General features: G+C 60.5%; 49 protein-coding genes and 1 pseudogene (2 of these 50 running past the window's edge). 21 read left to right on the forward strand and 29 right to left on the reverse strand.

All coding sequences use genetic code 11. The features are described 5' to 3' along the window. The 3 genes from S7A_RS10905 to S7A_RS10915 all read left to right on the forward strand — a co-directional run. Positions 1 to 265, forward strand: partial view of a metal-dependent hydrolase gene (locus tag S7A_RS10905; protein WP_009090554.1) — the final stretch only. Its footprint begins 326 nt before the window's first position; only the last 265 of its 591 coding nucleotides appear in the window; its start codon lies off the left edge, out of view; its stop codon occupies positions 263 to 265. A gap of 151 nt (positions 266 to 416) precedes the next feature. Further along, positions 417 to 1,808, forward strand: a complete 1,392-nt coding sequence (locus S7A_RS10910) for an L-cystine transporter (protein WP_009090555.1) — start codon at positions 417 to 419, stop codon at positions 1,806 to 1,808. A gap of 187 nt (positions 1,809 to 1,995) precedes the next feature. Then, positions 1,996 to 2,406 carry a DUF6515 family protein gene (locus S7A_RS10915; protein WP_009090557.1) on the forward strand — a complete coding sequence of 137 codons (411 nt, stop codon included), beginning with the start codon at positions 1,996 to 1,998 and terminating at the stop codon, positions 2,404 to 2,406. Between the two features lie 104 nt (positions 2,407 to 2,510). On the opposite strand, the gene osmE is transcribed toward S7A_RS10915, so the two are convergent. After that, positions 2,511 to 2,846, reverse strand: a complete 336-nt coding sequence (gene osmE, locus S7A_RS10920; protein WP_009090559.1) for an osmotically-inducible lipoprotein OsmE — start codon at positions 2,844 to 2,846, stop codon at positions 2,511 to 2,513. 296 nt (positions 2,847 to 3,142) lie between these two features. On the opposite strand from osmE, the gene S7A_RS10925 reads away from it, so the two are divergent. The 4 genes from S7A_RS10925 (at position 3,143) to cho (ending at position 7,161) form a co-directional block, all read left to right on the forward strand. Beyond that, complete coding sequence (locus tag S7A_RS10925) at positions 3,143 to 4,345, forward strand: multidrug effflux MFS transporter (protein ID WP_009090560.1); 1,203 nt, start codon at positions 3,143 to 3,145, stop codon at positions 4,343 to 4,345. Positions 4,346 to 4,463: 118 nt separating this feature from the next. Further along, entirely contained in the window at positions 4,464 to 5,288 is an 825-nt protein-coding gene (gene nadE / locus S7A_RS10930) for an ammonia-dependent NAD(+) synthetase (protein ID WP_009090562.1), read from the forward strand. A gap of 60 nt (positions 5,289 to 5,348) precedes the next feature. Continuing rightward, positions 5,349 to 6,233, forward strand: coding sequence for an aromatic amino acid DMT transporter YddG (gene yddG / locus S7A_RS10935; protein WP_009090564.1), 885 nt, complete (start codon positions 5,349 to 5,351; stop codon positions 6,231 to 6,233). 67 nt (positions 6,234 to 6,300) lie between these two features. Further along, entirely contained in the window at positions 6,301 to 7,161 is an 861-nt protein-coding gene (gene cho, locus S7A_RS10940; protein WP_009090566.1) for an excinuclease Cho, read from the forward strand. A gap of 73 nt (positions 7,162 to 7,234) precedes the next feature. Here cho and spy read toward each other — a convergent pair whose 3' ends face one another. The 6 genes from spy to S7A_RS10970 all read right to left on the reverse strand — a co-directional run bounded on the left by spy (position 7,235) and on the right by S7A_RS10970 (position 14,122). After that, positions 7,235 to 7,729: an ATP-independent periplasmic protein-refolding chaperone Spy gene (gene spy, locus S7A_RS10945; protein ID WP_009090567.1), complete on the reverse strand. Its 495-nt coding sequence runs from the start codon at positions 7,727 to 7,729 to the stop codon at positions 7,235 to 7,237. 307 nt (positions 7,730 to 8,036) lie between these two features. Beyond that, positions 8,037 to 9,032: a succinylglutamate desuccinylase gene (gene astE, locus S7A_RS10950; protein WP_009090568.1), complete on the reverse strand. Its 996-nt coding sequence runs from the start codon at positions 9,030 to 9,032 to the stop codon at positions 8,037 to 8,039. A 50-nt stretch (positions 9,033 to 9,082) separates the two neighbouring features. Beyond that, entirely contained in the window at positions 9,083 to 10,411 is a 1,329-nt protein-coding gene (gene astB, locus S7A_RS10955) for an N-succinylarginine dihydrolase (RefSeq protein ID WP_009090569.1), read from the reverse strand. Further along, a complete protein-coding gene (astD, locus tag S7A_RS10960; RefSeq protein WP_009090570.1) occupies positions 10,408 to 11,877 on the reverse strand; it encodes a succinylglutamate-semialdehyde dehydrogenase in 1,470 nt (489 codons plus the stop codon). The genes astB and astD overlap by 4 nt, the downstream gene beginning before the upstream one ends. After that, entirely contained in the window at positions 11,874 to 12,905 is a 1,032-nt protein-coding gene (gene astA, locus S7A_RS10965) for an arginine N-succinyltransferase (protein WP_009090571.1), read from the reverse strand. The genes astD and astA overlap by 4 nt, the downstream gene beginning before the upstream one ends. Continuing rightward, a complete protein-coding gene (locus S7A_RS10970; protein WP_009090572.1) occupies positions 12,902 to 14,122 on the reverse strand; it encodes an aspartate aminotransferase family protein in 1,221 nt (406 codons plus the stop codon). The genes astA and S7A_RS10970 overlap by 4 nt, the downstream gene beginning before the upstream one ends. Before the next feature lie 909 nt (positions 14,123 to 15,031). Between S7A_RS10970 and S7A_RS10975 the strand changes: the two genes are divergently transcribed. Further along, positions 15,032 to 16,105 (forward strand): porin, encoded by a 1,074-nt coding sequence (locus S7A_RS10975; RefSeq protein WP_009090573.1) that lies wholly within the window; start codon positions 15,032 to 15,034, stop codon positions 16,103 to 16,105. A gap of 38 nt (positions 16,106 to 16,143) precedes the next feature. Here the strand turns inward: S7A_RS10975 and S7A_RS10980 are convergent, their stop codons facing one another. Further along, positions 16,144 to 17,715, reverse strand: a complete 1,572-nt coding sequence (locus tag S7A_RS10980) for a bifunctional diguanylate cyclase/phosphodiesterase (RefSeq protein ID WP_009090574.1) — start codon at positions 17,713 to 17,715, stop codon at positions 16,144 to 16,146. Between the two features lie 407 nt (positions 17,716 to 18,122). Between S7A_RS10980 and S7A_RS10985 the strand changes: the two genes are divergently transcribed. The 3 genes from S7A_RS10985 to S7A_RS10995 all read left to right on the forward strand — a co-directional run bounded on the left by S7A_RS10985 (position 18,123) and on the right by S7A_RS10995 (position 20,774). After that, a complete protein-coding gene (locus S7A_RS10985; RefSeq protein WP_009090575.1) occupies positions 18,123 to 19,667 on the forward strand; it encodes a methyl-accepting chemotaxis protein in 1,545 nt (514 codons plus the stop codon). A gap of 321 nt (positions 19,668 to 19,988) precedes the next feature. Further along, positions 19,989 to 20,471, forward strand: coding sequence for a MarR family winged helix-turn-helix transcriptional regulator (locus S7A_RS10990; RefSeq protein WP_009090576.1), 483 nt, complete (start codon positions 19,989 to 19,991; stop codon positions 20,469 to 20,471). Between the two features lie 102 nt (positions 20,472 to 20,573). Continuing rightward, positions 20,574 to 20,774 carry a hypothetical protein gene (locus S7A_RS10995; protein ID WP_009090577.1) on the forward strand — a complete coding sequence of 67 codons (201 nt, stop codon included), beginning with the start codon at positions 20,574 to 20,576 and terminating at the stop codon, positions 20,772 to 20,774. Between the two features lie 90 nt (positions 20,775 to 20,864). On the opposite strand, the gene S7A_RS11000 is transcribed toward S7A_RS10995, so the two are convergent. The 8 genes and pseudogenes from S7A_RS11000 to S7A_RS11035 form a co-directional block, all read right to left on the reverse strand. After that, entirely contained in the window at positions 20,865 to 22,187 is a 1,323-nt protein-coding gene (locus S7A_RS11000; RefSeq protein WP_141629815.1) for a PAS domain-containing methyl-accepting chemotaxis protein, read from the reverse strand. 177 nt (positions 22,188 to 22,364) lie between these two features. Next, positions 22,365 to 23,792, reverse strand: coding sequence for a YchO/YchP family invasin (locus tag S7A_RS11005; protein WP_009090579.1), 1,428 nt, complete (start codon positions 23,790 to 23,792; stop codon positions 22,365 to 22,367). A gap of 170 nt (positions 23,793 to 23,962) precedes the next feature. Then, positions 23,963 to 24,760, reverse strand: a complete 798-nt coding sequence (locus S7A_RS11010; protein WP_009090580.1) for a glucose 1-dehydrogenase — start codon at positions 24,758 to 24,760, stop codon at positions 23,963 to 23,965. 11 nt (positions 24,761 to 24,771) lie between these two features. After that, complete coding sequence (locus tag S7A_RS11015; protein ID WP_009090581.1) at positions 24,772 to 25,839, reverse strand: ABC transporter permease; 1,068 nt, start codon at positions 25,837 to 25,839, stop codon at positions 24,772 to 24,774. A gap of 17 nt (positions 25,840 to 25,856) precedes the next feature. After that, positions 25,857 to 27,261, reverse strand: a pseudogene (locus tag S7A_RS11020) (sugar ABC transporter ATP-binding protein). 10 nt (positions 27,262 to 27,271) lie between these two features. Next, positions 27,272 to 27,883 (reverse strand): DUF2291 family protein, encoded by a 612-nt coding sequence (locus S7A_RS11025; RefSeq protein ID WP_009090582.1) that lies wholly within the window; start codon positions 27,881 to 27,883, stop codon positions 27,272 to 27,274. Between the two features lie 45 nt (positions 27,884 to 27,928). Continuing rightward, complete coding sequence (locus S7A_RS11030) at positions 27,929 to 28,864, reverse strand: D-ribose ABC transporter substrate-binding protein (protein WP_009090584.1); 936 nt, start codon at positions 28,862 to 28,864, stop codon at positions 27,929 to 27,931. Between the two features lie 55 nt (positions 28,865 to 28,919). After that, a complete protein-coding gene (locus S7A_RS11035) occupies positions 28,920 to 29,717 on the reverse strand; it encodes a GolD/DthD family dehydrogenase (protein ID WP_009090586.1) in 798 nt (265 codons plus the stop codon). A gap of 352 nt (positions 29,718 to 30,069) precedes the next feature. On the opposite strand from S7A_RS11035, the gene S7A_RS11040 reads away from it, so the two are divergent. After that, a complete protein-coding gene (locus S7A_RS11040; protein ID WP_009090587.1) occupies positions 30,070 to 30,882 on the forward strand; it encodes a DeoR/GlpR family DNA-binding transcription regulator in 813 nt (270 codons plus the stop codon). Between the two features lie 200 nt (positions 30,883 to 31,082). Here S7A_RS11040 and cobA read toward each other — a convergent pair whose 3' ends face one another. The 7 genes from cobA to S7A_RS11075 form a co-directional block, all read right to left on the reverse strand. Continuing rightward, on the reverse strand, positions 31,083 to 31,922 hold the full coding sequence (cobA, locus tag S7A_RS11045) for a uroporphyrinogen-III C-methyltransferase (RefSeq protein ID WP_009090589.1): 840 nt from the start codon (positions 31,920 to 31,922) through the stop codon (positions 31,083 to 31,085). Further along, a complete protein-coding gene (locus S7A_RS11050) occupies positions 31,922 to 34,540 on the reverse strand; it encodes a nitrate reductase (RefSeq protein WP_009090590.1) in 2,619 nt (872 codons plus the stop codon). Before S7A_RS11050 ends, cobA begins: the two co-directional genes overlap by 1 nt. Further along, on the reverse strand, positions 34,537 to 38,601 hold the full coding sequence (gene nirB, locus S7A_RS11055; protein WP_083837631.1) for a nitrite reductase large subunit NirB: 4,065 nt from the start codon (positions 38,599 to 38,601) through the stop codon (positions 34,537 to 34,539). The genes S7A_RS11050 and nirB overlap by 4 nt, the downstream gene beginning before the upstream one ends. 10 nt (positions 38,602 to 38,611) lie before the next feature. Continuing rightward, positions 38,612 to 39,400 carry an ABC transporter ATP-binding protein gene (locus S7A_RS11060; RefSeq protein ID WP_009090594.1) on the reverse strand — a complete coding sequence of 263 codons (789 nt, stop codon included), beginning with the start codon at positions 39,398 to 39,400 and terminating at the stop codon, positions 38,612 to 38,614. Between the two features lie 10 nt (positions 39,401 to 39,410). Then, the gene (gene ntrB, locus S7A_RS11065; protein WP_009090596.1) at positions 39,411 to 40,283 is read right to left on the reverse strand and encodes a nitrate ABC transporter permease; all 873 of its coding nucleotides are present in this window, start codon (positions 40,281 to 40,283) and stop codon (positions 39,411 to 39,413) included. Between the two features lie 11 nt (positions 40,284 to 40,294). After that, complete coding sequence (locus S7A_RS11070) at positions 40,295 to 41,545, reverse strand: CmpA/NrtA family ABC transporter substrate-binding protein (RefSeq protein WP_009090598.1); 1,251 nt, start codon at positions 41,543 to 41,545, stop codon at positions 40,295 to 40,297. 262 nt (positions 41,546 to 41,807) lie between these two features. Next, positions 41,808 to 43,022 (reverse strand): nitrate regulatory protein, encoded by a 1,215-nt coding sequence (locus tag S7A_RS11075; protein WP_009090599.1) that lies wholly within the window; start codon positions 43,020 to 43,022, stop codon positions 41,808 to 41,810. A 487-nt stretch (positions 43,023 to 43,509) separates the two neighbouring features. On the opposite strand from S7A_RS11075, the gene S7A_RS11080 reads away from it, so the two are divergent. From S7A_RS11080 to S7A_RS11115, 8 genes are all read left to right on the forward strand, one after another. Continuing rightward, positions 43,510 to 44,001 carry a hypothetical protein gene (locus tag S7A_RS11080; protein ID WP_009090601.1) on the forward strand — a complete coding sequence of 164 codons (492 nt, stop codon included), beginning with the start codon at positions 43,510 to 43,512 and terminating at the stop codon, positions 43,999 to 44,001. 85 nt (positions 44,002 to 44,086) lie between these two features. Continuing rightward, positions 44,087 to 45,304 (forward strand): type IVB secretion system protein IcmH/DotU, encoded by a 1,218-nt coding sequence (icmH, locus tag S7A_RS11085; RefSeq protein ID WP_009090602.1) that lies wholly within the window; start codon positions 44,087 to 44,089, stop codon positions 45,302 to 45,304. After that, positions 45,304 to 47,418 (forward strand): type VI secretion system membrane subunit TssM, encoded by a 2,115-nt coding sequence (gene tssM, locus S7A_RS11090; RefSeq protein ID WP_009090605.1) that lies wholly within the window; start codon positions 45,304 to 45,306, stop codon positions 47,416 to 47,418. The genes icmH and tssM overlap by 1 nt, the downstream gene beginning before the upstream one ends. Before the next feature lie 13 nt (positions 47,419 to 47,431). Then, positions 47,432 to 48,130 (forward strand): type VI secretion system-associated protein TagF, encoded by a 699-nt coding sequence (gene tagF / locus S7A_RS11095; protein WP_009090607.1) that lies wholly within the window; start codon positions 47,432 to 47,434, stop codon positions 48,128 to 48,130. Positions 48,131 to 48,166: 36 nt separating this feature from the next. Then, positions 48,167 to 49,303, forward strand: coding sequence for a type VI secretion system-associated FHA domain protein TagH (tagH, locus tag S7A_RS11100; protein ID WP_009090609.1), 1,137 nt, complete (start codon positions 48,167 to 48,169; stop codon positions 49,301 to 49,303). Beyond that, positions 49,300 to 50,076, forward strand: coding sequence for a PP2C family serine/threonine-protein phosphatase (locus tag S7A_RS11105; RefSeq protein ID WP_009090611.1), 777 nt, complete (start codon positions 49,300 to 49,302; stop codon positions 50,074 to 50,076). The genes tagH and S7A_RS11105 overlap by 4 nt, the downstream gene beginning before the upstream one ends. A 14-nt stretch (positions 50,077 to 50,090) precedes the next feature. Continuing rightward, the gene (locus S7A_RS11110; RefSeq protein ID WP_009090613.1) at positions 50,091 to 51,044 is read left to right on the forward strand and encodes a hypothetical protein; all 954 of its coding nucleotides are present in this window, start codon (positions 50,091 to 50,093) and stop codon (positions 51,042 to 51,044) included. Between the two features lie 44 nt (positions 51,045 to 51,088). After that, positions 51,089 to 52,516 (forward strand): serine/threonine-protein kinase, encoded by a 1,428-nt coding sequence (locus S7A_RS11115; protein ID WP_009090615.1) that lies wholly within the window; start codon positions 51,089 to 51,091, stop codon positions 52,514 to 52,516. A 78-nt stretch (positions 52,517 to 52,594) separates the two neighbouring features. Here the strand turns inward: S7A_RS11115 and S7A_RS11120 are convergent, their stop codons facing one another. Both S7A_RS11120 and chaB read right to left on the reverse strand, forming a co-directional pair. Then, positions 52,595 to 53,269, reverse strand: coding sequence for a gamma-glutamylcyclotransferase (locus tag S7A_RS11120; protein ID WP_162836536.1), 675 nt, complete (start codon positions 53,267 to 53,269; stop codon positions 52,595 to 52,597). Between the two features lie 225 nt (positions 53,270 to 53,494). Beyond that, the gene (chaB, locus tag S7A_RS11125) at positions 53,495 to 53,725 is read right to left on the reverse strand and encodes a putative cation transport regulator ChaB (protein ID WP_009090618.1); all 231 of its coding nucleotides are present in this window, start codon (positions 53,723 to 53,725) and stop codon (positions 53,495 to 53,497) included. 372 nt (positions 53,726 to 54,097) lie between these two features. On the opposite strand from chaB, the gene chaA reads away from it, so the two are divergent. Continuing rightward, the gene (chaA, locus tag S7A_RS11130) at positions 54,098 to 55,189 is read left to right on the forward strand and encodes a sodium-potassium/proton antiporter ChaA (protein WP_009090620.1); all 1,092 of its coding nucleotides are present in this window, start codon (positions 54,098 to 54,100) and stop codon (positions 55,187 to 55,189) included. 61 nt (positions 55,190 to 55,250) lie between these two features. On the opposite strand, the gene kdsA is transcribed toward chaA, so the two are convergent. The 4 genes in view from kdsA to prmC are tightly spaced (at most 25 nt apart) and all read right to left on the reverse strand, a layout consistent with a single transcriptional unit that may run on beyond the window. Continuing rightward, positions 55,251 to 56,105 carry a 3-deoxy-8-phosphooctulonate synthase gene (gene kdsA / locus S7A_RS11135; protein WP_009090621.1) on the reverse strand — a complete coding sequence of 285 codons (855 nt, stop codon included), beginning with the start codon at positions 56,103 to 56,105 and terminating at the stop codon, positions 55,251 to 55,253. A 25-nt stretch (positions 56,106 to 56,130) separates the two neighbouring features. Continuing rightward, positions 56,131 to 56,940 carry an invasion regulator SirB1 gene (gene sirB1, locus S7A_RS11140; RefSeq protein WP_009090623.1) on the reverse strand — a complete coding sequence of 270 codons (810 nt, stop codon included), beginning with the start codon at positions 56,938 to 56,940 and terminating at the stop codon, positions 56,131 to 56,133. 1 nt (position 56,941) lies between these two features. Continuing rightward, a complete protein-coding gene (locus S7A_RS11145) occupies positions 56,942 to 57,334 on the reverse strand; it encodes a SirB2 family protein (protein WP_009090625.1) in 393 nt (130 codons plus the stop codon). A 24-nt stretch (positions 57,335 to 57,358) separates the two neighbouring features. Then, a protein-coding gene (gene prmC, locus S7A_RS11150; RefSeq protein ID WP_009090626.1) for a peptide chain release factor N(5)-glutamine methyltransferase crosses the window boundary here: on the reverse strand, positions 57,359 to 57,671 show its 3' portion. 521 nt of this gene lie beyond the right edge of the window; 313 of the gene's 834 nt are visible here — the last part of the coding sequence; its start codon lies off the right edge, out of view; the stop codon is at positions 57,359 to 57,361.

Raw genomic sequence — 57,671 nt, forward strand, 5'->3', positions numbered from 1 at the left:
CTACCTCAGCCATATAGTGGCCGATATGCTGACGCCTGCCGGGGTGCCACTGCTGTGGCCCTGCCGCTGGCGCTTCCGCCTGCCGATTCTGCGCAGCCAGAAAGGCAATCAGCTTGAGCGGGTGTTGTGTCTGGGTCTGGTGGGCTATGCGCTCTGGTTTCCGGTGGGAATGCCTTCCTTTGGTGCAAACGGCTGGCCGACCCAGCTGTTCGATACGCTGCAGAATGGGGTCGGACGGTTAATTTCCAGTCATACCGCGCAATAAACCCACAAAAATCAACAGTTAGTTATAAACCATGCCATTTGGATATAAGGCAGCCTCTCCGGCTGCTGTTACCATTCCTGCTGTCTTAATTCGTGATTAACATTATGCGGCCTCTCCCGGACGACAGGCCGCATTACTCTGGAGTTTCGGTATGGACCTTCCTCTTACGCTTAATATCGCGGCCTTCGTGGTGCTGCTGGTATTACTCTCCCGCTTCAGCCGCCATAGCTGGAGCCTGTCGAAGAAAGTGTTGATCGGTCTGGTGATCGGTGTGCTGTTCGGCCTGGTGCTGCAGCTGATATACGGTGAAAACAGCGCCGTGGTCAAAGCGTCGATCAGCTGGTTTAACATCGTCGGTAATGGCTATGTCCAGCTGCTGCAGATGGTCGTCATGCCGCTGGTGTTCGTTTCGATTCTGAGTGCGGTCGCCCGTCTGCATAATGCCTCGTCGCTGGGAAAAATCAGCGTACTGACCATTGGCGTACTGCTCTTTACCACCGCGATTTCTGCGCTGGTCGGCGTCTTTGTGACCGGTCTGTTTGGCCTCAGCGCGGAAGGTCTGGTGCAGGGTGTCCAGGAAACCGCACGCCTGAGTGCGATCCAGAGCAACTATGTCGGCAAGGTCTCCGACCTGAGCGTGCCTCAGCTGGTGCTCTCCTTTATCCCGAAAAATCCGTTTGCCGATCTGACAGGTGCTAATCCGACCTCCATCATCAGCGTGGTCATTTTTGCCGCCTTCCTGGGGATGGCCGCTCTGCAACTGCTGAAAGATGACCAGGAGAAAGGTCAGCGGGTGCTGGTGGCGATTGACACCCTGCAGTCGTGGGTCATGAAGCTGGTGCGTTTAGTGATGAAGCTGACGCCGTATGGCGTGCTGGCGCTGATGACCAAAGTCGTGGCCGGTTCTAACCTGCAGGACATCATCAAGCTGGGCAGCTTTGTGGTCGCCTCTTACCTCGGCCTGGCGATAATGTTTGCGGTTCATGCCCTGCTGCTGTCGGTAAACGGCATCAACCCGCTGCGCTTCTTCCGCAAAGTGTGGCCGGTGATTACCTTCGCCTTTACCAGCCGCTCCAGCGCCGCCAGCATTCCGCTGAGCGTAGAGACTCAGACCCGTCGCCTGGGCGTGCCAGAGTCTGTGGCGAGCTTTGCAGCCTCCTTTGGTGCCACGATCGGCCAGAACGGCTGTGCCGGTCTCTATCCGACCATGCTGGCGGTGATGGTGGCGCCTACGGTTGGCATCAACCCGTTTGACCCGCTGTGGATTGCGACGCTGGTCGGGATCGTCACCCTGAGTTCAGCCGGTGTGGCCGGTGTCGGCGGCGGCGCGACGTTTGCCGCCCTGATTGTGCTGCCTGCGATGGGCCTGCCGGTGACCCTGGTTGCGCTGCTGATCTCTATCGAGCCGCTGATCGATATGGGCCGTACCGCCCTGAACGTCAATGGCTCCATGACCGCCGGTTCACTCACCAGCCGCTGGTTAGGCCTGACCGACAGGCGCGTGCTGGAAAGTGACGACCACGCCGAACTGGCGCACCGTTAATTTCTGCTCAACCTGGCGCATCCGCGCCAGGTTAATCCCTTTCCGCTCTCCATAATCTTCCCTGTTCATGGCGACGCCGTTAAGAAAGCGTTAAGCGTGGTAAACAGGCGAAAATCCGCCGCTTTAGCGCTTGTCTTTCTTCTGTAAAAAGCGAATTCTGCCTCCACTCGTCTGTGGAGAATGCCCGATGAAAAAAATGATCGTCTCACTTCTGGCGCTGACGCTCTTAGCGCCCGCCCTGGCTTCTGCGCATCCCGGCGACTGGGGCCCGCCGGGAGGATGGGGACCGCATGAGGGATGGGGCCGGCACGGTGGCCCTGGTCCGCGCTGGGAAGGGCCAGGTCCGTTGCGCTTTCTGCCCGAAGCCGCTACCGCCGTATTGATTGGCGGGCTGACCTACTACCTGCTTAACGGCAACTATTATCAGCGTCACGGTGAGGAGTATGTGGTGGTGGCGCCACCGCCAGAGACGCGGATCAGCGGTGAGATGCATGTGCTGGATTTTAACGGCAGGCGTTTTTATGTGCAGGATGGCCACTACTACCAGCGGCAGATTGACGGCGATTATGTCGAGGTGCCGCGCCCGGCAGGATTGTAACGGCAGGCTTGCCACCCACTCTTCGCGCCGGAGGGCATGAAACAGTGCCCCAACGAAAAACGGCCCGTCATGAAGACGGGCCGTTTACGATTCAGAAGCAGCGATTACTGCTGAACCTGCGGATCGGTGTCATACTCCGCGCAGCTCTGGAAGCCGTAGTTCATGACACGGCCGGTGTCGTTATAGCTCACGAAGTAAGTCTGTGCTTTACCGTCGCGCTGACCCAGAACATACGTCTGGCAGGTGCCGCGCGCGTGAACCATGGTAATTTCAGTTGAAGGCGAACCGGCGATCTGACGAACCTGATCGCGGGTCATCCCCTTTTTAACATCCTTAACGACTGGCTTAGTCACGTAGCTTTCCGCACGATCGTAAGTCGTACAACCAGACAGTGCCGCCAGTGTCAGCGCCGCAGCGATACATCCCATCACCTTCTTCATCTTGTTGTTCCTCATTTATTGTCCATGTGGCATCAAGCCTGGAACATAAATGCAGGTTTATCAAGTTTATGGCGGCCTTTTTGTGGCAGACGGAATGTCAGGATTCCGTAAAGAAGGCTGTTTTGCTGTCAGCAGAGACGTATACTCCCCGGCATCCGAACCCTCTGATTTTGCGCCGTTTCCGTGACGCTGTCCTGCGCGGATGCCGATCAGGGTGCCCGCCGCACTGCCGGACGCTCTCTGGCGCAGGCTGGCCCGCTTTCTCTTCACCCCATCGCTGACGACCCCGAGGAATAATGACTCCTGCACACTCTAACCGCCTGGTTTATGCCATCACGCTGGGCCTGCTGGCCGCACTGGGCCCTCTCTGTATCGATCTCTATCTGCCCGCTCTGCCTCAGATGGCGCGGGACCTCAACACCGAAACCGCCACGGCTCAGCTGAGTCTGACCGCCGGCCTGCTGGGGCTGGGAGTTGGCCAGCTGCTGTTTGGCCCGATGAGTGACAAGTTCGGCCGTCTGCGTCCGCTGACCCTGTCACTGGTGCTGCTGTTTATCGCCTCGCTGGGCTGCGCACTGGCGCAGGATATCCACCAGCTGCTGGTGGCGCGCCTGTTCGAAGGCTTAGCCGGGGCCGGTGGCGCGGTGCTGTCAAGGGCGATAGCGCGCGATATGTACAGTGGTCATGAACTGACGCGATTCTTTGCCCTGCTGATGCTGGTCAATGGCCTGGCGCCCATCGGCGCACCGGTGCTGGGCGGCGTGCTGATGACGATCGTCGACTGGCGCGGCATTTTTATGGTGCTGGGCGGCATTGCCATTCTGCTGATCCTGCTGGCGCGCTGGAAGCTGCATGAGACGCTGCCGGAAGCCCGCCGCAGCAGAGGATCGATCTTCTCCGCTTACGCCGCGCTCGGCCAGGTGGTGACCCATCGTCCTTTCATGGGCTTCTGCCTGACCCAGGGCTTTATGATGTCGGGCATGTTCGCCTACATCGGCGCCTCTCCGTTCGTGCTGCAGCAGCTCTACGGTCTGTCGCCGCAGGCGTTCAGCTTCTGCTTTGCGGCCAACGGCATCGGTCTGGTGATCGCCTCTCAGACCAGTGCCCGCCTCTGCCCGTTGTGGGGTGAATATCGGGTACTGAAAGGCGGCCTGACGCTGGCCTTTGTCGCCTCCAGCCTGCTGCTGCTCTGCGCCCTGTTTCAGGCCCCGCTGGCGCTGCTGCTGGTCGCGCTGTTCTTTACCATCGCCAGCAATGGGGTGATTGCCACGACCGCCTCCTCACTGGCGATGCAGAGTCAGGGCCATCGCGCTGGCAGCGCCTCTGCGGTGATTGGTGTCACCATGTTCACGCTGGGGGCGATTACCGTGCCCATCACCGGCATCGGCGGTACCTCGGTGCTGAGCATGTGCGGCACGATCTTCGGCTGCTTTATGCTGGCCATTTTAATGTTTACCGTGCTGGCGAAAAAACCCGAGCCTCAGCTAAAAACTCACTGATTTCGCAATGGTTAGCGCGAATCAGTTAGCGCTTTGGCTTGTTGTTTTCGTGAAGGCACGTTAGCTTTAATAACACGTTCGCATCGAGCCGACAGGCCACTGACCTGAGGAGAAGTTCATGTCACTGCAGCAGGAAATTATTGAAGCCCTGGGTGTGAAGCCCACTATCGACGCCGACCAGGAAGTGCGGGTCAGCATCGATTTTCTCAAAGCCTACCTGAAACGCCACAGCGGGCTGAAAACGCTGGTGCTGGGGATCAGCGGCGGCCAGGACTCTACCCTGGCGGGCGCGCTGTCGCAGCGGGCCATTACGGAGCTGCGTGAAGAGACCGGCGATAACGACTACACCTTTATTGCCGTGCGTCTTCCCTATGGGGTGCAGGCGGATGAGCAGGATTGCCAGGACGCGCTGGCCTTTATTCAGCCTGACCGCTCACTGGTGGTTAACATCAAAGAGTCGGTCCTGGCCAGCGAGCGCGCGCTGAAAGAGGCCGGGATTACCCTGTCCGATTTTATCCGCGGCAATGAAAAAGCGCGTGAGCGTATGAAGGCGCAGTACAGCATCGCCGGCATGACCAAAGGCGTGGTTGTCGGTACCGATCACGCCGCGGAAGCGGTGACCGGGTTCTTCACCAAATATGGCGACGGCGGCACCGACATTAACCCGCTGTTCCGCCTTAACAAGCGTCAGGGCAAGCAGCTGCTGAAACATCTTGGCTGTCCGGAGCACCTCTATCTGAAGAAGCCGACCGCCGACCTGGAAGATGACCGTCCGGGCCTGCAGGATGAAGTGGCGCTGGGTGTCACCTACGAGATGATTGATGACTATCTGGAAGGAAAAAGTATCCATCCTGACAGCGCGAAAATTATTGAAGGCTGGTATCTCAAAACCGAGCACAAACGTCGTCCGCCGATCACGGTTTTCGACGATTTCTGGAAGTAATCCTGCGCCTCCTTTGCACGGGCAAGGGAGGCTCCTTTCACTCACGCTGTTGATCGCTCCATGCCTGCCACCGTTTCACGCGCCACCCTGATCGGGCTTATCGCCATTCTGCTCTGGAGCACCACTGTCGGCCTGCTGCGCAGTGTCAGCGAGGCCTTTGGTGCCACCGGCGGCGCGGCGCTGATCTACACCACCACCGCCTGTCTGCTCTGCCTGACCCGGGGTCTGCCCAGGCCAGGGGCGATGCCTGCGATCTATCTCTGGATCGGCGGCGCGCTCTTTGTCGGCTATGAGATGGCGCTGGCGCTGGCTATCGGACTGGCGAGCGATCGCCGTCAGTCGCTGGAGCTGGGGATGATCAACTATCTCTGGCCCTGCCTGACGATCGTGCTGGCGATCCCGTTTAATCAGCAGCGTTTCCGCGTCTGGCTGTGGCCCGGCCTGCTGCTGTCGCTGCTGGGTATCGTCTGGGTGATGAAAGGCAGCGGCAGTGGCGCGCCGGCGCTGCTGTGGCAGAACATGCTGCGCAATCCCGTCGCCTATGCTCTTGCCTTTCTGGCCGCCCTGACCTGGGCGCTTTATAACAATGTCACCCGTCGCTATGCGCGCGGTGCCAACGGCGTCACGCTCTTTTTTATCCTGACCGCGCTGGCGCTGTGGCTGAAATTTGCCGTCAGCCCGACGCCGCTGACCTTCGCGCCGCTGCCGCTGCTGGAAGTCCTGTTTGTCGGACTCTCCACCGCCATCGCCTACTCCGCCTGGAATCACGGCATTCAGCAGGGAAACCTGACGCTGCTGGCGACGGCCTCCTACTTTACGCCAGTGCTGTCGGCCCTGCTGGGATCGCTGTGGCTCGGCCTGACGCCACCGCTCGCCTTCTGGCAGGGCGTGGCGATGATCACCCTGGGCTCCCTCATCTGCTGGCTGGCGACACGGCCGCGCTGATCAGACGGCTGGCGATCATTTCACCGGTTTGTTATGCTGTATGGACAACCAGTAAATGGAGTCCACTTTGGTCAGACGTGCTGCCTCGCATCGCCTCGAACCCGACGCGAATGCGCTATATCAATATCCCGAACACCTGCGTGAGTGGCTGGAAGGCCTGCCGAATCACCCTGGCGTCTACACCTTCCACGGCGAGAGTGAGTCGCTGCCGCTCTATATCGGCAAAAGCGTGAATCTGCGCTCGCGGGTGATGTCCCATTTTCGCACCCCTGACGAGGCGAAGATGCTGCGTCAGTCGCGACGCGTCAGCTGGATCCCCACCGCGGGCGATCTCGGCGCGCTGCTGCTGGAAGCACAGATGATCAAAACCCAGCAGCCGCTGTTTAATAAACGCCTGCGCAAAAACCGGCAGCTCTGTTCATTGCAGATCACCCACGGCAAACCCGAAGTGGTCTACGCAAAGGATCTCGATTTCAGCCAGTCACCTAATCTCTTCGGGCTTTATCGCAGCCGGTTTGCTGCGCTGGAACGGCTCAAGCAACTCGCCGATGAGTATCAGCTCTGTCACGGTTTGCTGGGTCTGGAAGCCCTGAGTCCGCAGCGGGGCTGCTTCCGTTCGGCACTGCGCCGCTGCGCCGGGGCCTGCTGCGGTAAAGAGCCGGTCAGCGATCACCAGGATCGGCTGCTGGAAGCGCTGGAGAACGTGCGGGTCTTCTGCTGGCCGTGGCAGGGTGCCGTGGGGCTGGTGGAAGAAGGCAAACAGATGACGCAGATCCACGTCATCGACCACTGGTTCTATCTGGGGTCGGTCAGCAGCATGGAAGAGGCAAAAAAACTGCAGCGGCCCAAAGGGGGATTCGATCACGACGGCTACAAAATCCTCTGCCGTCCTATCCTCTCGGGTGACTACCCTATCCTGCCACTATAAAAAAACCGCCGGTGCTGTCCACTTACCTGCAGTGGACAGCACCGGCGGTCTCAGAAGTACCGCTTAGCTCAGATTATTCAGCCGGTGGTGCCGGTGGCGCCATGTTGCCTTCGCGCGGGCCTTTTTCGGTCAGGCGCTGCTCAAAGTTGGCGTTGTACTGTTTCTTCTGCGCCGGCGTCAGCACGTTATAGAGCTTGTTCTGGGTTTCCAGCATCTTCAGCGCATGCTCTTTACCGTTAGCAGACATCTTCTCTGCCTGCGCTTCGGCTTTGCTCTTATCGAAGCTGTCAGCCGCGATGATGTCGTGCATCGCACGGCGATCATCCTGTGACGGACGCTGCATATCTTTGTGGCTCTCTTTCATGATGTCGCGCATCTGGGTTTTCTGCGCGTCGGTCAGATTCAGACCATGGAACATCATCTCCATGCCGTGGCGCATTGGCGGCTTATGCATCGCTTTTTCGCTGCCGGCTGGCGGAGGCGTCAGGGAATCCGCGGCGGCATGGACGGCGCTGGCTGCACCAAACGCCAGCGAAGAAGCCAGTAACAGGGAAGTCAGTTTGCGCATAATAGTGTCCTTATGATTCATGATAATGACGACAGCACTCTGTCGCGTCTTCGGAAACAAGAATACGACGCTGAACGTCAACTACTCAGAGCCTGAGTAAAGCCGTGAAAGCATAAAAGACAAAAATCCGGCAATCATGAAGAGAATGAGAAGAAAGGCGTGAGGAATTGAAAAACTTTATGAATTTACAGCGAATTTCGCAGAAATCGTGGAGGAGTGTAAGGGTTTCGGCAGGAAAGCGGAAGAGGATCTCCCGCTTTCCTGCCGATTTTTAGCGCGGATTGCTGTAACCCGTCAGCTGCCCCCGTCAGAGAGGCAGCGCCTGGGTCTGTTCGCCCTCTTCAATCAGCATCAGGCCGGCACGCAGTCCGGCAGCAACGCCGGGATTCGGGAAAAGCACATATTCCCGTGCCTGCTGCACGTAGTAGCGGGTATCCCCATCCTCGGCCAGCAGCGTGCCCTGAGGAAAGGCGGTAAAGTTCAGCGTCTCCGGCGTCATATGCAGCCTGAAGTGCTCACTCAGCCGGGTGATCTGCTGCGCAACCCGATAGTGGCGCGGCTTCACGCGGGTGGCGGGCATGGGGTCACCAAACAGCAGCGCCGCCAGCGCCTGCTGTGCCGCACTGAACTGGCTCAGGTCGTTTTCGCCAAACGGCAGCGCCTTCCCCAGCTCCAGGGTGCAGCTGGCCGCACCGAAATGTTCACAGCTGAAATGGGTAAAGGTTCCGCCCGGCGCGCGATGAAAGACCAGCGCCTCCAGACCGGCAGCCGCCAGCCAGTCGAGAAACGCGGGAGGCCAGGGACGATCGTTTTGCGGCATGACGCCGAACTGCGGATGGTATGAGCCGCGAATCGCCGTGTGCATATCGAGATGCCAGCGCGTCTCATCGCATTCGCCCAGCAGCCAGAAGTTCTCCAGCGCCTGCTCCAGCCGCAGCACGCGGCGCGCCTCATCGCCATCGTCCACCTGCTGCCAGCGTCCGCCAAACAGCCGGTTAATATCATAACGGACATAGCGTTTGCCGGTGCGCAGCGCAGAGGGATTGCCCAGAATCACCAGCATCCGCTGCTGTAGCGGCTTTTCGCCGCGAAGCAGCGCATTAACCAGCTGATTCATGATTTCCACCGGGGCCGTTTCATTGCCGTGGATCCCGGCGGAGAGCACCAGCGCCTGCTTAACGGGCACAACCGGCTCCATCAGCAGGATGCCGTGATACAACCACTGCCAGCGAAGATGCGCCGTTTCACCCCTGCGCTTTCGCGGTGCCTCACCGGACAGCGTCTGCTGCAAAAAGTCCTGCATCGTTCCTCCTTTACGCCTCAGGCAGATGGCAGCCCGTGCTGCCATCGCCTTCACTGCTGAAATGCATACACATTTCCTAAGTCTAGCAGCTTCGTCAGTTCATCCAGCGCGTCACGACCCTCCCGCAGCAGCTGCGGATCCACCAGGTCGGCCTGGGTCAGCCGATCGCGGTAGTGCCGGTCAACCCAGCTGTTCAGGGCGGCGAACAGCCGATCGTTAATCAGCACGGCGGGATTGACGGCCTGCTGCTCCTGAGGCGTCAGCACCACCCGCAAACGCAGGCAGGCTGGCCCACCGCCGTTGTACATGCTTTCACGCAGATCAAACACCTTCAGATCTTTCAGCGGCCCATCCCCCTCCACCTGCTCGCACAGGTAACGCCAGACGTCCGGATGCTGACGCGACTCTTCCGGCAGCACCAGCATCATGGTGCCGTCGGGACGGCTCAGCAGCTGGCTGTTAAACAGATAGGTGTCGACCGCATCTTTAACCGACACCCGATTGTCCGGCACTTCAAGCGCCACAAATCCGGGCACGCGTGCCCGAAGCTGCGCCAGCAGTGCAGGCTGATCGACAAATGCCTGCTGATGGCAGAAGAGCATCTGCTGGTTACTCACCGCGATTACATCGTTATGAAAAACCCCCTGGTCGATAACCGCCGGATTCTGCTGCGCAAACAGCAGGTGTTCAGGTGAGAGCTGATGCAGACGGGCGACCGCTTCACTGGCCTCGCGCGTCTGGCGCGCCGGATAGCGCTGCGGGGCTTTCCCCTCATGGCTGCTGTCGCGGCCATAGACAAACAGCTGTACGCCCCGCTCGCCATAGTCGCCCCCCAGGCGGTTGTGATTTGCGGCCCCTTCATCGCCGAACATCGCCACCTGAGGCAGCGCATCGTGCACCGCAAAATGGTCTCTGTCGCGGAAGATGGCGCGCAGCAGTCCGGCGGTTTCCGGGGCTTCCATCGCGCGGTGAAATTTATTGTTCAGGTTGGCCACCGTCAGGTGAACCCGGCCATCACCGCTGTCGGCTGACGGCGAGACGGTGGCCGCATTGGCGACCCACATCGCCGAGGCGGAACTGGCCGCAGAGAGTAAGCCCGGCGCGGTTTTCCCGGCCGACGCCAGTACCTGCTCGTCACTGCCACCGAAGCCAAGCTGACGCAGCGCCGCGATATTAGGACGCTCATGCGGGGGGATCACCCCCTGCACAAACCCCATATCGGCCAGCGCCTTCATCTTCAGCAGCCCCTGCTTTGCGGCCAGACGGGGGTTCGAGGGCTGCAGCTGATTGCGGGTTGAGGCTTCATTACCAAATGAGAGCCCGGCATAGTGGTGGGTCAACCCCACCAGGCCGTCAAAGTTCGCTTCGGTGGCCTTCATAGCAACGTCTCCGGGGGTGAGAAATCCAGGCCAGGTGAGAGCGTGGCAGGCAGCGTCAGATCCGGCGACTCCAGCGAGGCCATCGGCCAGGCGCAGTAGTCTGCCGCGTACCAGGCGCTGGCCCGATGGTTACCCGAGGCCCCAATGCCGCCAAACGGCGCGGTACTGGCGGCACCGGTGAGCGGTTTGTTCCAGTTGACGATGCCGGCTCGCGCCTCCAGCAGCAGCTGATCAAACTGCGCGCGCAGGGGGGAGATCAGGCCACACGACAGGCCGTAGCGGGTCTGGTTCGCCAGTGCTATCGCCTCGTCAAAGGTGTCGTAACGGATCACATTAAGCAGCGGGCCAAAAACCTCCTCATCCGGAATGCCCTGCACGCCGGTGATGTCAATGATGCCGGGGGTCAGGATCGCGCTGTGGCGATCCGGCCAGCGCATCGCCAGCAGCACCTCGCCGCCCGCCTCCACCCGCCGCTGCCACTCCGTCATGATCTTCTCTGCCGCGCCGGTTGAAATCACGCTGCCCATAAAAGGGGGCGGTTCGGCATCCCAGGCTGCTGGCTGCAGCCGGCCTGCGACCTCCACCAGCCGCTGCAGAAACGCCTCTCCCGCCGCTCCGCGCTTCACCAGCAGGCGACGGGCGCAGGTGCAGCGCTGTCCCGCCGTAATAAAGGCGGATTGCAGCGTGATGTTGACCGCCGCATCCAGGTCCGCCGGATCCTCGACAATCAGAGCATTGTTGCCGCCCATCTCCAGCGCCAGCATCTTTTCAGGCTGACCGGCAAACTGGCGATGCAGCTGATAGCCGGTATGGGCGCTGCCGGTAAACAGCAGGCCGTCGATCTGGCTGCAACTGGCCAGCGCCTGGCCCGTTTCACGTCCGCCCTGCAGCAGCGCCAGCACACCGGCAGGCAGGCCTGCCGCCAGCCAGATCTGCACGGTTTTTTCGGCGGTCAGCGGCGTCAGCTCACTGGGTTTGAAGACCACGCAGTTTCCTGCCAGCAGCGCCGGCACGATGTGGCCGTTTGGCAGATGACCGGGGAAGTTATAGGGGCCGAACACCGCCAGCACGCCGTGGGGACGATGGCGCAGGGAACTTTCGCCCTGCTGCTGTTCACCGGTGCGGCTATGGTAAGCCTTCACTGAAAAGCCGATTTTATTGATCATCGCCGCCACTTCGGTCAGCGCTTCCCAGCGCGGTTTCCCGGTTTCACGCGCAATGGTGTCGGCCAGTTCCGCTTTTTGCGCGTCCAGACCGGCCGCAAATTTTTCGATGATCGCCTGGCGCTCCGCCAGCGGGCGGGTTGCCCAGCCCGGAAACGCGGCGCGCGCCGCCTCGCAGGCGGCGGCGACCTGCTCTGCCGAAGCCGCCTGCCCCTGCCAGAGCGGTTCCCCTCTCACCGGGTCCGCTTTCGTCAGGTGCTCTGCCTCACCGCTCTGCCACTCTCCCTTAATCAGGTGCGTCATGCTGTTTTCTCCTCTTTGCAGAGCGTCACCACCCGCAGGCTGTCGCCCGGCTGGCAGTGGAGCGCCCGCATCTGTTCGTCCGTCAGTTTTATGCTGTCACCGTCGGCATCTGCCGGGATCAGCGCCACACGGAACTGGCGGTAATGGTTATTGGCGACCAGGCAGAGCGGTGCATCCGCCGGATTTTCACCCCGCTCTGCGCCGCGCAGCCGGCTTTTGCGAATGGCGCGGATGCGGTCAATGTCGCACTCCAGTGTCGGGCCGCCATCAAAGATGTCGATATAGTTGAGGTAGCGGAAGCCCTCCGCTTCCAGTACGGCCCGGGCAGGTGCCGTCTGCGGGTGAACCTGGCCGATGACCGCCTGCGCCTCCGGGGTCAGATAGTCGATGTAGAGCGGATGTTTCGGCATCAGTTCGGCAATAAAGGCTTTCTGGCCGGTGCCGCTGAGGAAGTCCGCTTTGCTGAAGTCCATTGAGAAGAAGCGGCTGCCGACGCTCTCCCAGAAGGGTGAGTGGCCCTGCTCATCGCTGACGCCCCGCATCTCCGCGACTACCCGCTCCATAAAACGGTCACGGAAGTTAGCCATAAACAGGAAGCGTGATTTGGAGAGCAGATAGCCATTTTTGCCGTCACGATACTCAGGGTCGAGAAACAGGGTGCATAGCTCGCTGCTGCCGGTGTGGTCGTTACTCAGCGACAGGGTCGGCAGCGCGGCGTAGACGTTCAGCTCTTTCGACGCGTGCACCTGGGTGCCGACGCGGAAGTTATACCAGGGGTCCTGCAGGCCCACCGCCACTTCAATGGCGCAGATGCCCACCGCACGATTATCTTCACTGTCGGCCAGCACAAAGACGTAGCCCTGCTCAGCGCGCGGCAGCGTATCCTGCCAGGTTTGCAGCGATCGATCGATTCGCGCCTGAAGCGTGGCGCTATCGACCGGCAGCGAGGTCAGCCCGCCGCCGGTTTTGCCTGCCAGCGTCATCAGCTGGCTTAAATCATCGCGTTCAACCGGACGGATTACCATCATGATGCGGACCCTCGTACCAGGCTTTCACAGGCCTCGGCAAAGCGTGCCATACCCAGCTTCACCTCCTGCTCGCTGATGTTCAGGGCCGGGGCAAAACGCACCACGTTCGCGCCCGCAATCAGCACCATGACGCCCATCTCAGCGGCAGCCAGGTTAATCGCTTTGGCTTTGCCGGCATACGCATCGCTCAGCACCGCACCTATCAGCAGGCCCAGGCCGCGCACCTCTTTAAACAGCTGCAGACGCTGGTTGATCTCCGCCAGAGCCGAGACGATCCACTGGTGACGCTCTGTCACTCCCGTCATAAAGTCCGGCTGATTGACCAGTTCCATCACTTTACCGGCCACCGCGCCCGCCAGCGGATTACCGCCATACGTGGTGCCGTGTGTGCCGACACCCATCACGCTCGCCAGATCGTCGCGCGTCAGCATCGCCCCAATCGGGAAGCCACCGCCGAGCGCTTTGGCGCTGGTCAGGACATCGGGTGTGACGCCGTAGTGCATATAGGCATAAAGCGAACCGGTGCGGCCCACGCCGCTCTGCACTTCATCAAAAATCAGCACGGCCTGATGCCTGTCGCAAAGTTCACGCAGTCCGCGCAGGAACGCCGGATCGGCAGGCAGCACGCCGCCCTCCCCCTGGATGGGTTCCACAATCACCGCGCAGGTCTGGTCATTGATCAGTTCCGCCGCGGCCGCCAGGTCGTTAAACGGGGCATGCTGGATGGCAGGTGGCAGCGGGGCAAAATCCTGAGAGTAAGCGGGCTGTCCCCCGGCGGTGACGGTAAACAGCGTGCGGCCATGAAACGCATTCTTAAATGCCACAATGCCACTTTTCTGCGGGCCGACCCGATCGTGGGCCACTTTGCGCGCCAGCTTCAGCGCCGCTTCGTTGGCCTCCGCACCGGAGTTACAGAAAAAGACCCGGTCAGCAAAGGTGGCATCAATTAACTGCTTCGCCAGTCGCAGGATCGGCTCATTGGTGTAGCCATTGCCGGTATGCCATAAACGGGCGGCCTGCTCCTGCAACGCCTGTTGTAATGCCGGATGCGCATGCCCTAACGCATTCACGGCGATGCCACCGGCGAAGTCGACGTAGTCTTTGCCATTCTGATCCCAGACGGTTGAGCCCTCCGCGCGAACCGGGACAAATGTCGCGGGTGCATAAACCGGCATCATCCATTGATCGAAATCGTGACGTGAAACGTGCAGTGCCATAACCCATTCTCCTGCTTTCCCGGTCGGGTAAAGCTATTGTTTTAAAATTGTTAAGGGATGTTGTAATGCAGCCCTACTGTAGAGTGCAGTTAACGTGCCAGCCAGAGAATTAACTGCATAAAATCGTCACCCTGACGCAATATCAATAAGTTACACGCCGCTGCTATTCACTTTTTTTGCATATATAGTGAATAATTGTCTGATTACAGCGGCAGAGCCGGGTTTTAAATAGCGGAATTATGCAATCGCGGGATGAAATATCGCTTTTGTGATCGCTGATAAACAATCACTCCACAAAAGGCCCGAAGAGTGCCCTGTTTTAGCGCAGCCTGCCTCGCAACGGTGCAGGATGAGGCGCAGAATATTCAGCGAAAGAGGATGCCGACATGCCAGGATTTAACAGAATCTTTTCATTTAAGCGGGCAGATCGACGTCTGGCCTGATTATTTTTTATGCGGATAAATAAAATGAAAACGATTTCTTCTGCATTATTCCCGGCGTGATGATTGGCAGCGGAATAACCTTTGAAATAAAGATGAACAGATATTACTACGCAGGCTAATGGTTAGAATAAAACCCTTATCGCTTATTTGCTTTATTGTCTTATCCATAATTTAATCAGCGGGAATGATGATTTAAAAACGTACAAAATGCCGGGGACAGAAAAGCAATAACCACAAATTAAACACTGATAATCATCACTTTTTTATTAAATCCGGTAAAACTCACCAGAAGAAATACTTATTACCCCAGAATTTAATCGTCTTTCAGACACGCATTTTCCTTTACTGAATATGCATATCACATTTTGTTACTTTTATTGCGCTTTGTGATTTTAACTTTTTGTGTCATTTTCTTTTCTCCCCGCAACGGGGGCATAATAATTAATGAATACAGGGTAATGAATAAATGATGAAGCGCACTTTACTGGCGGCTGTCATGCCGTTACTGCTCGGTCTCTCTTCAGTGCAGGCCGCAGAAATTTATAACAAGGATGGAAATAAGCTGGATCTGGTCGGCAAGATTAACGTGTCGCACCTCTTTTCTGACGACGATAAGAACAACGGTGATACCTCCTCTTATTCCCGCCTGGGTTTTAAAGGCGAAACAAAGATTACCGATCAGCTGACCGGCTACGGTTTCTGGCAGTATCAGTACAGCCTGCACAACTCAGAAGGCAGCGATGCGCAGAGCGGCAACCGTACCCGTCTGGGTTACGCTGGCCTGAAGTTTGGCGAAGCCGGTGCGCTGGATTATGGACGTAACTACGGCCTGGTGTATGACGCGCTGAGTTACACCGATATGCTGCCCTTCTTTGGCGGCGATTCCGGCTACACCGACGCCTTCCTCTCTGGCCGCTCAACCGGCGTGCTGACCTGGCGTAACAGCGATTTCTTTGGCCTGGTTCAGGGGTTAAACGTTGCCGCGCAGTATCAGGGTAAAAACGATCGCAGCACTAACACCGACGGCGTACGTCGTTCTAACGGCGATGGCTTTGCCCTCTCTGCCTCTTATGACTTCGATTTCGGCCTGAGCTTCGCCGGGGCCTTTGCCAGCCTGGATCGCACAACGGCGCAGAACGCCGCCCCGCGCGGTGAAGGCGAAAAAGCGCAGCACTGGGCGACCTCAGTGAAATATGATGCGAACCAGGTTTATCTGGCCGCGATGTATGGTGAAACCCTGAACGCCACGCCGATCACCAACGGTTTCGCAAACAAGGCGCAGAACTTTGAAGCCGTTGCTCAGTATCAGTTCCTGAATGGTTTCCGTCCGTCTGTGGGTTACGTCTCATCGAAAGGTAAAGAGATTGAGAATATCGGCGACGCCGACATTGTCAAATACACCGCGGTGGGTGCGACCTACTACTTCAACAAGAATATGTCGGTCTATGGCGAATACCGCATCAACCTGTTGAAAGACAACAACCCGCTTAAACTGGCCACGGATGATATTACGGCCGTGGGTCTGATCTATCAGTTCTGATGCCCGTGCGGCCCGGCACACGCTGCCGGGCCCGTTTTTTATCGCTGAGCCAGCTGAGTTTCCGGGTCTGGCTCAATAACGGAGACGGCGGCTTCCTGAATGAATCCCTCTGCATCCGCCGACGCCAGCAGCAGTGTAGCCTGCTCAGCCGGTATCGGACGACTGAAGAGATAGCCCTGACCGTAGTCACAACCGCGCTTTCTCAGCCATCTCAGCGTTGAGACATCCTCAATACCTTCTGCGGTAATAATGACGTTCAGCTCCTGACAGAGCGTCAGCAGGGTTTCCACCACCTTGCGCTGCTCCGACCCGGTGACGATCCCGGCAATAAACGACTGATCGATTTTGATTTTGGTAATCCCCAGCCCCAGCAGCACCGACAGGTTGGAGTAGCCGGTGCCAAAATCATCCAGCACGACCCCAATCCCCTCCTCCCTGAGGCGTCTGATCGCCTGACGGGCATCGTCGGAGATCGCCATCACGTTCTGTTCAGTGATTTCGAGCTCCAGCATCACCGGCCCGGCCTGCTGCATAATGGCGGAGAGGCAGTTGGTCAGCGCAGGTCTCAGCAGCTGCTCCGGGGTGATATTCAGCGACAGACCGAGCCCGGCAGGCCATGCCCGCGTGGCGCTGACGGCATCCTGCAGCAGCGCCACGGTCAGGCTGTCCATCAGCCCGAGCCGCTCCACCACGGGCAGAAACTGAGCGGGTGCCACCGTCTGACCGGAGGCGGTGATCCAGCGCGCCAGGATCTCAAACCCGGTGATGTTGCCGGTGCGCAGCGAAACCAGCGGCTGCAGGAAAGGCACGATGGCATGCCCGCTGACGGCGGCGGCGACCTCATGCTCCAGCTTCTCCCGCTGCAGGAAGCGCAACGCCATATCCGGCGTGAAACGCGCCAGGCAGGCCTCTTTATTGCGCTTCGCCTCACAGAGCGCCAGATCGGCGGCCCGCACCACATCCTCCTGTCCCGGACAGTCAGAACTGGCAATACCGGCAGAGAGGTGCATAACGGTATGCGGCCCGGTGCGGATGGCTGAGGCATGCTCACAGATCCTGCCGGCCTCCACCAGCGCCTGCTCCGCCTGAGACGCCGCCATGACCAGGGCAAACTCATCGCCACCGATGCGAAACACCTGACTTTCCGTGCCAGCCGACGCGGTCAGCATCGACGCGAGCGCCACCAGGATAGTGTCCCCCTGACGATGGCCGTTGAGATCGTTGATAGTTTTGAAATCATCGATATTAAGCAGCGTCAGGGTATAGGGCATCCCACAGGCATCCAGCGCGGCGATATGCGCATTGAACGATCGGCGATTGAGTACGCCGGTCAGCGCATCGGTTCCGGCCAGCCTGAGCGCATTTTTTTCGGCCAGCAGCATTTTGCGGATCAGACCCGCAATCAGCAGCGCCGGAATCACCATCGCCAGCCCGGCGAAAGCGGTCGATGTCAGGATGAACCGTAAGCGTTCGCTGGTTTCAAAATCCAGGTTATAGCTCAGGCCGAGCAGATGAGCGAGGTGCGCCTCAAGCCCATATTCCCACAATGTGGAAAGTAAAAAGATGGTCGCAATATTCAGCATTGCGAGCCAGAAAAGTTTCAGGCGCATGCGTTAATTCCTGGTGATGAAAGGTGTCAGAGTGTTGTTTTAATTTTTCTGTAAAAAACCGGGGCGTGATGGTTAAACACGGTCTGCGCGTGGCTGACAATAATGACCCCTTTTGTTCTGCCTGGTACCAATCAGGCGTTCTCACTGGCTGTGTGACAGTGAGGCAGAGGATCGCTCCTGACCGGCAGGGGCAGAACTGATCACTCATACCAGTCAGGGATCTATCGGCAGCGGCGGGCGTTTTAACAGGTCCGACCGGATAAATTAATCCCCCTGCGGGGTTTCTTCCCGGCAAGTCACTGAATAGCACGGTAATAAATAGTGCTCAATTTAGTTAATAGCAACCCTCCAGAATTGCCGCTGACGGCCGATACCGTTTTAACTAATGACCCCTTCCGGAAAAACACATGAAAATCTCAACGCGTCTGAGTGCAGGTTTTGGTTTACTGATTTTGCTGTTAGTTATCTGTGCTGGCACAGCGATTCACGCCCTGGACAGTGCCCGCGATGGCATGAACGAGGTGGTGAATGTGCGGCTGAAAAAGTATCAGACGGTGCTCGATATGCGGGGCGGCGTCCGTGATATGGCGATTGCCGTGCGCAACCTTGCCCTGCTGACCGATCCGAAGGCGATGCAGCCTGAGTGGGAACGCCTGCAGAAACAGCGGGCGCTTTACATCAGCAACCGCGAAGCGCTGGCACGCATGATGCAGACGGACGCCGGGCAGGCCGGGCGGGAAGCGATGGAGCGGATTGAGTCCAGCGAGGGTGCAGCCCTCTCCACGCTGATGACGGCGGGGAAACTGGGGCTGGAAAACCGTCAGCAGGAGGTCACAGATTATCTGTTAAACGTCGCGCGACCGGCACAGCAAAGCCTGCTGAAGGCGATAAACGATCTGACCGAGCTTGAGATGCGCAGCAGCCAGGAGACCGTCGTGGAGAATGGCAACAGCATTGGTCGCACCACCCGCATACTGATGATCCTGACGGTCATCTCTCTGCTGGCGGCGGTCGCCACCTGCACATTCATTGTGCGGATGCTGATGCGCCAGCTGGGCGGTGAACCGATCCAGGCGCAGACGCTGGCGGCAGCGATCGCGGATGGTGATCTCACCTCGCCGGTCACGCTGCGGACGGGTGACACGACAAGCCTGCTCGCCTCACTGAACAGCATGCAGACACACCTGCGCGGCATGGTCACGCAGATTAAAGACGCCTCGGCGTCGGTTGCGCTGGCGGCCGATGAGATTTCCCAGGGTAACACGGAGCTCTCTTCACGCACCGAAGAGCAGGCCGCGGCCCTGCAGGAAACCGCAGCCAGTATGGAGCAGCTGACCGCCACGGTGAAAAGTAATGCCGCAGGCGCACAGCAGACAGCGGGTTCTGCGCGTGAGGCGGCCATGCTGGCCCATGACGGCGAAGCGGATGTGCATCGTCTGGCGCAGACCATGCAGGAGATTTCGCTGAGTGCGGTCCGGGTCCGGGATATCACCGCGGTGATTGAAGGGATCGCCTTCCAGACCAATATTCTGGCGCTCAACGCCGCCGTGGAAGCGGCGCGCGCCGGTGAAGAGGGTCGCGGATTTGCGGTCGTTGCCGGTGAGGTCCGTTCACTGGCCCAGCGCAGCGCCACAGCAGCCCGTGACATCAAACAGCTGATTGAGCAGGCCGTGACGCAGGTCGAAGGCGGTGTGAGCGTCGCGGCGGGAACGGGTGAACGTATTCTGAAGATTGTCAGCCGCGTCGGTGAACTGGCCGATGCGATGGACAACCTCTCACTCTCCTCCAGCGAGCAGATGCAGGGTATCTCTCAGGTCAGCGTTGCGGTAAGTCAGATGGATGGGGTTACCCAGAACAACGCCGCGCTGGTGGAGGAGTCCTCGTCAGCCTCACAGTCACTGCTGGCCCAGGCACGCGATCTGCGCGGCATGGTCGAGACCTTCACGGTTTAACGCTCTCCGGCAGACCACGCCGCGCCGAACGTGGCGGGTGGAGACGTGCTGAACGCGCAGCCGCTTCAGCACGTTGTGCACCCGGCGTGGCTGCCGGTTGGGTTGACTTCAATTTAATTTGACTCAATACTGGTTTGCCTTTCCATCCGGGGGCAACGGAACCGGTTTCTTCCCGCCGCAACGGCCCCCGACAGAGCGGGTGCCTGACAGCGTAAAGCGAGGTGGCCGCCAGGGTTGCCAACCCGGAGCAACTGCGGTGCCCTTACAGCGGAGACGCATCAGGATGCCGCCCCCCGTCCCCGACTCAGAATGAGTAAACATATGAACGATGAAACCACGGGGATCTGTGAAACGCCGCCGCCTGGCGCAGCACCGGAAACGATCGATCAGTTTCTCTGCTTTGCGCTCTACTCCGCCTCCCTCGCGATGACAAAACTGTATCAGTCACGGCTGAAGCCGCTGGGGCTGACCTATCCGCAGTATCTGGTGCTGCTGGTGCTGTGGGAAAAAGATCGCCTGACCGTTTCCGAAATCGGGGCGCGCGTCCGGCTCGACTCCGGCACGCTCAGTCAGCTTCTTAAGCGGCTGGAGAGTGCGGGCGTGATCTGCCGCCAGCGTGATACCGGCCAGGATGAGCGCCGGGTATGGGTCTCCCTGACCGAGCAGGGCCACCAGCTTAAAGTGACGGCGGCGGGCGTGCCGGCAGATATGATTTCGGTGATGGACACAGCCTGCCATGAGCTTGTCGATCTGACAGCCCAGGTCGCTACGCTGCGGGACAAATTAGTGAAGGCGTTGCCATAATGGCCGCACACATCAGGGCGGCGGCCAGCCCGGGCCTGCGGCATCGCCTCAGCAGACCGCTTTCAGAAAATATTGAGCAACACTGTTGCGCGGGAGTCGCCTTTGAGCACGAATAAACCGGTCGACATGGATGAGGTGCATGCCGTGGTCGGCCAGGCGGTCGCCAGCCTGCTGAGGTCTGGCCAGCCTGCGGGCGCGGAGGAGATCCTGGCGTTTCTCCGGCAGCAGGAGGCGCGCTCCGTCAACGGCCAGAGAGATATCTATACCCATGCATTACGGGTGGTGATGGCCATCGTGCGCTGACAGACGCGCTGCCGGACGACAGGCTGACGGGATGCAGGCTATGCCGGGCCGCTGTTGCGGCGGACTGTTCAGCCCGCCTTTTATGCGCGACTACTCGCCGTGTGCCGCCCGGGCAACCTCACGCACGGCGCTTTCAACCCGCTCCGAATCTTTCTGAATGCTGGCGATAACCTCGCCCGCCTCACGCATCAGGCTCACTCCCTGACCGGTACTCGCCAGCGATGTTTCGATGCCACGCAGCACCTCTCGCGCCAGTTCGTTATTGCCCGCCACAACCCGTTCGATCTCCTCGGTCGCGCTGCTGACGCTGGCGGCCAGGGTGCGCACCTCGGCCGCGACGACGGCAAAACTGCGGCCCGACGTGCCTGCCCGCGCCGCCTCAATGGCGGCATTGAGGGCGATCAGTCGGGTCTGCATAGCAAAACGCCGGATAGTTTCTACCATGCCATCGATGCTGGCAGACTGACTGTTGAGGCGCGAGACATCGGCCGACACAACGCCCATCTCCTGAGCGATCTGGCTGATCTTCTGAATGCTGTTTTCAATCACATTGGCCCCGGCCTGCGCACTGCCTCGCGTCTGAACCGCCATATTCCAGGCGTTCAGCGCCGCGTCATATTCCTGCTGATTACGCAGTACCTGCTCCGTCACATCGGTGGCGAACTTCACAATTTTGTCGAGCTGCCCGTCGCTGTTGAAGACCGGATTGTAGGTCGCCCTGAGCCAGAGCGGTTCGCCCCGCCGGTTGAGCCGGGGAAACTGCCCCGAAAAGAATTCACCCTGATTCAGCCGCGCCCAGAACTGACGGTACTCCTCGCTCCCTGAAAGTTCTGCTGAACAGAAAAGCCGGTGGTGCTGTCCCACCACCTCCGCAGCCTGATAGCCGGTGGCCTGGAGAAAGTTGTCGTTTGCCTCCAGCACAATCCCGTCAGGGCTGAAAGCGATCATCGCCATCGAGCGGCTGATCGCGTTTATGATAGATTCTTTCTCCAGCGACGACTGCATCCTCTCTGAGATATCGGCGGCGATCTTGATGATTTTGAACACCCGGCCGCGTCGATCGGTCACCGGAATATAGCTGGCCTCCAGCCAGACCGGGCGCATGCCGTTAGCCAGCCGCAGATATTTGTCGCTGAAGCTCTCGCCTGCCGCGAGGCGCTGCCAGAAACGCTGATATTCAGCCGAGTTCACCAGCGCAGGCGGACAAAACATGCGGTGATGCTGACCCACGATCTCCTCCGCCCGGTATCCCATCGTCGCCAGAAACAGCGGACTGGCCCGGCGGATAATGCCAGCCGGGGTGAACTCAATCACGGCCATGGCGCCGCCCAGCGACGTGAACGACGCGGCAGCGTGCAGGCCACGCTGACGAATAAAGGAAGGAAGCAGAGTTTTCAGTACATTCAGGCGCATCAGCAAATCCGAAAAGGAGTGGGAACTGCTGTAGTTATCGGCATTTTCCCGTCACGCCTTATCCATTGCTGCGATAGTTGCGGCTGATGATTGCAACATGATGTTACTGCTTTTCAGCCCCCGCCCGGCTCAGGCAGCGCGGGCGGGACAACGCCGCCGCAGAGGCCGCGGAGGTGATTACAGCGCCGCGCCGGGAGCCATCAGATCGAAGCGATCGTTCTGCGACACGTCATCCATCGGCATCGGTGGCGCAATCTTCAGGGTGATCCAGTTCGAGGTGACGCGCTGCTGTTTGCTGTCCTCCAGCGTTACCGACAGGCGATATTCGTTGCTGGCATCGGGTGACGGGTCCCACTGTGGCAGGATCACACTCCAGCCCTGCGGATCGGCATTGTTGGCAGGCGGTGTCAGGCTCAGTGCCTGCGTATCGCCCTGCCAGCTCACCGCCCGGATAGCATAACTGGCGCGCACCTGCAGCTTCAGCGGCAGACTCTCGCCACTGCTTAGCTGCCAGGGCGGGGTCGCCAGAAAGACCGACAGGGTTTTACGCTGACGGAAGGCGAGCACCGGCGTCTCACTGCGGGTCACCGTATCGTAGCGGCTGCCGCGCAGCGAGTGCGCTTCAGCGACGTTATCGGCATCGAGCTGGCGGCGCAGCGCCACGCCGAAACGGTAGTTAAGCTTCAGACCCAGCTGATCCTGGCTCTCGCCGGCGCTGCTGGTTTTGTGGGTGGCGGAGAGCGTCACCAGTGGCACCGGCGTGTAGGAGAGACCAAACGACATGGCGGAAGGGTTGTGATAGCGGTTGCCGCTGTTAAACAGATCGACATTCTCCCCCAGATAGCGCTGATAGCTCACGGAGACGCCGAGCTGCCGGTAGAACGGCAGATAGCTCTGGCTGGTGATGTCATAGCCGCGCGCCATCCGCTGCTGCCGGGAATCGCTCAGGTTTTTCCAGCCGGAGAGAGGCTGATAGTAGTTGGCGGAGAGGCGCAGCGAATCGCTCCACGCCTCTGTGCCGACCGAGGCGCGCTGCAGGCCGCTGCTGAAGGTGCGGTCGACAAAGCCGTTGTAACCCAGCAGCCAGTTACCCGCCTCCCAGCGCTGGCCCAGTCCGGCGTTGCCGACCAGCCCATCGTCAGTTTCGTGCAGGCCAAGCTGGCTGAAGGTGAGCAGGCTGTTTTCATCGGCCAGGGCGCTGAAGAGATCGCCGCCGGTGCCGGTGAAGTTACCCTCCATGTCCACTTTCAGATCGAGCTGTGCAGTGCCGTAAGGCGACAGCAGCGACTGCCCTTCGCTCTCTACCCGTTCGGCCACCTCATCCCGCAGATGATTGAACGCCCAGATGCCCGCCTGCTGGCCAAACGTGACGTTGCTGTCGTTTTTGCTCGCCTCGCCGATACTTTTGGCAACGGCCGCCAGCTTTTTGCTCCACGCCTCATCCTGATCGCTGACACTGCCGAGGGTCGGCAGGGCGTCGCTGTAGCGCGCAGGATCGTCGAATGGCGTCTCTGACACGGCGGTGTCGGTCTGAAACGCGTGCGCGGCAGGTATCGCGGAGAGCGACAGCGTGATTAAGGCGAGAAAACCCGTTTTCCGTATCATGTCACCTGGTAAATTGATTGATTCGTTGCTGCAACAAAAGCCAAATTATCAATCATTACCTTAACATATTGTGACGGCGATGCAGGACAGCAGCGGCAAAATGTGCATATAACAGAAAAGTCTGGCTGAAAAAGCCTGCCTGCGCGGCAGGCCAGCCGCGTCCGACGCTGTCAGGAGAAGATCAGACCCCCATCCACATTAATGGTCTGACCGGTGATGTAGCGCGCATCCTCGGAGGCCAGAAAGGCCACCAGTCCGGCCACATCCTCCGGCTGTCCGGCGCGCTTCAGCGGAATGTTGTTGATCCACTCCGCCATCAGCTCACCTTTGCCGTAGGTTTTCTTTTCGCTGCTGAGGATCGCTCCCCAGACCCGATCGTTATAATCCCACATCTCACTCTCAATGATACCGGGACAAAAGGCGTTGACCGTGATGTTCCACGGGGCCAGCTCCAGCGCCAGGCTCTGCGTGATGCCAATCACCCCCATTTTGCTGGCGGCATAGTGCGGCGTGTAGATAAAGCCCTGCCGTCCCTGCCCCGACGAGGTGTTGATCAGGCTGCCGCTGCGCTGCGTCACCATATATTTTGCCGCTTCACGACAGCAGAGCCAGACGCCAGTGGTATTGACCGCCAGAATCCGCTCAAAGTCGCTTTTTGGCAGCGTATCGAACCGGTCAATGGTGATGACTCCCGCATTCTGGATCGACACATCAATCTGACCAAAGCGTTCGGCGGCCTGCTGATAGAGCTGCTGCACCGCGGCTTCATCGGTCACGTCAGCCTGCAGCGCCAGAATCTCACTGCCATACTGCTGCCGCAGCTGGTCGGCGGTGGCAAACACCCGGTCCGCATTGGATACCATCACCAACCGCGCCCCGTCGCGGGCGAACCGCGCGGCGATACCGGCTCCAATCCCCCGGCAGGCACCGGTGATCACGACAGTTTTTCCCTGCTGTTTTCCGTTCATCATTGCTCCTGTTACGTGTGACGCACATCAGTGAGGGGTGCCGGCTGCGGCTTTTTTTCATGGCGACGCAGCAGCACCACTTTGCTTTGCAGACGCTGCTGGAACTGATCAATCACCACGGCCGTGACAATCACCAGCCCTTTAATCACCATCTGCCAGAAATCGCTGACGCCCATCATCACCATGCCATCCGCCAGGAAGACGATAACGAAAGCGCCAATAATCGAGCCGGAGACGCGCCCGCGTCCCCCCGCCAGCGCGGTGCCGCCCAGTACGGTGGCCCCGATGGCGTCCATTTCAAACATGTTGCCGGTCATCGGGTGCGCGGTCTGCAGCTGAGACGCCACCACCAGCCCCACCAGCCCGGCGCAGAGGCCGGAAAAGGCGTAGACAAAGATTTTAACTTTGATGATCGGCACCCCTGCCAGCCGTGCGGCGGACTCGTTGCCGCCCGTGGCATAGATATAGCGCCCCAGCGGCGTTTTGCGCGTCAGGTAGAGTCCCAGCAGTAAAAAGCCGAGCATCAGCCAGATAGGCAGATAGACGCCCAGCAGGGTGCCGGACCCCAGCACGGCAAAGCCGGTGTTGCCCAGGGCGGGCAGCCCGACCAGATTGGCGTAGGTGCCGCCATCGTTAAACAGCAGCGCCGCGCCCCGCGCCACATACATCATGCCCAGGGTGCAGATAAAGGGCGCCACGCCCAGCCGGGTGATCACCGTGCCGTTAATCAGTCCGGCCAGGATGCCAAAGAGGGCCACCACCAGAATCACTTCGGGCACGTTCAGGAACAGCGTGTTGCCGCCCCATAGCGGAATGCCATTGGTCAGCAGCGCGCCCGCCACCATCCCGCAGATCCCGGCCACCGCGCCCACCGAGAGGTCTATGCCGCCGGTCAGGATCACCAGCGTCATCCCTATCGCCAGCAGCCCGGTGATCGCCACGTGCTGCGTCATGATCAGCAGATTAGAGGGGGTGAGAAAGTTCGGTACCATCACGCTGAAAAAGCAGACCACGATCAGCAGCGCAATGAAGGTGCGCGCTTTGAGCAGGTACATGTAGAGCAGATATTTTTGGTTCATCAGATTCTCCGGCCCGCTTAATCCTGCGGGGTTGATGCCGCGATAAGGTGTTCGCGCGTGGCCGCTGCGCGGGGCAGATCGGCCGTTATCCGGCCATCGGCCATCACTAAAATCCGGTCCGCCAGTGCCATCACCTCATCCAGTTCGGAGGAGGAGAACATCACCGCCAGCCCCTGCTGCGCCAGATTGCCAATCAGGTGATAGACATCGGTCTTCGCGCCCACGTCGATGCCGCGTGTCGGCTCATCCAGCAGGACCACCTGCGGCCCGGTCATCAGCGCCTTACCCAGCACCACCTTCTGCTGATTACCGCCGCTTAGCGACGTGACCGGCAGGTCGGGATCGCTGACTTTAATCGCCAGATGGCCGATCATCTCACTGACCCGCTGCTGCTCGCGACGCGGGTTGAGCCGCCCCAGCGCCCGACGAAAGCCGCGCAGGCTGAAGTCCGAGAGCGTCATGTTGGCGGTGATCGACATCAGTTCAATCACCCCTTCGCCTTTGCGATCCTCCGGCACCAGCGCAATGCCGCTTTTCAGCCGCTGCTGGAAGCTGCGTCTGGCCAGATCGCGGCCCGCCAGCCGCACCCGGCCCGACTGGCAGGGCATCAGGCCAATCAGCCCTTTAAACAGTTCTGTCCGACCAGCGCCGAGCAGGCCATAGATGCCGATTACCTCCCCCTTGCGCAGCGTAAAACTCACCGCATTCAGCCTGTAGCCTCCGTTCTGATGCAGGGCAGTCAGCCCCTCCACCTCCAGCACAGTTTCCCCCGATGTGATCGCCGATCTCCATCAGCTCCTCCAGCCGGTGGGAGATGTAGATAATGGTGACGCCGCGCCGCTTGAGCTGCTCAATGACGCTGAACAGCACTTTTACCTCCGACTGGCTGAGCGCGCTGGTCGGCTCGTCCATGATCAGCACCCGGGTATCCTTGGAGAGCGCCCGGGCGATCTCCACCAGCTGCTGATGACCGATACCCAGCTCGCCCAGCGGCGCAAAGGGATCGACATCCAGCTGCAGCCGCTCCAGCAGCGACTTCGCCAGCGCATACTGATACTTCTCGTTGATCACCCCGCGCTGGAAAAACTCGTTGGCGATGAAGATGTTGTCCATGACGTTCATGTTGGGAAACAGGTTCAGCTCCTGAAAAATGATGCTGATCCCCTGTTTCTCCGCCTGCTGGGTGGAGTGAAGCGACACCGGCCGGCCATCCAGCAGAATCTCGCCCGACGAGGGGGACTCCACGCCGGCCAGCATCTTCATCATGGTGGACTTCCCGGCGCCGTTCTCGCCGATCAGGACATTCACTTTGTTGCGGTAAACCCGGTAGTTGACCTGATCGAGTGCGGTTACGCCGGGGTAAAGACGCGACAGGTTGCGCGTTTCAATAATCACATCGCCGGGCTGTTGAGGTTGCTGCATCTGCCGCTCCTTATTGCCGGGAAATGGCGGCCGGGGTGATATCCGGCAGCTGTTGCGGAATGTCCCAGCTGCTGAACACGCCGGTCACCTTCACCTTATCGCCCACCTTCGGCGCGAACTGCTGCATCATCTGCGAGGCGTGCTGATTAATCGCCTTGCCGAAGTCACCGAACAGCACCTGGTCGTTAAAATCCTGATAACCTGCGCCCCGGTAGCCATCACGCAGCGCGGTGCCACGGATGATCGGCCCAATCTGAACAGTGACACTGTCACCTGATTCATCCTTTACGGTCATCTTTCCGCTGCGTGAGGTGGTGTTGACTGCCGTGACATCGCCCTGTACCGAGACGCTGAAGATGCAGGGATTCTCCGCCTGAGTGCGATAGCCGTAGGTCTGACAGGCAGTGTCAAAATCTTTGGCTGACCGCATTGCGGTGAGCAGCGCTGACACGGGCCGCGCCTCCGCCTGGAGCTGCGGCACCAGCTTCTGCTGCCAGAGCTGGTCAATATCAGCCATCTTCGGGTTAGGGGGATTTTTCAGGTCAGCCAGCTCCTGCTGCGACACAATTCGGCAGCCACTCAGCAGCGTGACCACCAGCGTCAGCCAGACTCTTCGGGACATCTTCTTCTCCCAGGCGCCCGCCAGCGCAGGCGCGACAGCGGTTAATTACGACTTGTAGTTGAAGTCCTGAACGCCTTTGGCATTCTCCGGGGTGATCAGAATGCCGCGGAACATCACCCGCTGTTTTTCCGGCTTCACGCCCTTCTGAATGAAGTTGTCGAGATCGGTCACCCCTTCGGCGGCAATCGCCTGCGCCTGCAGCATGACGGTGGCTTTCAGCGTGCCGGCTTTCACCGCGTCGCGTTCGTCGTTGCTGCCGTCAATTCCGACCACAATCACGTCGTCACGCCCCGCCGCTTTCAGTGCAGCAATCGCCCCCAGCGCCACCGGACCGTTGCCGCAGATAACCCCTTTTACATCCGGGTGCGCCTGCAGGATGCTGTCCATGATGCGCTTGCCGTCGATCAGCGTGCCTTTGGCATCCTGACGCGCCACGCTCTGCATGTCGGGATATTGATCCAGCACCTGATGGAACGATTTCGAGCGTGTCACGCAATTGTTATCCGCCAGGTTGCAGGCGAGTTCAGCGTACTTACCCTTTTCACCCATCTTTTCCACAAAGACGTTGGCCACGTCTGAGCCGGCCTGAAAGTTGTTGTGGGTGATCTGGGCCAGCGCCACGTCATCCACCGGAATTTCACGGTTGATCAGCACTACCGGGATCCCGGCATCTTTGGCTTTTTTAATGGCCGCCACGCTGGCAGTGGAGTCAGCGTTATCGAGCACGATACCCTGCACTTTTTTACCAATCGCGGCGTCGATCAGTTCGCTCTGCTTCTTCACATCTTCACCATGCGACAGCACGGTGGTTTTGTAGCCCAGTTCCTGCGCTTTGAGACTGGCCCCTTTGGCCTCTGACGCGTAATAGGGGTTATCGAGTGAGTTAACCAGGATCATAATGGTGCCTTTTTCGGCGGAAAACGCCGTCTGCGAAACCAGACAGGCAGCCACGGCACTACACAGCAGGGTACGGTTTTTCATGATGTTCTCGCTTATCGTTATGTCAGGGTGTTCATTCCCGGGTGTCAGCGTGGCGTTACCAGATGGTGAAGCCCCCATCGATCATCAGGTCCGCGCCGGTAATCATGTCGCTGCCGTTGCTGGCGAAAAAGAGCACGGCGGCGGCGATCTCGTCGGTGTAGGCAAAGCGTCCCAGCGGGATCAGCTTTTTCATCTGCTCGCCCTTCTCGCCGCGCCACGCTTTTTCGCCCATTGGCGTCAGCACCACGGTGGGCGACAGGGTGTTTACGTTGATACGATGCGGGGCAAACTCTTTCGCCATGACTTTGGTCATGCCGAGCAGGCCCGCTTTGGCTGAGGTGTAGGCGACATGGTTGTCGATAGCGATCGAGGCAGCCTGTGAGGCGATATTGATAATTTTGCCGCCCGCACCCGCCCGGATCATCTGTCGTGCAGCCGCCTGTGAACAGAGAAAAGGCCCGGTGAGATTGACGGCGATCTGCTTCTGCCACTCGGCAAAGTCGGTCTCCACCACCGGCTGCAGCATCACGTAGCCTGCGCAGTTCACCAGAATATCGATGCGGCCATAGTGGGCAACCACCGTCTCAAAGGCGGCGTCGACAGAGGCGGGGTCGGTAACGTCACAGCAGACAAACCGGACCCGGTCGGCGGCAAAGTCCTTCTGCAGACTGGCAACCTTCTCCGCCTCAAACGGCGGATAGAGCAGTGCCAGACGCGCCCCCTTCTCCAGCAGCATGCCGTTGGTGGCCATCGCAATCCCGCCCAGCCCGCCGGTCACGACGGCCACTTTGTCACCCAGATTCAGGGCGGTATCCACGCCGTAGCGCAGGTTTACGTCATATTCACCACTCATCCCACTCTTCCCCTCAGATTTTTGCTGATACCGTTGGCCTACTCATTTTCGAACAAAAATATATGCTATCGAAAAGAAATGATATGTGGAGCAGATCAAATTTCGACCATCTCACAGCCCGCGCCGCTTATCTGATTGAAAAGGCGTGATCTGGCTTGCAGTAGTGAAATAAAGCCTGACAGGCGCGATCCGGAAAGCGTGAGAGATTCAACAACCTGTCTGCTTTTTATTTTCGTTCGAAAATCAATGACGCGCCGGGCCATCTCGCATTCAGAAAAAGGGCGCGTTAAACTCAGCCACAAAGAGCCTGTTTGCCCGACCCGTCAGGTCACTGGAAAAGGGAGCATTTCGATTGAAAAGCAAAAGTGAGCAGTTCGCTGACATGCAGCAACGCCGCGAGAAAATTCTGGAGATGATCCGTGAGGATGGCACCGTCACGGTTAAAGCCCTGACGGAGACCTTTGGGCTGACGGAGGCCACCCTGCGCAGCGACCTGCGTATGCTGCAAAAACAGGGGTTTGTACAGCGCTATCACGGCGGCGCGACCCTGATAACCGGTAAACAGAACAGCGGTGCAATGCTGCTGGAGCGGCAGACACACCTGGAAGAGAAAGAGGCGATTGGCCGACTGGCGGCGCAGCACATCGAAAATGGCGATACGGTGATTTTCGATTCCGGCACCACCACCACGGCCATCACTGACGCCCTCAGCCATATCCGGCGTCTCTCCGTGGTAACGACCGCGGTGAATATCGCCCTGAAGCTGGGTGGCGAGCCAGGGATCAACATCCTGCTCACCGGGGGCACCTTTAAATTTCCGACGCTCTCCACCTCTGGCGAAAAAGCGGCCAGTTTCTTTGAGAACGTGCTGGCGGAGAAACTCTTTCTGGCCACCGCCTGCATCTCGCCGCGTCTTGGCCTGAGCTTTCCCAGTGAAACCGACATCAAGGTAAAACTGGCGATGATCAAATCGGCCAGCACGGTTTACGTGGTCGCCGATTCGAGCAAAATCGACAAAGTATCGATGTTTGCGCTGCCCTGCGACTGGAGCCACATTCACTATCTGATTACCGACAGCGGCATCAGCGCCGCTCAGGTCAGCGCGTTCGAAGCGCTGGGCGTGAAAGTGCTGGTGGCCCCCCTGCCCATGAAGCGGGCGATGTAACGGATTAGCACGCAGCGTTTTGAGCGAAAGAAAGCACCGCCGTCAGCCGGGCAGGTAAGGCCTGCCTGAAGAGCAAAGTGTGCGAGCCAGGGAGGGCGAGCCCAATCCGCAGGGAGGCGGGAATCCTTTGCGATCAGGCAGGCCTTTCCTGCACGACGCACCACCCCCACAGCCTGCCCCTGCTGCACGACGCACCGCCCTCACAGCCCGCTCCAGCCTGCGCCTGCGCCTGCTGCACGCGCAACGCCCTGCTCCTGCAAATCTGCCCGGTAAAACCGCACGACGTCTCCTACCATCAGCAGCGACGGCGACACCGGCTGCGCCTGCGCCACCGTCTCCGCCAGCCCGCCCAGGGTGGTGATCAGCACCCGCTGATCCGGCCGGGTCCCCTTCTCGATAATCGCCACCGGCGTCTCCCTGTCGCGCCCGTGCGCCTGAAGCTGCGCACTGATCGAGGCACTCCAGCTCAGCCCCATATAGAACACCAGCGTCTCATTCACCGCCGCCAGCGCAGCCGCATCCAGCTGCGGCTCGCCCAGCCGCCCATGCCCGGTAATCAACCGCAACGACTGAGCGCAATCCCGGTGCGTTAACGGGATACCGCTCGCCGCCGCACAGCCCACCGCCGCCGTAATCCCCGGCACCACCTCACAACGGATCCCGGCCTGCTGCAGGCTCACCATCTCCTCGCCACCGCGACCAAAAATAAAGGGATCGCCGCCTTTCAGCCGGATCACGTTGCGCCCGCTGCGCGCCAGATCCACCAGCAGTTGGTTGATCTGCGCCTGCTTCAGACCATGCGCGCCCGGCTGCTTGCCCACGTCAATCGACAACGCGCTCTCCGGCACCTCCGCCATCACCGCTTCGCTCACCAGCCGGTCATACACCACCACCTCCGCACGCTGCAGCAACCGCAATGCCTTCACCGTCAGCAGATCCACATCACCCGGCCCGGCACCGACCAGCCAGACCCTGCCCGCCTGCCCGCCCGCACCGGCCGGAGCCAGTAACTTATCCAGAGAATCAATTGCCCGCGTCATCATTCCTCCACCACCACGTCAGACAACAACAGCTGCTTCAGCTCCGGAATACAGGAGCCGCACTGTGTGCCGCACTTCAGCCTCTCGCCCAGCGCCTGAGTCGACCGGCACCCCTGCGCCATCGCCTGCAAAATCGCCTCCTCACCCACCGCCATACAGCTGCAGATTATCCGGCCCGTCGCCCTGCCCTCTGCGGCCCGACCGGCCAGCACGCTGTGCCGCCCGGCCGCATCCTGCGGGGCAGTCCGGAAGGCCGCCGCGACAAACGCACTCTCCAGCGCCGGCTGCGCTGTGCCGGCGTAAAACGCCAGCTGCAACGCGCCGTCGCGCCAGGCCAGCAGCCGGTAGTCACTGCCGCTGCCGGTGGCGACCTGCACCTCACAACCGGTCAGATCCGCATGATCGGCCAGCCACGCCTGCGGCGAACCCTCGCCCGCCACCGCAAACCGCTGCACCGCCGGATAGGGCACGCGCGCCCAGTAACGCAATCCGGCGGGTGGCGTCATCCCGCGCTGCCACAGCCAGCCCTGCCACTGCACCGCCAGCGGCAGGATGCGCACGGGCGTCTGCTTCAGCGCAGGCTGCCCGGAAAAAGGACAGGCCCGGGCGGCAACCAGCATGTCGACGTGCCCCTGCTGACTGAACTGCCGGTTCCAGTGCATCGGCACAAACAGCTCGCCGCGCCGCATCCCGGCATCCGCACGCACCCGCACGCTGATCCAGCCCTGCTGCGACTGCACCCGCGCCAGCCCGCCCGGCGTCACACCATACTGCACGGCATCCGCCGGATGCAGTGCCGCAAACGGCTCATCACAATGCTGCATCAGGCGCGGCACCAGCCCGGTCCGGGTCATGGTATGCCACTGGTCGCGCACCCGACCGCTGTTCATCAGCAGCGGATAAGCCGCATCACGCGGCACAGCGTGCGGCGTTGCCGGCACCCGTAACTGCGCTTTACCGTCCGGATGAAAAAAGCGCCGATCGCTGAACAGCCGGGCGCAGCCCTGGGGGTGGTCAGCGTTTACCGGCCACTGCACCGGACGCAGCGCGTCGTACTCCGCCTGACTCAGCTGCGCCAGCCCGCTGATATCGAATGCCCGCTGCCCCCCGTTCTCAAAACCGGACAGCGCAGCATGTTCGCGGAAGATCTCCGACGGATGCTGCCAGTTAAACCCCTCACTGAACCCTAACCGCTGCGCCACCTGAGCCAGCAGCCACCAGTCTGGCCGGGTATCACCCGGTGCGCTGACGAAAGCGCGCTGACGTGAAATCCGCCGCTCTGAGTTGGTCACGGTGCCACTCTTCTCGCCCCAGCCCTGGGCAGGCAGCAGGATATCGGCAAAGGCGCTGGTGTCGGTCTGCGCCATCACATCGGACACAATCACCAGCGGACAGGCCGCCAGCGCCTGCGCCACCCGATTGCCCTCAGGCATCGACACCGCCGGGTTGGTCCCCATTATCCACACCGCTTTCACGCTGCCCTCCCCGATCGCCCTGAACAGATCCAGCGCGGTCAGCCCAGGCTGACGGGCTATCACCGGACTGCGCCAGAAACGCTGCACCCGGTCGCAATCTTCTGCGGTAAACGTCATGTGCGCCGCCAGCTGGTTCGCCAGCCCGCCCACCTCGCGGCCACCCATGGCATTTGGCTGTCCGGTCAGCGAAAAGGGGCCGCAGCCCGGGCGGCCTATTTTGCCGCTCAGCAGATGCAGATTGAGGATGGCCTGATTGTTGTCGCTGCCGGTGACGGACTGATTAATCCCCATACACCAGAGCGTCAGCACCCGATCGTGCTCACTGAACAGCCGGAAAAAGTGCGTCACCTGCTGCACGGTTAAATCGCACGCCACCGCCACCCGAACCACATCCCACGCCGCCGCCGCGCCCAGCGTCTCTGAGACGCCGTTGAGGTGCGGCAACATGCTGGCATCCAGGCCCTTCGTCTGTGCCAGCCAGTGCAGCAGGCCGGAAAACAGCACCGCATCGCTGCCGGGACGCAGCGGCAGGTGCAGATCAGCCTGATCGCCGCTCGCGGTCCGGCGCGGGTCCAGCACCACGATGCGCATCGCCGGACGCTGCTGCTTCGCCTGCATCAGCCGCTGCCAGACGACCGGGTGCGCCCAGGCGGCGTTAGAGCCGACCAGCAGCACCAGATCGGCCTGCTCCAGATCCTCATAACAGCAGGGCACAGCGTCCGCGCCCAGCGCCCGTTTATATCCCACCACGGCGGACGCCATACAGAGCCGCGAATTGGTGTCGATGTTGGCGGCGCCGATGTAACCCTTCATCAGTTTATTGGCGACGTAGTAATCCTCGGTCAGCAGCTGACCGGAGCCGTAAAACGCTACCGCCTCCGGCCCATAGCGATCGATCACCGCGCGCAGCCCCGCCGCCGCCGCATCCAGCGCGGATGCCAGGCTGACCGGCTGACCGTCGACCCTGGCCGTCAGCAACCGGCCTTCCGGCGTCAGCGTCTCGCCCAGGGCCGCGCCCTTGACGCATAACCGGCCCAGACTGGCAGGATGGTGCGGATCGCCGGTGACAACGGCCTGCTGCGACCCCTGCGGCGTGACGCAGACGCCACAGCCCACGCCACAATAGGGACAGGTGCTGTTCATGATGCCTGCGCCAGCGGGTTAAGCGGACGGTTTGCCAGCCAGATCTGCCCCGCTTCCAGCTTCACCGGCCAGCAGCGCAGCTGATGCTGCGGGTTATCCAGGCTCTGTCCGTCACGCAGCCGCACCCGCTGTTTATAGAGCGGGGAGATCACCACCGGCTCGCCGCCCACATCGCCCAGAATCCCGCGCGACAGCACGCTGGCATCGCTGCCGGGCTCGCGATCCTCCAGCGCATAGAGCGTCTCGCCAAAGCGGAACAGGGCCACCCGTTCGCTGCCGAGGCGCGCACCGATCCCCGCCTGAGGCGGAATCGCCTCCAGCGCGCAGATGGCACTCCACGGCTCGGCGGGCAGCTGTAACAGCGGCCGCGCGGCCACCGTTTCAGGCTGACGCTGACCGCGAACCCGGCTGTAGTGCAGCGTCTCATCCGGCTGCGCGCTGTTGAGGGTTGGGGTGAACAGCGCCAGGCGCGACGGGTCCGCCAGCGTGGTCTGCCACTCGCACTGGTAAGCGTCGACCACCTGCTGCATCTCCGCCTCCAGCGTCGCGCCCAGCCCGAGGCTATCCTCGATGATTACCTGCCGCAGATAGTCCAGACCGCCCTCCAGATTGTCCATCCAGACGCTGGTACGCTGCAGACGATCGGCGGTGCGGATATAGAACATCAGCAGGCGATCCACATAGCGCAGCAGCGTGGCATCATCGAGATCGCTGGCGAAAAGGTCGGCGTGACGCGGCTTCATGCCGCCATTGCCGCAGACGTAGAGGTTCCAGCCTTTGTCGGTGGCGATCACCCCGATATCCTTGCTCTGCGCCTCGGCGCATTCGCGGGTGCAGCCGGAAACCGCCATCTTGATCTTGTGCGGCGCGCGCAGTCCCTTGTAGCGGTTCTCCAGGGCGATAGCGAAGGCGGTCGAGTCCTGCACGCCATAGCGGCACCAGGTCGATCCGACGCAGGACTTCACGGTGCGCAGCGACTTGCCATAGGCGTGACCGGTTTCAAACCCGGCATCGAGCAGCGTCTGCCAGATGTCGGGCAGCTGGTCGAGCCGCGCGCCAAACAGGTCGATACGCTGGCCGCCGGTGATTTTGGTGTAGAGATCGTAGCGCGCCGCCACCTCACCAATGGCAATCAGCCCCTGCGGCGTGATTTCGCCCCCCGGCACGCGCGGCACGACGGAGTAGGTGCCATCTTTCTGGATGTTGGCGAAGTAGCGATCGTTGGTGTCCTGCAACGGCAGATGCGCCGGTCTGAGCAGGTAGTCGTTCCAGCAGGAAGCGAGCAGCGACGCCACCAGCGGTTTGCACACTTCGCAGCCCTGGCCTTTGCCGTGAGACGCCAGCAGCGCGTCGAAGGTTCTGAACTCCCCCGCCCGCACCAGGTGATAAAGCTCCTGACGCGAATAGCTGAAATGGTCGCAGACATCCTTCTTCACCTCGACGCCGAGGTTTTCCAGTTCATACTCCATGACCTGCTTCACCAGCGCCGCGCAGCCGCCGCAGCCGGTGGCGGCTCGGGTGCAGCTTTTGATACTGCTCATCTCCCCGCATCCGGCCTGAACCGCCGCACAGATATCGCCCTTGCTGACGTTGTGGCAGGAGCAGACCTGCGCACTGTCGGGCAGCGCCGCGACGCCGGGCGCTTTCGGCGCACCGGCCAGCGCAGGCAGGATCAGGCTTTCCGGGGTTGCGGGCAGCGGCAATGCATTGAGCATCATCTGCAGCAGCGAGGTGTACTCACTGCTGTCGCCCACCAGCACGCCCCCCAGCAGCCGGGTGTTATCCGCGGAGACCACGATCTTTTTGTAGATGCCTTTAGGGCCATCACTCCAGTAATAGTGCTGGCTGCCCGGCGTGCGCCCGTGCGCGTCGCCGAACGACGCCACCTCCACCCCCAGCAGCTTCAGTTTTGTGCTCATGTCGGCACCGCTGAAGGCCGCAGGCTCTCCAGCCAGATGTCCGGCAAGCACCCGTGCCATCTGGTAACCGGGGGCGACCAGCCCGAAAATCTGCCCGTTCCACAAGGCGCATTCGCCAATGGCAAAGATCGCCGCATCGCTGGTCTGGCAGCTGTCGTTAATTTCAATGCCGCCGCGGGGGCCGAGCGTCAGGCCCGCCTCCCGAGCCAGCTCATCCCGCGGCCGGATACCGGCGGAGAAGAGCACCAGATCGGTGGGCAGCGCGCTGCCGTCGGCAAACCGCAACACCACGCTGCCGTCCGGCTGCGGCTCAATGATGTCGGTCTGCTTCGAGGTGTGAACCGTGACGCCCAGCGCATCGATCTTCTGGCGCAGCATCAGCGCCCCGCCCTCATCCAGCTGCACCGCCATCAGCCGTGGCGCGAACTCCACCACGTGGGTTTCCAGCCCGAGCTGCTTCAGGGCGTTGGCCGCCTCCAGACCGAGCAGGCCGCCGCCAATCACTACACCGCGCTGACTGTGGCGGGCGCAGGCTGCGATCGCATCCAGATCGTCCAGGGTGCGGTAGACAAAGCAGCGGTCGCCATCGTGGCCCGGCACCGGCGGCACAAACGCGCGTGAACCGGTTGCCAGCACCAGCCTGTCCCACGCCAGCTCATTGCCCGCGCTGTCGCGCAGGCTGCGCTGCGCCCGATCGATTGCCACCACCTGACAGCCGCTGCGCAGTTCAATCCCCTGCAGGGCAAAAAAGTCTGCGCTGACCAGCGACAGCGCGTCCGCCGCTTTGCCGCTGAAGTAGTCGGAGAGATGAACCCGATCGTACGCCGGCTGCAACTCCTCGCCGTACACCACGATGTGGTAGTGCTGATGCAGCTGGCGGGCAACGAGTTGCTCAAGAAAGTAGTGACTGACCATACCGTGACCGACCACGGCTAATACGGGTTTACTCATCTCAGGACTCTCTGCAGCCTGCGGCTGCGGTTCAGGTTGATCGGGGTCGAACAGGGCGTTAAGCGTGACCGCCTCGCTCCGCTGGAGACGCGCCAGCAGTGCCGGGCCCTGCCGGGTGTCGCCAGAGAGCAGCACCCCGCGCAGGCGGCCCTGGCGAAGAAACAGACGGCGATAGTCGCCGGAAAGCGGATCGAAACTGTGGAGGGATTCCCCCTCACTGATATCCCCGGCGCTGAACAGCGAAATGCCGCTGACTTTGAGCCGGGTCGCCAGCGGCTGACTGACGAAATCGGGCTGCGGCGATCCCGCCAGCTGCGCGGCCAGAATCTCAGCCTGCGCCAGGCAGGGGGCCACCAGCCCCGGGGTTTCACCCTGGTGTTCACAACACTCGCCCACGGCATACACCCCGCTGACCGCGCTGCGCAGCTGGCCATCGACCAGAATGCCGCGCTGACAGGGCAGCCCCGCCGCCCTGGCCAGCGTCACCTCCGGCTCAACGCCGATGGCGATCACCACCTGACGGGCGGCGCAGCACTGGCCATCCGTCAGCGTCACATCTGCTTTGCCGATGGCCGCAATGCCGCTGTTCAGCAGACAGCGGATACCGCGCTGCTCCAGAGCCGCCTGTAACAGCCCGCCCGCCTGTGCATCCAGCTGGCGATCCAGCAGCCAGGGCTTGTGATGAACCAGCGTCACCGCCCGTCCCCGGGCGCGCAGCGCCGCCGCGGCTTCAATTCCGAGATAGCCGCCACCCAGCACCACGATCGGCCCCTCACCCGCCAGCAGCTGCCGGACATCTGCAATACTGCGAAACGTCACGACGTTATCGCCCTCAATGCCGGGGATCGCAGGACGGCGCGGCCGTGATCCGGTGGCAAACACCAGCCGATCCCAGCCGAGCTGGCGCTGACAGGTCTGCAGCGTGCGGGCCGCCAGATCGATCTGCAGCACGGTTTCACCGCTCAGCAGCGTGACGCCGTGCCGCTGATACCAGTCAGGGTCATGGATCAGGGTTTCTTCGAACACCCTTTCCCCGGCCAGCACCGGCGAGAGCAGCACGCGGTTGTAGTTGCCGTGCGGCTCGCGGCCAATGACCGTGATAGCAAAGCGCTGCGGCGCACGCTGCACCAGCCGCTCTACCATCTGCATCCCCGCTATGCCATTGCCTATCACCAGCAACCGTTGCCTCATGGTCTGCTCCCTATGCCGCCGTGGTCTGTTTTTCATAGAGGAAATGCAGCACCTTCTGGCGCAGCTGGTGATAGCGCGGCTCATCGGCCAGCGCCACCCTGGCGCGGGGACGCGGCAGATCGACGGTGAGGATCTCGCCAATCTGCGCGGCAGGGCCATTGGTCATCATCAGCACCCGATCGGAGAGCAGCACTGCCTCATCGACGTCATGGGTAATCAGCACGATGCTGGTGTTCAGCTCCTGCTGAATGCGCATCACGCTATCCTGCAGATGCGCGCGGGTTAAGGCGTCCAGCGCGCCAAACGGCTCATCCAGCAGCAGCACGCGTGGCTTCATCGCCAGCGCCCGTGCAATGCCGACGCGCTGCTTCATGCCGCCGGAGATTTCGCCTGGCCGCTTGTGCATGGCGTGGCTCATCTGCACCCGATTCAGGTTGTGCTCGATCCAGTCGTGCATCTCCGCGCGGGTGAGACGCCCTTTAAACACCTGCTGCACCGCCAGGTCGACGTTCTGAAAGGCCGTCAGCCACGGCAGCAGCGAATGGTTCTGAAACACCACGGCGCGCTCCGGGCCGGGACCGGTAATCTCACGGTTGTCACAGAGCAGCACCCCGCTGCTGGGGCGGGTCAATCCGGCGATCAGGTTGAGCAGCGTCGATTTGCCGCAGCCGGAGTGACCGATCAGGCTCAGGGTTTCGCCTTCGTGGAGATCAAAACTGACGTTGTCGAGGGCCAGGAACTCGCCGCTGGCAGTGTTAAAACGCTGGCTCACCTGCTGAACGCGAATAATGTGTTTCATGCTCTTCCCCTTATTTTTCCCAGCTGAAGCGACGCACCAGCAGCATCAGCCCCTGCTCCAGCAGCAGGCCGACCACGCCGATAATCAGAATGGCGATCAGGATGTTGGCCACGTTGAGGTTGTTCCACTCGTTCCAGATCCAGAAGCCGATGCCCAGTCCGCCGGTCAGCATTTCGGCGGCGACGATCACCAGCCAGGCGATGCCGATAGAGAGGCGCACCCCGGTAAGGACAGCGGGCAGCACGGCGGGCAGCAGAATACGGCGCATCACCGTCCATTCAGAGAGCTGTAACACCCGCGCCACGTTGAGATAATCCTGCGGAATACGCTGCACGCCTTCGGCGGTGTTGATGATCATCGGCCAGATGGAACAGATGAAAATGGTCCAGCTGGCCGCCGGCTCGGCGCGCTGAAACAGCAGCAGGCCAATCGGCAGCCAGGCCAGTGGACTCACCGGGCGCAGCAGGGCGATAACCGGATTGCCCATCCGGGCGAGAAAGGTGAACCGCCCGAGCAGAAAGCCAGCCGGGATGCCCACCAGCGCGGCGAGGCCAAAGCCGATGGCGACGCGCTGCAGCGAGGCCAGCACGTTCCAGCCGATGCCCTGGTCGTTGGGGCCGTTGCTGTAGAACGGATCGGCGAACAGGGTCTGCGCGGCCTGCCAGGTCACGTAAGGCGACGGAAACGCCGGTTCCGCCAGCGCGGCGAGCTGCCACACCAGCAGGAGCAGCAGCAGGCCGCCCGCGGCCGGAATGGTGCGCTGCAGCAGAGGCCGCAGACGCGCCGGACGGGGCGCGATTTTTGGGGTGACCTGTAACGGGATCACGGTGGCACGGCTCGGGGGGTTCACCGGCTGCGCCACGGCGCGCGCGTCAGTTTTCATAACGACCTCTCTTAACGTTTGATAGCGAAACTGGCGGCGTAGGCGGCAGGGTCACTGCCATCCCAGACTTTGCCGTCGATCAGGGTGCTGCTGCGCATCTCACTGGCGGGCACGGCAACCTGCCCCACCGCGCTGGCCGCCTCTTTGTAGATATCGAGGCGGTTGATCTGGCGGGCCACCGCGAGGTAATCAGGATCGTGGGTGAGCAGGCCCCAGCGTTTCATCTGGGTCAGGAACCACATGCCGTCGGAGATCCATGGAAAACTGACGTTGCCGTTGTCGAAAAAGCGCATCGGATGGGCGTCCTGCCACGTCTGGCCCAGACCGTTCTCATACTGGCCCAGCATCCGCCCCTGCAGCGTGTCGACGCGGGTGTTGATCCAGGCGCGTCCGGCCAGCACCTGCGCGGTTTCGCGGCGGTTATCGTCTGAGGCGTCGATCCAGCGCGCGGAGTCCAGCACGGCGGCGGTCAGCGCACGGGCGGTGTTGGGGTTCTCTTTCACCCACTGCGCGCGGGTGCCGAGCACTTTCTCCGGATGCTCCGGCCAGATCTGCTGGCTGGTGGCGGCGGTAAAGCCGATGCTGTCGCTGATGGCACGCTGGTTCCACGGCTCACCGACGCAGAAGCCGCTCATGTTGCCGATCTTCATGTTCATCACCATCTGCGGCGGCGGCACAACCACGGTGCGGATATCCTCAAACGGATTAATTCCGGCACTGGCCAGCCAGTAGTAGAGCCACATCGCATGGGTGCTGGTGGGAAAGGTGTGGGCGAAGGTCAGACTGCCTTTGGGACGGCTGTCGACCGCCTTTTTCAGGCTCGCCAGATCGGTCACGCCCTGGCCCTTCAGCTGGTTCGACAGGGTAATGGCCTGGCCGTTATGGTTGAGCGTCATCAGGTTGGCCATGTCGTGCTGTGGCCCCGCCACGCCGAGCTGCAGCGCGTAGATCATGCCGTAAAGCACGTGCGCCGCATCCAGTTCACCGGAGGTCAGCTTGTCGCGCACCGCCGCCCAGCTCGCCTCTTTGCTGACCTGCAGCGTCAGGCCATACTTTTTGTCGAAGCCTTTCACCGACGCCATCACCACCGGCGCACAGTCGGTCAGCGGAATAAACCCGACCCGCACCTGCGCTTTTTCCGGCGCGTCCGACCCGGCCGCCCAGACCGCATTGCGTAATCCCGGAATGATCCAGGCTGCGCCCAGCGCCGCGCCGGAAAGCAGTGCCTGACGTCGTGTCAGTGAAAATGACGGTTTACTCATCATGTTGCCCCTGAACAGAAATAAAAAAAGGCGTCCTCCGACAGACCGAAGCCTGCGGATGGACGCCTTTATCCAAAGCACTGATCCCACCGCCATTGGCGGGCGCAATGCATACTCTCTGTAAGGTTAAAGCAAAGGGTGTGCCAGTTTTTTCAACGCCGTCAATGGCGGTTCACCGGCCTCCCTCTGCTGAAAATCTGACCGTTTTTGCACGTTTGTGACGCAGGTTGCGCACGGCGGTTGTGCAGCTACCTCTTCCGGGTTAGCTGCGCAGCGTCGCGGCGACCGCCAGCACCGCCTGCGCGATCTCCACGATCCGCCTGTTCTGATTCATGGCACTTTTGCGCAGCGCCTGCCACGCGGCCTCTTCGCTGAATCCCTGCTGCTGCATCAGCCAGTGTTTGGCCTGATCGACCACCCGCCGCTCGTCGAGGGAGGCACGCATCGATGCCAGCTCATCCGCCTGCTGCTGCAGACGCTGCGACTGCTCGCTAATCAGCGACAGCACCGAGCGCCCGAGCTGGGGTGCCAGTCCGTCACTGTCGAGCGCCGCCGCGCCGGGCAGCCAGTCAGCGCCGGAAACATAGAGCGCAAACGTGCTCTCCCCCTGGACAACCTGCCCTGTCGCCTGCTGCTGCGCCTGATCGATGGCCGCGCGACAGCGCTGCATCAGCGTGGCCGTCAGGGCATCCTCCAGCGTTTTCATCTGATCCAGCCGCTCTGAGAGCAGAGAAAACCAGTGCAGTGCACCGTTCTCCTCACAGGGGCCACCGGTGCAGGCGATACGCCGCAGACGTTCAATGTCCCGGCTGGCCTGGGCCAGCGGCTGCCAGCGTTCACAGGCGGTGCTGTCGGCAAACTGCCGGAAGGTGGTAAAACTCTGCTCCTGCGCCGCAATCAGCGCCACCATCTGGCTGCGCTGCCCGTCGGTGAACTGTCGCGCCGCAAAACCGGCGGAGCCGATAGCCCGCTCCTGCCCGGCCAGCTCTTTGCCCTGCATAAAACTGAACAGGGCGATCAGCGCGCGGGAGATGTCGGGATGGCTGGCGGTGTCGGCCGCCTCAAACACCAGGTTCAGTAAGGTGCGGATCACCTGATTAAAGGCAGCCATCGCGGCGGCCTGCTCGCGTTCACGCAGGCTGATTTGCTGACGCAGCGCGGGTAACCCCTCCAGCGCCTGCAGAGCGGTGGCAATCAGGTTGCAGAAGCGGCTGAAGCCAGGCTGGGCCACAGCGGGCGGAAGGGCCTGATAAAAGTGCTGCAGCGCCTCACTCACCGCCTGCTGACGGGCGCCACGCTCTGCGCTGAACAGCGCACCGTCCGAGCAGAGCCAGAGGTTAGTGGCGCCGCGTTCCCGCTGCAGCCGATGAACCAGTTCGCTGACGGCGGCCATCAGCTCGCCGGTCTGAAGCAGCCGCTGCAGGCTGGCGATATCGCTCTCACGTGAAGCCTGCAGCCAGGCCAGGGCGTCAGCCATTTTTCATCTCTCCGCGCCGTAAAATCATTCTGAAGCAAAAGGCGTGCCGCTTTCCGAAAAAAAGCGGCATAAACCGCCCCGGAAATTCTGATTTTGAAAAGATTCTTTTCCTGCGCCAGGAAAATTTTCCGGCAACAAAAGGTTAGTGATACTTAATAGTTTCCCATCGAACCCATTGCGTGTCAGAATGGGAAGCCACGTTATCAATCAGTTTGTCTGTGCGATCATTCAGTTCGCTTTAACTATCACTTTATTCGCGGCTTTTTTCAGGGCGTATCACGCCCCGGAACCGCCCGCTATCACGCATCGGCAGCAGGCGCAATGGTTTGAAATCTCAAAAGTCTTAGGTAGACTAAACGCGTTACTATCCCGATGTAATCTGACCGTTTTTTAACAAACAGACTTTCAGCACGATGCGGCGCCTGAATCAGCGTTTTCTGCATCGGGCCTGGCAATATGCAGATACTTTGATGAGATCACGAGGAACATGGTGAAAAAGAGTCTTGCGTTAACGCTGCTGGCGGTACTTACCCTGGCAGGCTGTAAGGCCCCGCCGCCGCCCGTCACTGACGATACGCTGGTCACCAGCGAAATTAACGGCGTCAAACTGGTCCATCGACACGCTGTCGCGGCACCCACTGCCTTTGAGCCGGTCAATCAGACCTGGCGTGCGCTTTATGGCGCCTCCGTGATGACCTCACCCGACTACGGCGGCAAGGTGGTTCGCTATCTCGAAACGGGTAAACCGTTTGAAGTATTAGGCAATGTAGAACACAGCTGGCTGGCGATTGCTGATCAGGCTGATGGCCCGTTAATCGGTTACGTCCCACTGAAAGCGGGCGTGGAGAGCAGTCGTTACGACGCCACCGTGCAGAGCGATCGCCCCCGTCCCCGCAAAGCGAAACAGGTCTGTGTGGCCGTCGGCGGCGCCAGCAAAGCCTGCCGCACTAACGATACCGCGACCTGGATCTTAGACTGACTATGAAATCCGGCGCATATTGCCCGCAGCACCGTCCCGTGCTGCGGGCACAGGCATTTGCCATTAGCTGGAAGATCACACTGTAATGACTGTGGAATCCCCTGCGCGTGAGGCGTCCCCCTCAGGCAATGAGAATCTGTTACTTCAGGCTGCAGCCCCCCTGCTGAACGCGGTGGTGCAGATTCGTCAGGCAGCCACCCATGACGACCCTGCCGGGCTGCGTCAGTCTCTGATCGATGAAATCCGCCAGTTCGAACAGCGCTGCAAACAGGCCGGACTGCCGTTTGAGATGATTATCGGCGCGCGTTACTGCATCTGCAGCGCGCTGGATGAAGCGGCAGCCCAGACCCCCTGGGGCACCCGCGGCGTCTGGTCGGGCAACGGCATGCTGGTCACCTTTCATAATGAAAGCTGGGGCGGCGAGAAATTTTTTCAGCTGCTGTCACGCATTTCGCAGAGCCCGCAACAGCACCTCTGGCTGCTGGAGGTGGTTCACTACTGCCTGCTGCTGGGCTATGAGGGGCGCTATCGCGGCAGCGAAAATGGCCGAACCCAGTGCGACGGCATCCGTAAACGCCTGAAAACCCTGATAGATGAAACCCGCGCGCAGCGCGAATCCCCCCAACCGCCGCTGGTGGAGGTGCATCCGCTGGTGAGCACCCTCGCCCGCCCGATGGTGCCGCTCTGGGCATGCGCCATGCTGGTCGCGCTGGTCGGCTGCCTGATCTACAGTGGCCTGAACTGGCGACTCGGCAATGCGGCAGAGCCGCTGCTGCGCACCATTTATCAGACGCCGCTGCCGCAGATCACCGCCGGACGTCGCCCCTCTTCGCCGCAGGCGCTGCTCGATCTGCGTCAGCGCCTGAACGATGTCATCGCGGCCGGTCAGCTCGAAGTGAGCGACGGCGCGTTTGGCAGTAAAGTGATTATCCCGGCGGATAAACTGTTTGCCCAGCAGGGCACGGTCATCAATCCGGTAGGCCGGGCGCTGCTGGCTCGTGTTTCAACCGCGATGAATGATGTCAAAGGCACCATTCTGGTGTCGGTGTTTACCGACGATCATCCGGTGGATAACAGCCGCTTTGCCTCCAGCTACGAGTTCTCCTTTGCCCGCGCCCGTGCCATCACTCAGCTTCTGCAGGTGCAGCTGGCTGACGGCCATACGGTTCGTTCTGAAGGCCGCGGCGACAGCGACCCGCTGCTGCCCAACGACAGCAGCGAAAACCGGACCCGCAACCGCCGCGTAGAAATTACCCTTTTTGCCGCGCCTGAAACGCTCAGTAATCACCAGGGAGCCCGATAATGCGCGCCTCACTTCGTCTGTTGTTAACCCACCGCCTGCTGTGGAGTTTTATCGGCGTCACGGCGCTGAGCTGCCTGGTCTGGATGCTGGGGCCGTTCTGGACATGGGATGAGTCACGTCCTCTGGAACCGGCGCTGCCGCGCCAGCTCACCGTCGGCGCACTCTTTTTTCTCTGGATCCTGTTCCAGCTGATCCCGTCACTCTATCGCGCCTGGTTTAACAGCCGCCTGCTGACCCAGCTCCAGCTGGCCGACAATGAAGATCCGGCCGAGCGTCAGATGACCGAAGAGCGGCTCAATCAGCGCTTCAGTGAAGCCGTGATGCAGCTGAAACGCACGCAGTTTGGCCGCCGCCACAGTGGCGGCTGGCTGGCGCGCGTCAACGCCAGCTACCTCTATCAGCTACCCTGGTATCTGGTGATGGGTGCCCCCGGTGCCGGTAAGACCACCGCGCTGCTGAATGCGGGGCTGGACTTTCCGCTGACCGATACGTTGGGAAAAAATGCCATTCGCGGCGTCGGCGGCACCCGCAACTGTGACTGGTGGTTTACCGACAGCGCCGTGCTGATTGATACCGCCGGTCGCTATGCGCTGCAGGAGAGCCAGCGCGTGCGCGACGCCGCGGAGTGGCACAGTTTTATCAATCTGCTCAAACGCTACCGCACCCGCCAGCCGATTAACGGCGTCATCATGACCATCAGCGTCGCCGACCTGCTGAGTGACTCAGCCGAGGCGCGTTTCGCTCAGGCAAGTGCCCTGCGTGAGCGCATGGCGGAACTGCATCAGCAGACCGGCATTCATTTCCCGGTCTATGTAATGGTGACCAAAACCGACCTGCTGAAAGGCTTTATGAGCTATTTTGGCTCGATGGATAAGGCGCGGCGTGACGCCATCTGGGGCTTCACGTTTAACCGTGAACCGGGCAAATCGCCAAAGAGTGACTGGCATCACCACTTTGGTCAGCAGTTTCAGCGGCTGGAGCAGCAGCTTCAGCAGCAGCTGGCGGATCAGATGACCCAGGAGCGCGACCTGAACCAGCGTGCGGAGTGTTTCCTCTTCCCGCAGGAGTTCGCTTCACTGCGTCCGCTGCTGAACGAATATCTGGATATCGTCTTTTCTGACCATCAGGATGCGGTGGCCTGGAGTCCGCGTGGCCTCTTCTTCACCAGCGGCACCCAGGAGGGGCTGCCCTTTGATCGGGTGATGGGTGAACTGAGCCGTAAGCTGCAGTTGCGCCAGGCGGGCGATCACTCCATCGCGGCGTGGGACAGCGTTAACCGCAGCCGCCCCATCCCCGGCAACAAAGGCCAGAGCTTCTTTATCCGCGATCTGCTGAGCGATCTGATTTTTAAAGAGAGCGGCCTGGCGGGCAGCAATCGCCGCTGGGAGTACCGCAATCAGCTGTTCCACTGGATTGGCTACGGTGTGCTGGCGGGCGCGCTGTTGATCGCCTCCAGCCTGTGGTGCCTCAGCTACTATCAGAATCAGCACTATCTGCAGGAGGTGGCGGCACGGGTGCCGGCCATCCGGTCGCAGAGTCAGCAGGTCATTCATCAGCCTGCAGATAATATTTTTGATCTGCTACCCTTTCTGAATAACCTGGTGAAGCTGCCGCTCTCGCCGCGTTTTTCTCTCGATAATCCACCGCTTACTATGCGGGCGGGCTTATATCGCGGGAGTCAGGTGAGCGATGCGGCCTGGGTGCTGTATCAGAATGCGCTCAAGTCGCTGCTGCTGCCGCGCGTGGCCCAGCAGATCACCAATATCCTGCGCAACGATCCGGGTGACGATAACGCCTACAGCCGCAATGCGCTGCGCGCTTATCAGATGCTCTATCAGCCGCGTAATTATGATGGCGAATTTTTACGGGCCTGGCTGCTGCAGAACTTACAGCGCTCGCTGCCCGATTCGGTCAGCGCCCGCGACCTTCAGCAGCTCGACTGGCACCTGAGCCAGCTGCTGGATCAGCAGATTCAGTCGTCGCCCTATGCCCGCGACAACGCCCTGATGATGCGTAAACTGGCGGAAAATCTGAACATTGCGGGCCAGTCGGGCCCGGTGCTGGCGGCGACGCCCCGGCACGCTGCACCGCAATTTTCCTCGCATAGCGAGTAATGGTGAGGTAAACATGGCTGCTTACACGGCCCCCGGCTGGTATGGCAAGCTGCCGTCGACCGGTGACTTTCTGCACCATCGACTGAGCGAACAGCAGATTAGTCCCTGGAATCACTGGTTTCAGCAGGGACTGATGCACTGGCATCAGCAGGCGTATGCGATCAGCGCGAATTTTCTCCACGCGCCGGTGTGGAACTTTGTTCTGCCGGTGACGGCCACCCGGCCACAGATACAGATGGGCTGCCTGCTGCCCTCCTGTGACCGCGTCGGACGCGCCTGGCCGCTGCTGGCCCTGCACAGCTTTCCGCTGGCGCAGTGGCATCCGGCGCAGCTGAGGATCTCCGGTGACTGGTTTCAGGATCTGGGCGCCACGCTGTTACGGGCGGTGCAGACGCCGCTGAACGGCGAGCAGCTGGAGCAGGCGATTCAGGCGCTGCCCCCGCTGCTGGTGCCCGCCCGCAAGCCGTCTGAAATCATGGATGTGATCGGTTTTCAGGACCTGCCCTGCACGCTGAGCTGGCGTGAAGTGGCGGAGCGCTTCGACCCGCAGCAGCATATGAGCTACTGGTGGAGTAATCGCAGTGACGGGTTTGTGCATGCGACCCACAAGCATAGCGGCAACCTCACCGCGCAACTGTTTTCGTTACTGTTCAACCCGGCGGCAGGTTCACAGCCGGGACGTAATGGCCTCTATCCGCCGATGTTCGAATGAGGCCGGATGCGTTTGCCGTTTAATCTGGGATAACTCATGCAATTTACCATTGTGCAGTGCACTACGGATGTTCCGGTCAAAAGCGTCGCGTTTCAGCCGCCTGGCGGCACCATTGGCCGCAGTCAGGATAATGATCTGGTGCTGCCCGATGAAACGCGCGCCATTTCGCGTCTGCAGGCGCTGGTTCATCTGTCGCAGGAGGGCGAGTGTCGCCTGACCAATCAGGGCAGCGTGACGCCAGTGGAGCATAACGGCATTACCCTGGGACGCGGCATGCAGGTGCTGCTGAAACATGGCGATGCGCTGCGGATCGGCGACTATGCGCTGGAAGTGCGCGACCCTGCCTGCCACGCCGCCCAGAGCGATCCGCTGGCGCTGTTTGCCGGTGACAGTGCACAGCCCGCCAATCCGCTCGGCATTCACGAACATCACGACATTGAGGCGCGGCTGCTGGTCAGCGAGGCGGCGCCCGCCCGCCACGAACGCCACAGCGATGCGCGGCTGGCCATCGACCCGCAGGCGAGTGAGCCACGCCGCACGCTGACAGCCCAGCCGGTGGATCAGGATCGGCTCATCGCCGCGCTGCTGGACGGTATGGGTCTGAGCAACGGGCACGCCACGCCGATTGATGAAGAGCAGATGCGGATTACGGGCCGGATGCTGAGCCTCTTCTCGCAGGGCACGGTCGCGCTGCTCTCCTCGCGCTCCATTCTCAAGCGCGGCGTGAAGGCAGACATGACGATGATCCTCAACGAGGCCAACAACCCGTTTAAGATCCTGCCCTCCGGGAAGACCGTGCTGATGCAGATGTATCAGAGCCAGATGCCGGGCTTTATGCCGCCGGAACAGGCGGTGCGCGATGCGCTGGTCGATCTGCAGGCCCACCAGCTGGGCATGATTGCCGGCATCCGCGCCATCATCGCCGCGATGCTGCAATCCTTTAATCCGCAGCGGCTGGAGGAGCAGGCGCGCGCCGACGGTGTGGTCTCTAAACTGCCCTTCTCCACCGTAAAGAAAGCGGCGCTGTGGGACTACTTTACCCGTAACTATCAGCGCACCGCCGGGGAAATCGAGGATGATTTCCATACGCTGTTTGGCGAAGCGTTTCTTCATGCTTATGACATGGAAGTTAACCAGTATAAGGATTCTCAGACGCGGGTAGATGAAGCATGAAGATTGTGTTTGCCAGTCGCTGCCAGCAGGGACTCCGCGATGAGAATCAGGATCGCACCGGCGCTGAACTGGATGACCATAAAGCCTGTTTTGTGGTATGCGATGGCGTCGCCGGTCTGCCGGGCGGCGAGATGGCGGCTCAGCTGGTGCGCGACACCCTGCTGAGTCAGTTGCAGGCGTACGACGCCTTTACCCCGGAAATCACCCATCAGGCAATTGAGCAGTGCCGTCTGGCGCTGCATGAGGCACAGGGTAAAAATCCGAAATTTTCACGCATGAGCACCACGCTGGCGGCCCTGTTTATTGACCGTAAAAAACAGCGTGCATGGTGGGCCCATGCGGGTGACAGCCGGGTTTACCACTTCCGCCGGGGGGTGCTCAACGAGGTGACCCGTGACCACAGTCTGGCGCAGCAGCTGAAAGAAGCAGGCTATGAAAATACCGGCATTAACAGTAATTTACTTTATAATGCGCTCGGTGCTGAGCCGCCTCGCTTAGTGAGCTTTTCACAGGAGATGGCGCTGGAGGATGGTGACGCCTTTCTGGTCTGTACCGACGGTTTCTGGCTGAATCTGACCACCGGCGAAATGGAACAGGCGCTGCGCATGGTGAATGCCTGCGAAGAGTGGCTGGCGCTGATGGAGCAGGCGGTCAGCCGCAACGTTAAAAAAGATAATCTCAGCGCACTGGCGGTCTGGATTGGTGAGCCGGAAGAGGCCACGCTGCTCTATTCACTGGCTGATTCGGCGCGCTTTCTGCCGCCTCGTTTTTGATTCCAAGGATCCTTATGAAACTGTGGTTGCCCGGCATCATCACTCTGCTGATTGCCTTTCACGCCCAGGCTGAAAATTATCGTGTGGTTTACTCCCCCAGCCTGGAGCTGGAGGTTTATATCGATGATGTGGTCAGCAAAGCGCCTGACGACTGGTGTAAAGAGACGCTGCCGCTGCGCATCGTCTCTGGCAAGAGTAAGGATTCGGCGGTGCTGACCACCTTTTTGCCGCGCGTCGGCACCCTGCTCGCCAACCAGTGCGGCCTGCTGGATGTGCTGCCCTGGCAGATGACCAGTAAAGAGGGAAGCGTGCTGGCCAGCGGCAGTGCCAGCAAGCTGCAGAACTGGCGGCCTATCGTGATGGCTGATGCCACCGCCAGCGCCAGTGAGAGCAACGCCGCGCCGCTGGACCTGTCGCGGCCGGCTGACAGCACGCCGCTGCAACACTTTGATCTGCCCAGCGGCTGTCATTTTCGTACCGCCTGGGATGAACATGCTCACACCCTGTTCATCCCGGACGTCAGCAAGCAGCAGTGCTCGCCGGATGGCTGGGCAGAAGGCAAAAGTGAGATGACGCTGGTTACACCGGATCAGAAGACGCCGGTCGCCGTCACCTTCTATCAGGGCTATCCCATCGCCAACCTGACGATCCCGGACAGCCGGCTGGAAGTGATTGCCGCCAATAATCAGCGCATGATCGTGACCCGGGCGGATGCCGCAGAGAGCTGGCTGGTGCTGCCCTTTGATGACCAGCATCACGTCTGGCGCTTCAACGGGGCCCTGTTAATCAAAATGGATAAGAATGCTGCGCAGCAGAGTGCTGACGCTGTGAAATCGCGGGTCGATACCTTGCGCAGCCAGTGGGCGCCCTATTTCATGCCACAGCAAAAAGTGAATGTGTTACTCATCGACACCCTGCACGCGGATCTGGTTGATCCTGCCATTGGTGCCTGGCGTAACATCAATTAATTACCGCGCAGCCTGGCGAGCAGGCCGTGTACAGAGAGTTCACTATGTCGGCAAATGAAAATCCGAAAACCGTTCCGAATGCCCTGCCTGACGGATACCGTTTTAACGAGTTTGAGATCAAGGAAGTGATTGGCGGCGGCGGCTTCGGCATCGTCTATCGCGCCTGGGATCATCAGCTTGAACGCACCATCGCCATTAAAGAGTATATGCCGGTGTCGCTGGCCGTCCGTGCTGCGGATCTCACCCTGGAATTGCGCGGTGAGCGTTTTCAGAAGCTGTTTAATGCCGGTCTGAACAGCTTTATTCAGGAAGCGCGCCTGCTGGCCCGCTTTAACCATCCGGGCCTGCTGCACGTGCTGCGCTTCTGGGAGCAGAACGGCACGGCCTATATGGGCACGCTCTATTACAGCGGCATGACCCTGAAGGAGTGGCAGCTCACCAGCCCGGAGTCGATCTCTGAAGCCTGGATACGCCGCCTGCTGCCTCCGCTGCTGGGGGCGATCAGCACCATCCATCAGGCGGGCTATCTGCATCGCGATATCTCGCTCGACAATATCCAGATTCAGGAGAATCAGCTGCCGGTGCTGCTCGATTTCGGCTCGGCGCGCAAAGAGATTGGCAACCTCTCTGATGAAACGGAAATCATGCTCAAACCCGGTTTTGCGCCGATTGAGCAGTACAGCGAAGAGGGGGAAGTTGAACAGGGCCCGTGGACCGACATCTACGCGCTGGGCGCGGTGCTGCACAGCCTGATTACCCATAATCCGCCGCCAGTCAGCGTGGTGCGCTGTATTGAAGATAACTATCAGCCGCTGGTGGAACGTCAGCCAGAGGGCTACTCGCTGCCGCTGCTCCATGCGATTGACTGCGCGCTGGCGATGAAGCCGGGCGATCGCCCGCAGACGATTGATGCCTTTGCGGCGCTGATTGATCTGCCGGTCAGCGATGTGGAAGCCGTGGTCAACAGCTTCCCGGTTCCCGGTGAACCGCCTGCTGCGCGGGTGGAGGAGCCGGTCGAGGCCGCGCCGCCGGTGGTGATGGCCATGAATCACGCCGCGGCGTCGGCTGAACCGGTGACACCGCGCACGGCGCGCCGGCTGTCGCCCGCCCTGCTGGCACTGGCTGCGGTGGCGGTGCTGGCGACCGGGGCCGCCGTCTGGCTGGCGAACCGTCACAGCGCCGCGCCGGAAGCGGCAGACTCCTCAGCGGTCGTCACGCAGGCGCCCGCCTCTGCGCCGTCAGCGGCCGCCGTTCCCGCCGCGCTGGCAACCGTCTACCTCAAGCTGGAGAGCGGCGAAAGCGTGGTGCTCAACGGCCAGCCGGTGGAGGTCAAACCCGGCAGCAGTGGCTTTGCCGCGCTGAACCTGGCGGCGGGTCAGTATAAAATCGATATTCACAATGGCAGCGTGACCCACTCTCAGTCCCTGACCATTGATAAGCCCGGCACCTGGCTGATCAATCCGGGTAACTGAGTTTCGCGGGCTTGCAGCAGAAAAGAGAAAGGGCGCACGAGGATGCGCCCTTTCTCTGTTAAGAAGGAAAGCGGTGTGTCAGGCCTGTTTCAGGCAGGCTTGCTGTAATGTCCGCACCTGATGCGCCAGTCGGCTCAGCCCCTCCTCCTCCATGCCGCGGCGGGTCAGCTCCTCCTCCAGGGCAAACAGATACTGCGCATTCGAGCCGAGCGGGCCGCTGGCCACGGCAATTAACGGCGCAACCGCATCCGGACAGGAGTCCGACTCATACAAAGGGTGACGCGGGTCCATAATAAAGGTCAGCGCCGTGACGCTGCGGCCATCATCCAGCTGGAGCTCACACCAGGTAGGCAGGTAGCAGCCGGTGACCATCTCACGCTTCCACAGCAGCGTCAGCTCTTCATGCAGGCGCGCTTCCGGCAGGCGAAAGGCCAGGCCGCTGGTTCTGCCGCCCTGCTTCAGCGCCAGCATGCGGCCGGGATGGGAAGCGGTGCCGCGACCGGCAATCAGTCGCAGACAGAACGCGCGATGCCAGCCTTCCAGCGAACCGGACGCGACCTCATCCGCCTCAAAGATCGGGTTCCACATCAGCGAGCCATAGCCAAAAATCCAGACCGGGCTGTGATCGGGACGGCAGGCCAGCGTGGCGGCCAGCGACGCCGCACGCTGCTCGCAACTCCAGAGCAGCGTCTCTTCGATATCCCCGAACGACGTTTTACAATCCGCTTTTAACAGAAATTCCCGGGTAAGCAATGCGACCTCCTCAACATCAACGGCGTCCTGCGCACCAGCTCCTGTCACCTGCTCGCCAGAGGCTTCCGGCGTTTCGGTCATGAAATTGACATTAATCTATTTTCGCGCGGGGTTTCAAGCGTGAGGCGGGTCGCAGCTTAAAAAAAACCAGATAAACCTGATAGCGCAGACGAAAAAAAGGGCCAGCTGATGCCGGCCCTCAGGCGGTGCGGAGAAGCAGCAGGGTTAATGCTTCGGATGCCACTTGTCGTCATCGCCCTTTTCATACTCTTTTTTGACGGCGGACCAGGCCACTTTATGTGCCACCTCTTCCCGCGAATCATCGCCGCGTCGATCTTCCGCCTCTTTATACTGATCCCAGGCGCTGTTGAACGCCTGCTGATAGATATCCTGGGCGTGGGCGGGCAGAACGTGTTTAACGTTGTCAGGTAAATCGCTTCGGCTGGCGTAAGGCATAACGGCTCCTCTGTTGACGGATTCCTGTTAAGCCTGGCGCAACTGCGCAAAATTTCAAATCGTCACTTATCCCTGTTTCAGTCTTAAAACCGCCTGCAGGCGCAACAAAGGCAAATTAACTGCGGATTTTCAGGCACAGAATGCCAGGATGGTCTGGCTGATCGGGAATGTTGCAGACTGATTATTATTAGATTATTCGGGATAACTTCAGGTTAATGCAGCTTCAATCGTTTATTGCATTTTAGTAAAAAGCAGTAAATTTTTCCCTGTCGGGCCGGTGAAAAGATAAACTGCGCCCTGCTGCAAAACTGATTATATTTCTAACAGCAGTTCGCGCTGCGTCGGACAATCATTAACCAGAGAGGATGGTGAATGCCTTCACATGAAAAAACACGTCACAAGGAATTCTCGCTGATATTTCCCATTATCACGCTGGGTATCCTCTATTTTTTTGGTGCGCAGACCTCTTTTCCGGTGGTCGTCGGGATTAACCTGCTGGCGCTGGTCGCTATCCTGAGCAGCGCGTTCAGCGTGGTGCGTCACGCCGACGTGCTGGCTCACCGGCTTGGCGAACCCTATGGTTCCCTAATCCTGAGCCTCTCCGTGGTGATTCTTGAAGTGAGCCTGATCTCGGCGCTGATGGCCACGGGCGATGCGGCGCCGGGGCTTATGCGCGATACGCTCTATTCGATTGTCATGATTGTGACCGGCGGGCTGGTGGGCTTTGCGCTGCTGCTGGGGGGCAATAAGTTTGCGACCCAGTACGTCAATCTGGCCGGCGTGAAACAGTATCTGATCGCGATATTCCCGCTGGCGATTCTGGTGCTGGTCTTCCCCAACGCGCTGCCCGGCGGGAATTTCTCTGTCACCCAGGCACTGCTGATTGCGGCTATTTCAGCGGCGATGTATGGCGTTTTCCTGCTGATTCAGACGAAAACCCACCAGAGCCTGTTCGTCTATGAGCATGAGGATGAGAGTGACGATGGTGACCCGCATCACGGTAAACCCTCGGCGCACAGCAGCATCTGGCACACCGTCTGGCTGATCGTACATCTGATTGCGGTCATTGCCGTTACCAAGATGAACGCGAATACGCTGGAAAGCCTGCTGACCGAGATGAATGCTCCGGCGCAGTTCACCGGTTTCCTGGTGGCCCTGCTGATCCTCTCGCCGGAAGGCCTGGGCGCGATTAAGGCGGTGCTGATGAATCAGGTGCAGCGCGCCATGAACCTCTTCTTCGGTTCGGTGCTGGCGACCATCTCCCTGACGGTGCCGGCGGTGACCATCATCGCCACCCTGACCGGACAGGAGCTGATTTTTGGTCTGGAGCCGCCGCAGATGGTGATTATGATGGCGTCCCTGATCCTGTGTCAGATCTCCTTCTCCACCGGCCGCACCAATGTCCTGAACGGCGCGGCGCATCTGGCCCTGTTTATCGGCTATCTGATGACCATCATGCTGTGACGGCACCGGACGTCAGGCGAAAAAAAGAGCGATTTCTCGCTCTTTTTTTTATACCGCAGACTTATTTGCTGGTATCGAGTTCCGGGAAGCTTTTCACCAGATCGTCAATCGCTTTCATCTGCACCAGGAATGGCTCCAGCTTATCCAGCGGCAGTGCGGAAGGACCGTCACACAGGGCGTGGTCCGGGTCCGGATGCGCTTCGATAAACAGACCGGCAATGCCGACCGCCATACCCGCACGCGCCAGCTCCCCCACCTGCGCACGACGACCACCTGATGCCGCACCAAACGGATCGCGGGTCTGCAGCGCATGGGTCACGTCGAAAATGACCGGGCTGTTTCGGGTCACTTTCTTCATCACGTTAAAGCCGAGCATGTCCACAACCAGGTTGTCGTAGCCGAAGTTGCTGCCGCGATCGCACAGGATAACCTGCTCGTTGCCGCCTTCTGCAAACTTATCCACGATGTTACCCATCTGGCCAGGGCTGACGAACTGCGGCTTCTTGACGTTGATCACGGCGCCGGTTTTCGCCATCGCTTCCACCAGATCCGTCTGACGCGCCAGGAAGGCGGGCAGCTGGATCACATCGACCACTTCAGAAACCGGCTGCGCCTGAGCGGCTTCATGGACATCGGTGATGATCTTCACACCGAACGTCTGCTTCAGCTCCTGGAAAATCTTCATTCCCTCTTCCAGGCCCGGGCCACGGTAAGAGTGAATCGAGGAACGGTTCGCTTTATCAAAGGACGCTTTGAATACGTAAGGAATACCCAGCTTACCGGTGACGTTCACGTAGTGTTCGCAGATACGCATCGCCAGGTCACGGGACTCCAGCACGTTCATCCCGCCAAACAGCACAAACGGCAGATCGTTTGCTACTTTGATATCACCAATACTCACGACTTTCTGTGTCATGCCCTTTCCTTTTCAGTGGGTCCGCTTAGTGCAGCGTGACCTGTTTTTGTTCGATTGCATGAATCTGAACTTTGATCATTTCGCTGACCGGGTCTTCAGGACACTGCTCAACGAAGTACGTTAAATCATTCAGCGCGATATGTTCGCACTCCAGCTGCGCGTAAATCAGACCGCGATCGCGGATCTCATAGGGATCGTCAGGGTCGATACGCAGCAGCACCTGACTGACGTTCAGCGCCAGCTCCATCTTCTTCTCTTCCATCAGCGCCGCTTTCAGGGTATCGAGCATCTTGCGCATCACGGTGACGGTTTTGGCTTCGTCGAGATCGTCATCATACAGGCGTGCGGTCGGGCTGATATTGCCCTTGAGCCACACTTCCAGCGTGTGCCGGTCGAGGGTTTCCCCGTTAAACGGATTGATCATCCACTTATCGCCATCAATCCAGTCCGCACGCAGAATCAGCTGTGTCGGGAAGATCACCGGCATCAGCGGCAGGTCCAGCTCGGCGGCGATGTGCAGCAGAATGATGCCCAGTGAGACCGCGGTGCCCTGACGGGTCCGCAGAACGTTGTCGATCCACAGCGCATCAGAGAGATTGTAGACACCGCTGGCACCGCCAAATCCCCACTGACGATAGAAGAGCTCCAGCAGCTTTTCGAGCTGCAGATCGGCATCTTCCGTGTGGCTGACATAATCACGGGCTTCGGCGACTAACGCCGCCAGCTGCGCTTCCACCGAGATCGCCGGAAAATCGGCGCGGATGGCTTGCGTTGCGCCAATCACCGCTTCACACAGCGGTGTCTGGCTGAAATCTAATTGTTCGGTCGAGGTCATGCTATCCCCATAACGGCATTTTGGTCAGCGCCAGCGTAATGATGGTCACCAGGGCGATTAACGCCACCAGAAAAGCGATCCAGCGGGTGCGATCAGTGCGTGGACGGCGACTCAATGCCACAAATCCTAAGGCGATGTAGATGATAACCGCTAAAAGCTTCTCCGTCAGCCAGCTTCCTTGCGGTGTGAAGGGATAGAAGTGAGTAATCATCACCAGCGCGACGCCGCTCAGCAGTAACAGGGTGTCATTGACGTGCGGCAGAATGCGGACCCAGCGCCGCGTCAGCAGGGGTGAGCCGCGCCGCAGCCAGTAAAAACGCAGCAGAAACAGCGTTACGGTGATCCAGACCGTCACCAGGTGAAGATTTTTAATCAGGGGATAAAAAGCGATCATGCTGCGTCCTTTTCTCAAGCGCTTTCAGGTAAGAAGTTGTCCCAGGGTCACGCGCGGGTTGCCGCCGTAATCTTCAAGGGTTTCGACGGCCTGATAGCCGTTTTGCTGCATCAGCGCTGCCACCGCCTCGCCCTGCTGCCAGCCATGTTCCAGCAGCAGCCAGCCTCCCGGCAGCAGCCACGCGGGGGCCTGCTCGATCAGCGTGCGCAAATCGGCCAGCCCCGCTTCGTCGGCGACCAGCGCACTGCGCGGCTCAAAGCGCACGTCGCCCTGCGCCAGGTGACTGTCGCTGGCATCGATATAGGGCGGGTTACTGACGATGAGCGCAAACCGCTGC

The organism is Pantoea sp. Sc1 (assembly GCF_000255315.1).
In the GTDB taxonomy this organism is placed as follows: Bacteria; Pseudomonadota; Gammaproteobacteria; order Enterobacterales; family Enterobacteriaceae; genus Pantoea; species Pantoea anthophila.

Coding starts and splice junctions, on each gene's coding strand:
- S7A_RS10910 (WP_009090555.1), top strand. CDS start 417: ATGGACCTTCCTCTTACGCTTAATATCGCGGCCTTCGTGGTGCTGCTG.
- S7A_RS10915 (WP_009090557.1), top strand. CDS start 1,996: ATGAAAAAAATGATCGTCTCACTTCTGGCGCTGACGCTCTTAGCGCCC.
- osmE (WP_009090559.1), bottom strand. CDS start 2,846: ATGAAGAAGGTGATGGGATGTATCGCTGCGGCGCTGACACTGGCGGCA.
- S7A_RS10925 (WP_009090560.1), top strand. CDS start 3,143: ATGACTCCTGCACACTCTAACCGCCTGGTTTATGCCATCACGCTGGGC.
- nadE (WP_009090562.1), top strand. CDS start 4,464: ATGTCACTGCAGCAGGAAATTATTGAAGCCCTGGGTGTGAAGCCCACT.
- yddG (WP_009090564.1), top strand. CDS start 5,349: ATGCCTGCCACCGTTTCACGCGCCACCCTGATCGGGCTTATCGCCATT.
- spy (WP_009090567.1), bottom strand. CDS start 7,729: ATGCGCAAACTGACTTCCCTGTTACTGGCTTCTTCGCTGGCGTTTGGT.
- astE (WP_009090568.1), bottom strand. CDS start 9,032: ATGCAGGACTTTTTGCAGCAGACGCTGTCCGGTGAGGCACCGCGAAAG.
- astB (WP_009090569.1), bottom strand. CDS start 10,411: ATGAAGGCCACCGAAGCGAACTTTGACGGCCTGGTGGGGTTGACCCAC.
- astD (WP_009090570.1), bottom strand. CDS start 11,877: ATGACGCACCTGATTAAGGGAGAGTGGCAGAGCGGTGAGGCAGAGCAC.
- astA (WP_009090571.1), bottom strand. CDS start 12,905: ATGATGGTAATCCGTCCGGTTGAACGCGATGATTTAAGCCAGCTGATG.
- S7A_RS10970 (WP_009090572.1), bottom strand. CDS start 14,122: ATGGCACTGCACGTTTCACGTCACGATTTCGATCAATGGATGATGCCG.
- S7A_RS10975 (WP_009090573.1), top strand. CDS start 15,032: ATGATGAAGCGCACTTTACTGGCGGCTGTCATGCCGTTACTGCTCGGT.
- S7A_RS10980 (WP_009090574.1), bottom strand. CDS start 17,715: ATGCGCCTGAAACTTTTCTGGCTCGCAATGCTGAATATTGCGACCATC.
- S7A_RS10985 (WP_009090575.1), top strand. CDS start 18,123: ATGAAAATCTCAACGCGTCTGAGTGCAGGTTTTGGTTTACTGATTTTG.
- S7A_RS10990 (WP_009090576.1), top strand. CDS start 19,989: ATGAACGATGAAACCACGGGGATCTGTGAAACGCCGCCGCCTGGCGCA.
- S7A_RS11000 (WP_141629815.1), bottom strand. CDS start 22,187: ATGCGCCTGAATGTACTGAAAACTCTGCTTCCTTCCTTTATTCGTCAG.
- S7A_RS11005 (WP_009090579.1), bottom strand. CDS start 23,792: ATGATACGGAAAACGGGTTTTCTCGCCTTAATCACGCTGTCGCTCTCC.
- S7A_RS11010 (WP_009090580.1), bottom strand. CDS start 24,760: ATGAACGGAAAACAGCAGGGAAAAACTGTCGTGATCACCGGTGCCTGC.
- S7A_RS11015 (WP_009090581.1), bottom strand. CDS start 25,839: ATGAACCAAAAATATCTGCTCTACATGTACCTGCTCAAAGCGCGCACC.
- S7A_RS11025 (WP_009090582.1), bottom strand. CDS start 27,883: ATGTCCCGAAGAGTCTGGCTGACGCTGGTGGTCACGCTGCTGAGTGGC.
- S7A_RS11030 (WP_009090584.1), bottom strand. CDS start 28,864: ATGAAAAACCGTACCCTGCTGTGTAGTGCCGTGGCTGCCTGTCTGGTT.
- S7A_RS11035 (WP_009090586.1), bottom strand. CDS start 29,717: ATGAGTGGTGAATATGACGTAAACCTGCGCTACGGCGTGGATACCGCC.
- cobA (WP_009090589.1), bottom strand. CDS start 31,922: ATGACGCGGGCAATTGATTCTCTGGATAAGTTACTGGCTCCGGCCGGT.
- S7A_RS11050 (WP_009090590.1), bottom strand. CDS start 34,540: ATGAACAGCACCTGTCCCTATTGTGGCGTGGGCTGTGGCGTCTGCGTC.
- nirB (WP_083837631.1), bottom strand. CDS start 38,601: ATGAGGCAACGGTTGCTGGTGATAGGCAATGGCATAGCGGGGATGCAG.
- S7A_RS11060 (WP_009090594.1), bottom strand. CDS start 39,400: ATGAAACACATTATTCGCGTTCAGCAGGTGAGCCAGCGTTTTAACACT.
- ntrB (WP_009090596.1), bottom strand. CDS start 40,283: ATGAAAACTGACGCGCGCGCCGTGGCGCAGCCGGTGAACCCCCCGAGC.
- S7A_RS11070 (WP_009090598.1), bottom strand. CDS start 41,545: ATGAGTAAACCGTCATTTTCACTGACACGACGTCAGGCACTGCTTTCC.
- S7A_RS11075 (WP_009090599.1), bottom strand. CDS start 43,022: ATGGCTGACGCCCTGGCCTGGCTGCAGGCTTCACGTGAGAGCGATATC.
- S7A_RS11080 (WP_009090601.1), top strand. CDS start 43,510: ATGGTGAAAAAGAGTCTTGCGTTAACGCTGCTGGCGGTACTTACCCTG.
- icmH (WP_009090602.1), top strand. CDS start 44,087: ATGACTGTGGAATCCCCTGCGCGTGAGGCGTCCCCCTCAGGCAATGAG.
- tssM (WP_009090605.1), top strand. CDS start 45,304: ATGCGCGCCTCACTTCGTCTGTTGTTAACCCACCGCCTGCTGTGGAGT.
- tagF (WP_009090607.1), top strand. CDS start 47,432: ATGGCTGCTTACACGGCCCCCGGCTGGTATGGCAAGCTGCCGTCGACC.
- tagH (WP_009090609.1), top strand. CDS start 48,167: ATGCAATTTACCATTGTGCAGTGCACTACGGATGTTCCGGTCAAAAGC.
- S7A_RS11105 (WP_009090611.1), top strand. CDS start 49,300: ATGAAGATTGTGTTTGCCAGTCGCTGCCAGCAGGGACTCCGCGATGAG.
- S7A_RS11110 (WP_009090613.1), top strand. CDS start 50,091: ATGAAACTGTGGTTGCCCGGCATCATCACTCTGCTGATTGCCTTTCAC.
- S7A_RS11115 (WP_009090615.1), top strand. CDS start 51,089: ATGTCGGCAAATGAAAATCCGAAAACCGTTCCGAATGCCCTGCCTGAC.
- chaB (WP_009090618.1), bottom strand. CDS start 53,725: ATGCCTTACGCCAGCCGAAGCGATTTACCTGACAACGTTAAACACGTT.
- chaA (WP_009090620.1), top strand. CDS start 54,098: ATGCCTTCACATGAAAAAACACGTCACAAGGAATTCTCGCTGATATTT.
- kdsA (WP_009090621.1), bottom strand. CDS start 56,105: ATGACACAGAAAGTCGTGAGTATTGGTGATATCAAAGTAGCAAACGAT.
- sirB1 (WP_009090623.1), bottom strand. CDS start 56,940: ATGACCTCGACCGAACAATTAGATTTCAGCCAGACACCGCTGTGTGAA.
- S7A_RS11145 (WP_009090625.1), bottom strand. CDS start 57,334: ATGATCGCTTTTTATCCCCTGATTAAAAATCTTCACCTGGTGACGGTC.